This window comes from Blastocatellia bacterium, from assembly GCA_016713405.1.
In the GTDB taxonomy this organism is placed as follows: Bacteria; Acidobacteriota; Blastocatellia; order Chloracidobacteriales; family JADJPF01; genus JADJPF01.
The window spans coordinates 115,343-173,013 of the sequence record JADJPF010000001.1; the positions used below are offsets into that span (position 1 = coordinate 115,343).

The window sequence follows — 57,671 nt, forward strand, 5'->3', positions numbered from 1 at the left end:
TAGAAAAACCTATTACAAAAACAACAGCTTCTATTACAAAACCTTTAATTGTGTCTGATAATAGCGTAGAATTTGCCCGATCTCGTAAAAACTGTATTATTCCACCTGAGAAAACCTTATTAGAAGTTGCAGAAATTAACAGCGTGACAATACCTTTTAGTTGTCGTCAAGGTCAGTGTGGAACTTGTACAACTAGGTTACTTGAAGGTGAAGTAACTATGGAAGTAGAAGATGGTTTAGATCCAGAACTTAAGGAAGAAGGCTATATTTTGACTTGTGTTGGTTATGCTAAAGGTAAAGTCAAACTAGATGCTTAAATAAATTAAGTAAAATACTTAGATTAGTAAGATCAGTTTTTAGGAAAAGAGGGATTTATTTATAATGGATCAAGTCTTTATCTAACAATTGTTTATCTATGCAAGCTAACCAACAAAAATTTAGCGGTACAAAACGCTTTGTCATTCAACATCGGCTAGGGGCTGGTGGGTTTGGTGAAGTGTATCAAGTTTATGATAAAGAACGAGATACAGTTGTTGCGCTAAAAACTTTACGTAATACAGAGCCAGAAGCACTTTATAGATTTAAGCAAGAATTTCGTACTATTGCTGATATTGTTCACCCAAATTTAGTTACTTTATATGAGCTTTTATCTGATGGTGAACAATGGTTTTTTACTATGGAACTGGTTAAAGGTGTAGAGTTTATTGACTATGTAAGTTTAGGTAAAACAGAAGATCAATTAGTAAACTTTAGTCGATTAAAAAAAGCTTTAACCCAACTATCATCAGGTATTTACACTTTACATAGCAAAGGCAAGCTACATTGTGATCTTAAGCCTTCTAATGTTTTAGTTACAGATGCAGGCCGAGTAACTATTTTAGATTTTGGGCTAATAACAGAATTATCAAAAAGACCCTTTGGAACTACTCTAAGTTATGGTACACCAGAATATTTAGCACCAGAAATTGCACTAGGTGAAGCAGCTAGCGAGGCTAGCGACTGGTATAGTTTGGGGGTAATGTGTTATGAGGCTTTAACAGGAGCTTTGCCTTTTGACAACACTTTTGGGGATGTATTAACTGAAAAACAGCTTTATGATCCACCACCACCTTCATCTTTAATTGATAATGTTCCAAAGGATTTAGATGCTCTTTGTCACGCGTTACTACGACGTGATCCTAGTAAACGTCCAAAGGGTGAAACTATTTTAGCAACTTTAGGAACTAACCATTCTAAAGCTTTATCCGTAGCCACATCAAATCCCACACAAAATTTTTTAGTTGGTCGTGAAGAACATTTAGGAAAATTAAAAAATTCTTTTGAGCTATTAAAAGAGGGAAATACAGTAATTAACTATGTAGAAGGTTTATCAGGAATGGGAAAAAGTATTTTGATTCGCCATTTTCTTGATGCAGTAGTTATAACAGAACCTAACACATTAGTTTTAACCGGACGCTGTTATGAACAAGAGTTTGTTCCTTATAAAGCCTTTGACAGTGTTATTGATAATTTAACTCAGCACTTAAAAACCCTTTTACCAGAAGATTTAATTACCTTGATACCAAATAATGCTTTAGCTTTGGCTAGGCTTTTTCCAGTTCTTTACCAAATAGAAGGAATTGCTGTTAGAAAATCAAAAGCTACTATTCCTGATTCTCAAGAACTGCGAAGACGAGCTTTTGCTGCACTTAGACAGCTTTTTCAAGAATTAGCAAATAGATATTTAGTTGTACTTTCTATTGATGACCTGCAATGGGGTGATTTAGACAGTATTTCTTTGCTAAATGAATTATTGAGTCCACCAAATGCACCTAAAATGCTACTGATTTTTAGCTATCGTAGCGATGAAATAGAATCCAGCCCTTTTTTGAAAACGTTATTTTCTTCACCTGTAATTAATAGTCTTAATGTAGAAAAGATTATTGTTGGTGAGCTATCAGATAATGATGCTAGACGACTTGTTCTTGGGCTATTTGATAAGCAAAAAGTTTCTGCTAGACGTGTAGAAATGATTATCCGAGAAGCTAATGGTAATCCTTTTTTTATCAATGAATTAGTTTATTATTCGCAGCAAACTTACCAGGAAAAGCTAGATAATTTAGTCAGCCAAAATATAGAAACTACCCCTGTAATAGAAACTAATCGTTTATCTAGCCAAACAGATGAGCTTCAAGATTCATTGGAAGATTTATCTATAGTGACTACAAGGCTGGAAGATGTTATTTATTATCGAATTTCTCAACTACCTATAGCTGCACAACGATTAATGGAAGTAATTGCTGTTGCAGGCCAACCTATCGCCCGTCTAGTTGCTAAGCGTGCTGCTGATTTAGATAGAGAAGAACCCGCCGCAGTAGCCTTACTTAGAACTAATCATTTAATTCGTGTTAGGGGTTCAAAGGAATTAGATAAAATAGAGGTTTACCATGATCGTATTCGTGAAACTCTTATTAATAAACTAACTAAAAGTAAATTAAAAGATTATCATAGTAAATTAGCTTTAGTGTTAGAGCCTATAGAAAATATTGACACAGAAGTATTACTAGTACATTTTCAGGGTGCTGGAGATACTCAAAAAGCTATTAAATATGCTAGTTTAGCTGCTGATCAAGCTATGGATGGTTTAGCTTTTGACCATGCAGCTAAACTTTATAAACTTATTATTGAACTACAACCAACAGAGTCAAAAATTGGAGAACTAGAAGAAAAACTAGCTCTAGCTCTGACCAATGCAGGACGAACTATTGAAGCGGCACAAGCTTATCTTTTAGCTGCTGGTGAAGTAAAAGAACGCTTAAAAATATTAAAACTTAAACAATCTGCTGCTGAACAACTTTTAAGAGGCGGACATGTTGAGGAAGGTTTATCGGTTTTAGGAGACGTTTTAGCTCAAACAGGGATGTATTTGCCTCAGAAAACATGGCAATCACTTGTTTGGCTATTGTTTGGGCAGTTGCAATTATGGTGGCGAGGAATAAAATTTAAGGAAAGAAATATTTCAGAAATTGCTCCAGAAGAAATAGTAAAAATAGATATCTGTTGGTCAGCCGCTACAGGTTTAACAATGGTTGATGCAATACGAGGGACAGATTTTCAAGTTCGCCATTTAAATTATGCTCTAAAAGTGGGTGAACCTTATCGTTTAGCTCGTGCTTTTGCTTGGGAAATAACTTTTGCATCTACTAACCCTAGAGAAACAAAACGTTTACAGACATTTTCAAAATTAGCAGAAAATTTAGTTAATAAAATTGATAATCCACATGCTCAAGGATTGTATTTGCTTATGTCGGGGATGGCAAACTTTTTCCAAGGAAAATGGGCAAAAGCTTATGAACTTACTAAAAAGGCTGGAAAAATTTTAAGGGAACGTTGTACGGCGGTTAATTGGGAAATTTATACAGCAGAAGTTTTTTTATTTAGAACTCTTTTCCAATTAGGAGAACTAGCAGAAATCCTAGAGCGAGTTAATTTAATTGTTAAAGAAGCTCAAAGTTGTGGCGATCTTTATGCTGAAACTAGTTTAAGAACTCGTGCTAGTTATCTTTATTATTTAATTTTAGATAAACCAGAAGAAGCCTCTAATGAATTAACAGAAGCAATGGAAAAATGGTCACAAACAGGTTTTCATGCTCAACATTATTATTCTTTTGTTGCTTATTGTGAAATTGCTCTTTACTGTGGCGATGGGGAAAAGGCTTGGGAACTTATAAAGGAAAATTGGGCTAAACTAAAACACTCTTTAATGATGAGAGTACAATTTATTTTAATAGAAGCCTGCTATCTTTTTACACGAGTTATTATTAGTCTTGCCTTAAAAACAGATAAAAAAGAATATTTTTTATCCAAAGCACTTAAATTTATTAAAAGACTAGAAAAAGAGAAAATTAGCTATAGTCAAGCTTATAGTTTAATAGGTCGTGCTGCTTTAGCTAGTTTTACGACTGATAACGATTCTGTAATAACTTATCTTGCTGAAGCAGAAAATAAATTTGCAGAATCTAAAATGCTACTACATGTTGCTACAACTCAATATGTTAGAGGTAAATTAACTGGTTTAGAAGGAGCAGAATTGATTTCTAAAGCAGAGCAGACTATGAAAGAGCAAAAAATAGAAAATATTAATGCTTTTGTACAAATGATGTTACCTGGAAAATGGAAAAAATAAGTTAATTACTTAAAGTTTTTTGGAGTGTGTTACAAAATAGTTGATAAGGTTTTTATTAGGCTGTTTGTAAAGTAACCAAGCATATTTCTAAGATAGCCAAATGACATAGCCAGCTTTATTGAAACACGTCTCCACTAAGCTTTAGTTTAATAAATATAGATCTTCAATATTTATTTGTGGTTTTTGTGAGTTATTCCATTCATTTATTTCTAACTTTCCTAATAGAGCGACATTTCTTCCTACACGTAACTGATCATAAAGATCTGAATGGTGCCACCAAATAGCTTCTAATGAAGGGCCTTTACCCGCAATCCTTAAACGAAGATGTTTATTACCAATAACTCTAGTTTCAATTAAACGGCCTTTTACAATAAAAGACGGACGAGGGTTTTCTATTCCGTGAGGTTCAAGCAAGGCTAGAGTTTTAATTAAATCTAAATTTACCTCCATTGGAGATAACTCACCTTCATAAGTTCTTGTATGTATTAAGTCATCCTGAGATAAAACTTTAGCTGCATGAGCATTAATGCGCTCGCGTAGTTCTGTAAGCTTATTAGCTGGCAGAGAAAAGCCAGCCGCAGCACTATGACCACCATATTTAAGCAATAAATTATCAGCTACAGCTTCTAAGGCTTTTACAATGTTAAAACTTTTAATGCTACGAGCAGAGCCATGAGCAATGCCATCACGAATTGAGCAAACCAAAGTTGGGCGACCATAGCGGTCTACTATTTTAGCTGCCGCAATTCCTACAACTCCTTGATGCCAACCATCATCATGTTCCCCACCTAAAACATAGACCAGATCTTCATAGTCTTCTTGTTCTATTTTTTTTAAGATTTTTTCTACTAACCACTGTTGAACCGCTTGACGTTGATGATTTAAGTCATCTATTTTTGTAGCCATTTGCCAGGCATCTTCTTTGCTAATAGCATCTATTAAACTAACTACTTGTAGGGTGCTGCCATCCATACGACCAGCCGCATTAATACGTGGGCCTAACTTAAAACCAAGGTCATAGCTGGTAATTTTATGATTATGTAGCCCAGAAATACCTAAGAGTGCATCTAAGCCTTTGTTTGTTGAACCAGTGTTAAGACCACGTAGCCCAGCTTGGACAATTGCTCGATTAGAATAACTACTAAGCGGAACCATATCAGAAATAGTGCCAATAGCTACTAATTTACAAAGAGATTGAAGAATAGCTTCCTGATTTTTATGTTCCTTAAGTAAAACTCTAGCTAATTGAAGTGAAATACCGCAAGCGGCTAAGTCTTTTTCTGGATAAGGACAGCCTGCTTGTTTTGGACATAAAACAATAGCGTCTTGAGGCGCGTTGCTACCTAAAATTGTATGGTGGTCAATGCAAATGCCTGTAATCCCCTTTGATTTAGCTAACTCCCATTCTTTATGTGCTGTAATTCCAATATCTACAGAGATTAAAATTTTAATTCCATCTGCTTCTGCTTGTTCAACAATGCCAGGGTTTAATCCATAACCGTCACGTTCTCGGTCAGGAACATGATAAGAAATATTTTTCCCACTAGAAGGATTAAGCAACCGAAATGTTTGTAGTAAAGTGATTAAGCCTGTTGTGCCATCACAATCATAATCGCCAACAATTCTAATAGGAGTACCTTTTTGAAGTGCTGAAAACAAAGTATGTTGTGCTTCATCCATATTTAACATTCCAAGCGGGTCAGGAATGTTATTAAGTGAGGCAGAAATAAAGTTTTGAGCTTTGGAGAAATCTTCTAACCCGCGCCAAACCAATGCACGGGCAACTATAGGGTTTATATGTAGTTTAGAGCTTAATGATTTGACTTTTTCTTCATCCACATTAGCCAATTGCCATTGGCAATTAGTAATGGAAGATCCAGTAAATTCTATTATGTTTTGCATACGGCCAATTCTAACGGAAAAATTTTGTTAAGGATAGTTGCAGTTGCTTACCAAACTTTGCTGGTATCCAATAAATTATTGAAACACCAAGTCCTGTTTCTAGCCTATCTTAAAACATAAACCCTATAGTTTCTACGCTTTAATAAGTTCGTCTAAGCAGCATTAATGTAAGGTCATCAGTCAATGGTTTACCTGCTTGAAAAGAGTTGAGGTCTTTGATAATAAAATTAATTATTTTATCTAAAGACTCTAAACTATGATTAAAAAGAAGGTTAGTAAGTCTGTCTTTACCAAAATCATCTCCAAAATTATTTTCAGCTTCAGTTAAACCATCAGTAAAAAGTAACAGCGTATCATTAGGGTTTAATTGAAATTTTGTAGATGAAAATTCTTCATCGCAAAACATTCCAACTGGAAGACCTGTAGCTTGTATGTCAATTAATTTGTCTGATTGTATTAATAATGGTGGTAAGTGGCCTGCATTACATATTTCTACTTCACTTGTGTTAGAAACTTTTCCACAAACAAGCGTTGCAAAGTGCATTGGCATTGTGCTTTCACAAAATATGCTGCTAACACGTTCTACCATTTGAACTAAAGGGAGATTTAAGGAAATAAAAGAGCGAAACATAGCATGTAACTGAGTCATTAACATTGAAGCCGCTACACCTTTTCCAGATACATCGCCTAGAATAAAGTAAAAATCTTTGTTATCAATACTTATTAAATCGCAATAATCCCCACTTACTAAGCTTAGAGGTTGGTATTTATAAGAAAAACTCCAACCGTTTAAGTTAAGATTTTCTTTTGGAAGCAGGCTTTTTTGGACAAGGGAAGCCATTTCTAAATCTCTTTGAAGCTCTCGTTGTTGTGTGATTGTAAGATCATCTAGGCAAAATTTAGTTAGTGGATTTGCCATTAACCTTTCAGGCTCTATTTCACCTTTGCAGATTTCACAAAGTCCAAAATCACCAGTTTTAACTCTTGCTAAAGCTGTATCAACTTCATGAAGAAGCCTTTTTAATTCAGGATTTTCTCCTATATCAGCTATTGCATGTTTAAGTTTAGTTTGACGTTCAAATAATTGATTTTGAATAATTGAATCTACTACAGTAACCATTTTTTCCTACTTTAACTTATTTTTGATAGGTGAAATATAAGCATATTGTTTAGTGTTGTCAATCGTGTTGATAGGTTTCTCTAAAGCCTTTTGATTAGTGTAGCCTTGATAAGAAAATTTTTTTGTATTTTTATCTTTGTAATATTCTAAATTACTTAAGCTATCTTCTTGAATTTTAAATTGTTGCTTAATTTATCGTTAGCTTTTTTACAAACGCAATAGTTTCATTGTATATTTATTATTAATCCAAACAAATATTAAAGTAGGTATAGGAATTATATGAAAAAAGAAAGACGCTTAGGTTTTAGTTTGTTAGAAAATATAGGAAAATCACTAGTTTTAATAATAATTTTAGCTATGTTAATGTTACCTGCTTCAATATGTTTGGATAATATTAAACAGTCTTTTAAGTTAATAGGGAAAAGCGTTCAAGCTCAATCAATAAATCTAACACCCATTATAAAAAAACTTAGTACAAATGTAGCTAAAGCTGAAGGAGGCCAAAAGGTTGTTATTAGTGGGAAAAATTTTTCTCCTGATACACAATTGATTTTAGGCAGCGAGAAGATTGATAGTACTGTAAAAAATGAGAGCAGAATTGAGTTTCAAGTTCCACCTCGAAATATTTCTGGTGCGTTGACACTTTCAGTTATTAACAAAAATGGTATTGCACAGTGCCAATTTAATCTTATACCTAAAGATTTTTCAGAGCTAAAGAATGGTGAAATCACTACTTTTTTAGGTGGGGCAGTTTACTTTGGAGATGGTTTGTCTGCTTTAAGTGATAAAGTTTTAATTAACCCATCTGATGTTACAATAGATGATAAAGGTAATATATTTTTTCCTGATACTTTTAACCATAGAGTTAGAAGAATAGATGCTCTAACAGGCATAATTACTACTGTTGCTGGAAATGGCAATGTTGGTTTTAGTGGCGATGGTAGTTTGGCTATAACTGCTAGTCTAAATTCTCCAAGTAAAGTAATTGTAGATAAAGATGGAAATCTTTTTATTTCTGATGAAGCTAATAATCGTGTCCGAAAAGTTGACACAAATAATATTATTACTACTATAGCTGGTAATGGTAATAGTGACTTTATTGACCCTTTGCAAGATAATGTGCTTGCTGTAAACGCTTCTGTTCCTTCTCCAAAGGGCTTGGCTCTGGATAGTAAAGGAAACCTTTTTATTATAAATCGCCAAATAATTTCTAAAGTAGATCCTATTACTCAAATAATTACCACAGTTGCAGGTAGTAAGGATACTTTAGGATGGTCTGGGGACAACGGCCCAGCTAATCAAGCCCTCTTTGATTTCCCAAAACAAATAATAGTAGATGCACAGGATAATTTTATTATTTCTGACAGGGGTAGCAGTAGAATCCGCAGAATAGATTCTGCTACGGGTATTATTACTAGCATTGTTGGCGGTGAAATGACGGATAATGATGAAGTGCCTACGTCAATGGCTGGACTAATCTCGCCTAATGGTATAGCCCTAGACGATAAAGGGAATTTATTTATTGTTGAAGAATTTGGTTATAGGAGTCGTAAAGCTGATTTTTCTACTAGCACAATTACCATAATTGCAGGTAATGGAAAAAGTGATTTTGCTGGTGATGGAGCATTGGCTATTAATGCAAGTTTTAGACGGCCTTTAGGCGTAGCAATAGATAAAAATGGAAATTTGCTTATTGCTGATCCTACTAGCAAAAGATTACGTAAAGTGGATTTAGAGACAAACTTAATTTCTACAATTGCTGGTAATGAGCAACTTGAATTTGTTAAGGCAGGGGATCCTCTTTCTTCTGCTTCTTTACTTTTTCCTTCAGGATTGGCTATAGATACGGAAAACAATATATTTTTTTCTGATAAAAGCAATCGTGTAGGCAAATTAGACATTAAAACTAAAACTATAAGTATTATAGCAGGTACTGGAGTTACAGGTTTTAGCGGTGATGGAGAAATTGCTACAAATGCTAAATTATCTGATTCCATCAAAATAGCACTAGATAAAGAAAATCAAGTTTTTGTTATTGATAGATTAAATAATCGAATCCGCAAAATTACTAGCTCTTCTAACATTATTACTACTATAGCTGGTAGTGGTAGAGACGGTTTTGTTAATGATGGGGTGGAAGCTACAAATAGTAGACTTGGTTTTCCTTCTGGCATATCAATAGATAACCAAGGTAATTTGTTTATTGCTGACACCATTAATAATAAAGTTCGTAAGGTTGATGCCAGTAAAATTATATCAACGGTTGCAGGTAACGGTACTTCAAATTTTACTGGAGATGAAATCCTTGCTATAGCTTCAAGTCTTAATAGGCCAATTTCCGTTGTTATAGATAATAGCGGGAATTTGCTTATTGCTGACACTTTGAATAATAGAATACGTAAGGTAAATGCTTCCAGGGTGATTACTACAATTGCAGGGGGAGGTCAAATTTCTGATATTGGAGATGGAAGTTTAGCTATAAGAGCTTCTTTAAGCAGACCCACATCAATGGTAGTTGATAAAAATGGAGATATATATTTTTCTGATTCGGGTAATAATCGTATTCGTAAAATAGATAGCATTACAGGCATTATTACTAGTGTTGTTGGTAATGGAGAAGTTGGTTTAAGTGGAGATGGTGCTTTAGCAAAAGATGCTAAACTAAATATACCAGAGGACTTAGCTATTGATGATGATGGAAATCTCTTTTTTGTTGATACATTAAATCATCGAGTTCGTGTAGTAAAAGGGATTGCTATAGGTAGGAATCCTAAACCTCCTCTTCCAATGATTACTGCTGTTAAATATGAAGATCCACTTCTTACCATTTCAGGAAGCGGTTTTGGTGAAACAGGAGCAACTGTATTTATAAACAAATTTGATCTAAGTTCTCGGATTGGTAAACAAGAAGCTAATACAATATTTTTGCTTGGAGATAGGCAAAAATTAAAATTCCGTAAAAGCAAAAATAAAATTACTGTAAAAACAAGTTTAGGATCTTCTAACACTTTTATTTTTACTTTGGATTAAGTTAGGCTACTGAAATATAAGATATTTACTTGGCTTTGTTATAATTAAAGTTATATCTAATTACTGCTCTACAACTTACAGGCTCACCATCTAGCAAAGCGGGTTCAAATTCAAGTTGTTTTATGGCTATAATTGCAGCTTGTTCTAAATCAAAACCCGCCCAATGGAGTATTTTTATATTTCCAATAGTTGAATCTTTACGCAAAACTACCTCTAATTCAACACTTGCAGAAATAGCCATTTTTCTTGCTTTTTCGCTATAAATTGGCTGGCTACGTTTAAGAAATTCTGGTTGGTCAAAACGTTCATTTAATGGCGAACCTACAGCGGGAATTTCAATTGCTTCTAAATCCATTGGATCAAGGCTTGGCGGTTTTAATTCATTGGCTAAAAATGCAGATATTTCTTTGCTATAAGCTGGTAGGTTTTCGGCTAGTTGTTTATTAGCTGTTTGTGTTGCTTGAATAAGTGTAGGTTCTTTAGTTTCAATAAAATCAAATAAAATTAACTGCCCGCTTCTACTACTAACAAAGGCTAAGGCTAGATAGGCTTCTCCATAAAGTGTTGCTCCAACCTCAGCACGTTCAACAAGTTTGCTTTTAACTACTAAAAAAACTTCTGCTCCTAAAGCTTGTCCAAGATTTCGTGCATCTTGACAACTTAAATTTATATGATTAGAAGATGCTAAATTTTTACTTATGGTTTCTGTAAGGGATTTTTCTTGAACTTGAAAATTTAGGTCAGATAAATTTTTATTTAATGTAGCACTAAATTTAAGGCTTTCTTCATCTTCAAATAAAACTGCCAAGGTTAACTTTTCTGTTGTTTGGGCTAAGGTTTTAGGAGCAATAAAAAATAAAAGAAGTGCTAAAGAAACTAACAAAAAAGCTAACCTCATAATACCTCAAAGACTAAGTAAAAATAATAGTTCTATTGCCATCCACAATAATACGGTCTTCAATATGCCAACGTACTGCACGAGCTAAAACGGTTCGTTCTGTATCTCTACTAGTACGTTTAAGATCTTCTACTGTATCACGATGGCTAATTTGTGTAACATCTTGAGCAATAATTGGGCCGGCATCCAGATCAGAAGTAACATAATGGCCCGTTGCACCAATCATTTTAACCCCGCGTTTATGTGCCATTGCAAAAGGGTTTGCTCCCATAAATGCAGGTAAAAAGCTATGATGGATGTTGATGATTTTATTTGGGTAATGCTCAATAAAACTTGCAGACAAAATCTGCATATAGCGAGCTAGGACAATAAAATCTACTTTATCTTTAAGTAAAGACAAGATTTCTGCCTCTTGTTGGGCCTTGGTTTCTGGAGTAATTGGAAAATGATAATAGGGAATGCCAAAAGATTCTACACGAGATTTTAGGTCTAAGTGATTGCTAATAACAAAAGGTATAGTTACGGCTAACTCGCCTGATTGCCAACGCCAAAGCAGATCCATTAAACAATGATCATAGCGAGACACTAAAATTGCTAGTCGTTTAACTTCATTACTATAAGTTAGTTGCCATCGCATATTTAGACTATTAGCAACCTCTGCTAAGGCTTTTTCTAGTTCTTTATGGTCAATGCTATCTTGATTAAGATCTAGCACCATACGCATAAAAAATTGACCGCCTCTATGATCTGTAGAATATTGATCAGAAGCAATAATGTTAATGTTTTTTTTGTATAAAAGTTGTGCAATTGATGCAATTAGGCCAGGGCCATCGGGACAAGTTGCTAAAAATGTTGCAGAGTGAGGTTTAATTATTTGTTCAGACATAAGGCAGTTATAAAAACAAAGACTAAAATATTACTATTACTTAATATTTTAGTCTTGTTTTAATCAGAAATTTTTAGGAAAACTAGGGTAATTTTGCTAATTTAACGAATGTTTTTAGTCGTATTCGCGTCGGATTTTCTTTCTATTACGCTTACGTGCTAGAGCCGATTTGATACGCTGCTTTTCACCAGGTTTAAGATAGAAAGTATGTTTTTTAATATCTTTAATGATGTCTTCTTGTTGCACTTTGCGCTTAAAACGACGTAACGCACTTTCGATTGATTCGCCGTCATTGACTCGAACTTCTGCCACTATTAACACCCGCCTTTCCGTTTAACGCTTTATTGCGTATTAATGATATTTTTTAGATTTTTGACTTACAAAATTACCCTAATTTAAAATTTGTGAATTTTTGAAAGTGCTTAGAATTATCTAAATTTTCCGTAAACTGTCAACAAGCTTTGGAGAATCTATAATTTACTTGATTATTTGCTTTCAGACTTAAAGCTACGCGCACCTGTAAGAGCAGTTTCTATAGTTTCAACAGCTTTTCCTAATGCTCTTTCTTCATCAGGGCTATTAACTTTGCTGCTGATTTTTTCTAAAAGCTTTAAGTGATCTTGGCTTTTGTCTATGATTTTGTCTATAGCCTTACTAAAAGCAGGATCATCTTTTTTCTTTTCATAAACATCATCTAGTTTATCTAATAATTCAGAGATTACTTTAGTGTAATTATCTAGCAGTTGTGCGGTTGTACCGCTAGGCTCTGGCCCGTACTTATCAAGTTTTTCTTTCTCTTCTTTCTCTTCTTTCTCTTCTTTTTTCTTTTTATCTTTTTTCTTGTCTTTTCCATCTTTTTCATTAAATGATGTAGGAGCAAGACCTAAAATTACATTTAATCTACGTTCAGCAATATGTAAAAAAACCTTGGCACGTAGATCAATTAATTGTGCTTCTCTAACACGTTCTACTTCTTGTTCGTTTAAGTGATCTTTACCTTGCTGGTTAAAAGCAGGAAAAAGAATAAGTAAAAAACTTAAAAATAGCGAACAAGTTTTAGAATTTATAAGAAAATTAAGTAAATAAAACATAGTTAAACCCTACTATTTCTTTTTTGGCTGTTTTTCTAGTTGACGGCGTAGCACTGGCAAACGTTGTCTTACTTGATTGATTTCCTCTTGACGCAGTTTGCTATCAGCAACTTGTAAGAAAAGCTCATAAGCTTTTAGTGATTGTTGGTAATCCATTAACTTATCAAAACAAATACCTAAAAAATAGTAGCTAATTGAATTTTCAGGCTGTGCTTTTATTATCCAAATAAAATTTTCTGCTGCTGTAGCAAAATCATTTAGCTTAAATGATGCTAGGGCTAGTCCAGCATGAGCCTCATAGTTTTGAGGATTTTTTGCTAAAACGCTATTAAAATGCTCAATAGATACTTTATATTTTTGTGCTTTTAGCAGGGCTGAAGCTAGACCAACCTCAGTTTCTACATTGGGGCTAACATCAAAGGCTTGTTGCCAAAACTGGCTAGCTTTTTCTGGGTTAATATCTAAGTAAAGTTCTCCAAGGCGGGAAAGATGTTTTATATTTTTTGGATCTGAGGCTAAGAGTTTTTCAAGTTGACCAATTGCATCAGCGTTGGCTCCAAGTTGAGCTAGTATTTCAGTCAACACAGCTTTATTTTCAGAACTGTTTTTTTCAAGTAATGACTGAGCTAAATTAATTGCTGTTTTGTTATCTCCACTTTGGCGGTAAATATCTATTAGCATTAATCCAATAGCAAAATCATTTTTACTTAACTGATAAGCTATTTTTAGATCAGCAATCGCGCTAGCAAAGTTTTTTTGCTTTTGATGAAGTTGACCACGACGATAAAGAGTTTCTATGTCATTTGGTTGTAGTTCATTGGCTTGGTTAAAGCTTGCTAAAGCTGGTTCTAGCAAATTTTGTTCTTGTTGGCTAATACCTAATAGTAAATAATTACGGGCATTAGGTTTTTCTTGGGAGACTAAAGTTTTTAGTTCAGCTTCAGCTTCCTTATAAGCTTGACGAGTAAGTAATAACTCGGCTAGCAAAGCTCGGACAGGAAGCGAAGAGTCTAAACTTAAAGCTTGACGTAAGGCGTTTTCTGCTGCTTCAATATCATTTGAACGAGCAAGAGCATTGCCTAAAGCAGCAAAACCACGAGCAAAATCTGGTTTTAGTTGTGTTACATCTTTTAGTAATGCAATAGCTTCAGGAAGAAATTCAGCCTTTTTAGTAGCTAGATAAGCATTAGCACATTGATATTTTGGCTCAAATGCTTCTGGAAGTTGTTCTATAACTTTTTTATAGAGTGATATTGCTTGGGTTAAATCACCTTTTTCATAAGCACTTTCTGCTTGGTTGTAAAGCTCTACTACTTCTTGTTGATCTTGGCTGTAAACAGGTGTAAAACTTAGAGTTATTAATAAAAATAAGTAAAAAATATAGCGATACATCTTGGTTTATCTTTAAGTATGATAAGTAGCTGTTGACTAAGCAACAAGCAACTAGCATATTATCATTTTAACTTTATTTAAGTAATTATTTCTTGAGGGCAAAATTGTGAGTAAAAAATTACCTATTTTTGATTTTGTTGGCGAGCCTAAAGATGCCGAGGCTAAAGAAGAAAAATTAAAAACTATTTTGCGGGGGATGAAAACCGTTATAGTTGCTTTGTCTGGCGGCATTGATAGTGCTTATCTTAGCTACATTGCTGCTAGAGAATTAGGAGAAAATGCTTTAGCAATAACGGGTGATAGTGCGAGCTATTCCGAGCAAGAAAAGCCTCAAACAGTTAGTTTTACAGAAACCTACAAAATCAGACATGAAATTATTTTTACTCAAGAAATGGAAAACGAAAATTATCTTAATAACCCACCTAATCGTTGCTATTTCTGCAAAAATGAACTTTTTACTAAGCTAACAGAAATTGCAAAAGAGCGAGGTTTTGCTTTTGTTTGCGATGGAAATAATAAAGATGATATTGGAGATTACCGGCCCGGTATGCAGGCGGCTAGAGATTTAAGCGTTCGTTCACCTCTAATTGAAGCTGAAATGACAAAAGCTGATATTCGGGCTATGGCGCGTCGTGCTGGCATTAATATTTGGGATAAACCAGCGTCAGCTTGTCTTTCTTCACGAGTACCTTACGGTAGTCAAATCACTAAAGAAAAATTATCTACAATTGATCAAGGGGAACATTTTTTACATAAATTAGGTTTTCAAGTTTGCCGAGTTCGTCATCATGGAGATCTTGCACGAATAGAAATAGCTATAGATGAGCTACCAAAAGCACTTAATCCAACAATAATTGCTCAAATACATCCAGCATTTAAGGAATTTGGTTTTAAGTATGTAACTTTAGATTTAGAAGGCTATCGTACTGGAGCAATGAACGAAGCTTTAAAATAACAGTAATTAATAGCAACCTATTATAAATGACTTTTTAAGTTTAGAAAGCGAGGAAAGACCACAATGACAAGCGATGAAGCAATCAAATTATTACTAGAAAAATTTACTAACTTAGAGGCAAGGCAAGATAGGTTTGAGGCAAGGCAAGATAAGTTTGAGGCAAGGCAAGATAAGTTTGAGGCTAAACTTGACCAAGTTATAATGGAAATTAAAGAACTACGCGGTGATGTAAACAGAATAGAAGCGAAAGTGGATGCTGAAGTTAAAGAATTGCACCGTGATATAAAGAAAGTAGAAGCGAAAGTGGATACTGAAGTTAAAGAATTGCGCCGCGATATAAACAGAATAGAAACCAAAGTTGATATGGTGCAAAGCACTCAAAATAATATGCGAAGCGGGATTAAAAACCTTCGTCGTATAGTTGATGAATTTCACTCAGAAACAAGCCAAGGTTTTGCTCGTTTAGAAGGTGAATATAAGGCTCATCGCCGTTATGTCCAAAGTAGCATAAATGATATACATTTGCGTCAAGATCACACCGAAGATCAAGTAGAAGCAATTAAAGATAAGTTGAATAAAGCTATAGAGTTAAAGATAAATACTTCGACAGATGAAGTTCTGAATTCCCTATGAAATAGGGAATTCAGCTTTTAGAATATCAAAATCTTTTTCTTGAGATCTATAGTCTATGGGTTATGGGTTATCTAAATCATTTCCAGCAAATTTATATAGCCTAGCAGGGCGATGAATCCCATCCATTTTAGTTTCTTGCAACTCAGTTAGCATGTTTTCAGAAAGAATTTTTTTACGAAAATTTCTTTTATCTATTGGACGGTTTAAGATTATCTCATAAACTCGTTGCAATTCGGTTAAAGTAAATTTTTGTGGTAAAAGTTGGAATCCTACAGTAGTATAGCTTAATTTATTTCTAAGTCTTTCAAGAGCATATTTAAGGATTTTTTCATGATCAAAGGCAAGTTCTGGCAACTTATACATTGAATGCCATGCAACTTCTTCTGCATCTGTAGCGGCTCTAAGTTCTAATTTATCAGAGCCAATTAGAGCAAAATAAGCAACCGTAATGACCCAGGCACGAGGATCACGACCTGGATCACCAAAGCTATAAAGTTGTTCAAGGTAAATATCTGTAACGTTGGTTTCTTCGTTTAATTCCCGTTTAGCGGCTTCTGATAAAGTTTCTCCATGACGTACAAAGCCGCCAGGAATTGCCCACATACCCTTAAAAGGTGCGATTTTGCGTTTAATTAGCAAGACTTTTAAGTCTTTGCTATCTACAGTAAAAATAATTATATCTACTGTTACAGAGGGGCGATCTTCTAGTGCTGGAACAAAATTATCTTGGTTATCTTTAGAAACAATTTGACTTTTCTGCAAAAAACACTCCTAAGCTATTGATTTAATTAACTAAATCTAGGGTGCGAACAAATTCTGCTCCTGCAAGTTTCATTTCATCAAGTGCAGCTAAACTAGTTTCAGGAGTAACACCGCTGATTGCATCTTCGACTACTGCAACGGAAAAACCTCTCTCTAACAGCCCTAAAACAGCAGCTTTTACACAATAATCAGTAGCAACACCAAAAACAAAGTATTTTTCCGCATCTAACTCACGAAAAACAGCTTCAGCGTTTTCATTACCAAACACGCTAAAAATAGTTTTTTCTAACACAATAGCATTATTTTCTATTTTTAAAGGTTGTTTTTCTGCTGAAATAACTGTTGCAGTGGCTATGTAGGTTGCAGCGACTTTTTCTTGGCCCGCAGTGTTACGCACACAATGAGGAGGAAATTGCGCAAATTCTGGATCATCTGTTGGATGAGCATCTACAGAAGCTACAACAGGGATATTTTCTTTTTGTGCATAAGTAACTAATTTAGCTAGATTAGCATTAATTTCCGGCGCACCAGGAACAAAAAGCGTTCCTTTAGGATCCATAAAGTCAAATTGTGTATCAATGTCAACAAAAACCATTTTTCTACTAGCCATAAAACTTTCTCCATATTTAATTAAAATGGGAGGGCGGGAGTCTCTCCCGCATGCGAACAAGATGTCCACGTTCCCAAAAGTTATTTAAGATAATTAGCTTTAACCTGTGCTAACAGATTATTTAGCGCGTCGCTAATAGCTACAGGGTAAATAGCTTGTTCGGTAAAATGATGATATTTACTAGGTAATTTGCTTAGGCTGTCAGCTAGATAAGCTCGTGAAGTTGTTAAATCAACTTTTCCAGCATCGGTTAATTCACCATTTTTAATTACTTCAACAAGTAAAGGATGGCTATTATCAGGAGTTTTTTCATCAGCAAGTCCAATTGTGTCGGATAAATATTTTCCATCTTGGTCATAGTGGCGAAAGACTTGTTTAGATCCTGGCAGAGTAATTTTTTCTGAGCTAAATTTAGCAGTAAATTGACGGCTACCGTCAGAATTAGTTTTTTCTACTAGTTTGTAAACCCCACCTAAAGCAGGTAGATCACGAGAAGTTGAAAGTTCTGTACCAACGCCAAAAGTATCTACAGGAGCTTGAGCTTTAACTAGTTCTGTAATTGAGTGTTCGTTTAGGTCTCCGCTAACAACAATTTTGGTTTGATTAAGACCAGATTCATCTAAAATTTTTCTTACCTCAAAGCTTTGGGCAGCTAAATCACCGCTATCAATTCTTACACCTTTAACACCCGTGCCGATTTTTGCAGCATTTCTAGCACCTGCTAATGTGTCATAAGTATCTATTAATAAAGTGCTTGTGTCAGGGAAGACTTGATAAAACTTCCTAAATGCTGTTAATTCATCGCCAAAAGCTAAAGTCCAAGCATGTGCGGCTGTTCCATAAACAGGAATCCCAAAACTTTGACCTGCTGCTAAGTTTGAAGTACCAGCAAACCCACCTAAATAAGCTGCACGTGCGGCATAAGTTCCAGCAAAGGGACTATGGGCGCGACGTGTGCCAAATTCTAAAACTGCACGTTTTTTACCGTCTTGTTGTGCGGCTGTAACAATTCTTGCTGCTTTAGTTGCAATTAAAGTTTGAAAATTTATTGTTGAAAGCAAATAAGTTTCTAATATTTGAGCTTCAATCAAAGGGGCAGTAATTCGCAAAATTGGCTCGTTGCCAAAAACCAAAGTTCCTTCAGGCATTGCCCACACATCGCCGCTAAAACGAAAATCACGCAAATAATCAAAAAACTCTGGCTTTACATGTTGAAATACAGTTAAAGATTTTAAGTATTCTATATCTGATGAGCTAAAACGTAGATTAAGAATATAGTTAAGAGATTGTGCTAACCCAGCAGAAACCAAATAGTTACGGTTTTTTGCTACTCGTCGAACAAATAATTCAAAACTTGCTTGTTGGTTTTGTCCATGTGTAAAATATCCGGCTGCCATTGTTAGTTGATAAAGATCCGTCATTAAACTACTGCTAAATTGCTCAACAGACATTTTATTGCTCCTTGATTTAATTAGTGTATAGATTACACTATCTAAATTTTATGTCAAGTGAAAAAAATCACAAATCAAAATAAATTAATATTTATCCAAAAGCAACTGGTAATATTGCATTAGAAACACAGTTTTATAAAATTTGATAGAAAGGAGAATTTATGGACGAGTTACTTCACTGGCGTTGGGCTTTAGGGTCAAATGGCCCAGATGCTATTTTTATAGCTAAATTTGAGCCATCTGATGCTAAGAGACTTAGAGAGGTAATAGATAACAACTTACCAGATAGTTATGTAAAGGTTAAAAAAAGTAGTTATACTAGCAGTTTTTTTGATAAAAACAAGTGTTCAATATATGAAAGTTATTTAGATACACATAGTTATGAGGAATTAAATAAAAGTTGGTTTGGGTTTGGAAATGTTTGGTATTACGGGCAGATGGAAATATTTGACAATATATTTGTTATTTACAATGTTTTAATAGGTACAGACTACCAGGAAACACCTTTGATTATTGCCTTAGCGAAGGATCCAAAACTAACTTTAAGGGAATGGGAAGTGATGTATTATGGAGAAGGTTATTCATCTGGTACAGTAGCATCTGGTAGAACAGCAGAATCATTAATATCTTATTTATACAATCAACAGGAAAAATCATAAAATTTTATGGATTATAGAGAAGATCTTTCAGGGTATGTAAAAGTAGGTAATCTAGTAGCAGTTTTAGAAGGACAACCACTAGTAATTGTGCATGATACTTATAGAATTGCGATCTACTTTGATGGAAAAAATTATCATGCAATAGAAGATATTTGTCCTCATATGGGGACTTTTATAAGTAATGGTTATCAAGAAGGCACAACTGTAGTTTGTCCTTGGCATAATTGGGAGTTTGATTTAGGTGATGGCAAATGTAAAAAACCTTTAAATGATTCATTTGTTAGGGTGTTTCCATTAAAAATAGTTGGAGAATCTTTTTACTTACCTAATAAGCTTTCCGAGGAAAACGAAGGTGAATTTGAGGATTGGGTATAAGTAAATTATCTAGCTTATTTTAATAAAATTTTAGCAAAATAGTTGAGCTAATAGTTTAACTACATCTCAGAAGTTGTTCACAAGGAAAAACTTGTTGCACTGACATGATCGCTCGTGCTAAATTCGCATTATCGTCAGATGCCCCTTAAATGCTCATTCCTAAAACTAGAGCAAATCAATTAGACGATAATCCAATAAGCAAAAATATACAGTTAATCTATAAAAATAATCTATCTAAGATTAAAATACTTAATATATTTATTAGGACAAACTTTTGGAGGTGAGCTTTGAACCGGGTAGCAAATACTTCCCTAGTAACGGATTTTAAATCCACAATGCAGTTAACACTTGATCAAGTGGTTTCTGCCCTAAAAATCCCCACTTATGTTTGGGTAGCGATGGTTTTACTAGCTGCAACAGGACTTTGCTATTCTTTAAATGTTCATACACGTAATGAATTAGCTCAAGCAAAAGTTAATCATCAACAAGTTAGCGAAGAAATACAGCAACTAGAATTAGAAAACGCTAGACTAGCACGTCAAATAGAATCTATTGAAAAAGATCCACGAACAGTAGAAACCCTAGCTCGTGAAGCAGGAATGGTTGCTGCTGGTGAGACAGTAATTTTTCTAACCCCAACAGCACAAAAGAAACCTTCTTTGTTAAAGAAGTAGATTATCTTTGAATTTCATTAATAGCTCTTTGTGCAGCGGCTCTAACGGTATCAGCACGGTCATTTTTGGCAATAGCTGTTAAAGCTGCTAAAACGCTTGTGTCTCCTATTGTTGCTAATGCGTCTGCGGCATTAGCTCTTACTGTATCCTCTTTATCGGATAAAGCTAACACTAAGGCTGGGGCTGCTTGACGTAGCCCCAAATTTTTTAGTGCTAATGCTGCTGCTGCTCGTCGTTGAGGTGAATTTTTTGATTGTAGCGAATCTAAGACAGGATTTAAGGCTTCTTCCCCCATTCTTCCTATTGCAACTGCTACACTTGAACGAACAATAAAACGATCATCTCCTAAAGCATTAACTAATGACTCAATAGCTCGTTTATCGCCAATTTCGGCTAGTACATTAGCAGCTAAAATTCTTAAAGATTCGTCAGTGTCAGTAAGTAATTGACAGAGTGCATCAACAGAATTATTACCAATAGTTGCTAAAGCACGAGCCACACCATAACGATTAGTTCCCCGACGATCTAATTAAAGCTGTTATAGCACTAAGTGGGCGTAAATGCCCAAGTATTCTTGCTGCTTGCGCTCTAGCTCTCCAATTACGAGAAGACAAGGTTTTAATTAATGCTGGTGTTGCGTTATTGGAGGAAAGTTTAATTAATGAATCTGCTGCTAAAGCTCCAAGGGCTACATCATAACTAGTAAGCATTTTTACTAGGGGTTCAGCAGCCTGCTCATCTCCAAGATTTCCAAGTGCAACAGCAGCAGTAGCGCGAATTGCTGCATTTTCATCTTCAAGAACAGCAATTAAAGCTTTAGTGGCTTGGCTGTCTTTTAATTTTGCTAAAGCATTGATGCTTTCTAGTCGAGCAGAAATTTCACCGCTTTCTACATTAGCAACAAGCAGTGGAACAACATCTTTTATTCCCATTCTACCAGCTAGATTTGCAGCATCGGCCCTCACTCGCCAATCTGTAGAGTTAAGTCTAGCTGTAATAGCTTCTGAATTAATCCCTAAAGTTTTTAATGCTTCAACTGTAGCTTCTTTTACTGTTGGGTTTGGGTCTGCTAAAAGTGCAATTAATGGCTCAATCGCTGCACGGTCGCCAAACATTCCTAAAGCTTGTGCTGCTTCTGTTCTTACCTGTACATCAGGATGATTAAGTGCCGCTACTAGAGGTTCTAAGCTTGATGGAACACCTAATGCTGCAAGCCAACGAGCAGCAGCACGGGGTGTTTGCCAATTAGGAGTTTTACCGCTTCTAATTGCTAGCGATAAATTATCAATGGTTATTCCCATTTTGCTTAAAGCAAAGTCTATTGCTGGACGGTTTTTTCCATTTTCATCTTTACGAACCTTAAAAAGTGCATCAACAGTCTCTACTTGTTGGAATGTGGAAATTGCTTTAACTAAACTATCTCCAAACTCTCTATCACGAGCTAATAAAAGTTGTCCAATTAAAACTGCTACTACTTTAGGATTTTTTGTGTCGGATAATGCTTGAATTGCTGATAGTTGAACTTTACGGTCTGGATCTACTAGTAAAGTTTTTAGAATTTCTAAGCTTGTTGGACTAGGTAATTTGCTTAGTGTGGGGATTATTTCAAAAATTATTTTTTCATCTCTTGGATCTTCTGCAAGAGAAGTTTTTAAGGTTTTTGTTAAAACCTCAACAGTTTGTAAGTCATTTGCTTGACAAAGGATATGGATAAGTTCACGTTTTAGCGCAATATCTACTTTATCTAAATTGCTTAACAAAATTGGGAGGAAATCTTTTTCCCCAAAATGATATAATGCACTAGCATAAATATGGCTAGAAGTTCTTTTTAACTGTTGTGCATTATGAAGATAACTTACAGCTTGCTTATCATTTATTTTTACTAATGTAATAGCCGAAAGCCATTCTACATCACTATTTTCATCTGTAAGTAGTGGAGCAATAAATTTAATAGCTTCTTTGGGGTTGACAGCTAAAATGGCTGGAATGCTTTGTTTACGCACAAAAGGATGGCTATCTAATTGAAGTTCGATAAGTAAGTTAAATGTTTGTTGGATAAAGGCTTGTTCTGATGGATGTTTTTGGCGGGCTAGTTCTGTTATGGCAATTGTTGCGCTGCCTCGTACAAACCAATAAGAATCTTTGCTAGCTTCTATAATTTTTGGCAACAATTTAGACCGTTGTTTAACGTCTAACCTAGCAATTGCTTGTAGTGCATTAGCTCGCACTAACCAATCAATATCTTTTAATGCACGAGTAATAAAATCAGCTATTTGTGGGTTATTGTCAGTAAGTAATTTATTTAGTGCTGTAACTCTTTGCTCTGCTACATCGCTTTCAAATTGGCTAATGGGGTCAATTTCAGCCGGTTTATTTTCTTGAATTGGAATTTCTTTTGTCTCTTTAACTGCTTCTTTAACAGTTTTTATTGGTTCAGCCTTGTTATTTTTCTTAGTAGCTTTACTCTGCGCTAAAGCATTACTAGAAAAAGAAAGAGTTGTTGCTAAAACTAGGCATGAACAAAATAAGAAAACATTTGATTTATTAATTATTGATTTGATTCCAACTGCCATAAACTTGTCCTACTTGTATTGCAATATTATTTTGGTTAGCGCGTACTATTCCTGTTTCATCCATAAAAAATGATCTTTCTCCACTTTCTCCATATTTGCTAGGTGTGGCAATAATAAAGAACTTAGCTGCACGCTTTTTAGTTGCTGGACTAATATAAAGTGTTAATTCATAACCGTTAATTTCACCATTGGCAATTTCATCTTCTAAAGTTCCTTCATCGATTAATGTTTGTAAGTCAGCAAAATTTCCTTTTCTTCCAGCATAAAGATTTTGTTCTTTAAGTAATTTTTCAAGCAAAGAAATCATTGCAGTTTCATTTTTAGCTACTAAATTAGGTTTGGGCTTAGGTAAAACTGGTTTAGTAATTTCAGTAGTTTCTAAACGAGCAATTTCATTATTTTCTTCAACTTTTTTGATCTCATTTTTATTAACTTTAATTTCATTTTTATCTGAAGGATTAATAGTTAAATTTTTATTTGTTTCTATAGAATTATTATTTGAATTATTAGAGTTATTTACAGCTACAGAATTATTTGAATTATTGCTATTGTTTAGTTGAGTGTTAACAGGACTATTATTTTTATTAGGGTTAGTTGCTGTAGTTGTATTGCTAGGAGTTTCTAGAGTTTGTGCAGTTTGATTTATTTCTTCTTTAGGTAAATTAACAGTAGAAGGTTTATTAGTAACTACTAAGTCTTTATTATCGCTAGTTTTTGCTGGAGGAAGCGGAACTCTACTTGTATCAATGCCATTTACTATAGTAGGAATACTATTTGTGCGATTAGCTGAAACTGTGGGCGATAAAGTGGTTTTTGGTGTTTCTGGTAATGGTTGAGGAGGCTGTTTTAATTGAGTATTAATAGAGTTATCAACTAAGGTTTTGTCTGTAGTTACATTATCTACTTTAGCAAGTGCATTAGCATCAGAAATAACTTTAGGAGGCTCATATTTTTGTACTCCCATTAAATCTAATGCTTCTCCAGCGCGTGAACGCACAGTAGCTTCTTGGTCTGATAAAGCTTCACGTAGAGCATTAACAGAACGTAAATCCCGGCTACGACCTAGTAAAAATGCTGCTAAAGCACGTATTTCAGAGCTTTGATCTTTTAGACCAGCAATTAAATTTTGGCTAGAACTACTGTCAGCTAGAATTGCTGATAACAGTAAAGCTTGCTGACGGGTAGCAACATTACTATCTTTTAAGGCTAGATTTAACTGATCAAGAGCCTCATTTCCAGCTTCTTTGAAAAATAGCGACAAAGGCGAACGTAAATTATTTATATTAGCTAGATCTACTTGAGGCATTAGACTTAGTATTGCATTAACTGTTTCTGGACGCTGAATTTGAGCAAGTGCTATAGCCGCTTGGTTACGAAGTTCTAAAGATTTACCTTGGAAAATTTCCATCAAAGGTTCAATTGCGCGTACACCACCAAGTTTAGCAACAGAATTAATAGCACTACTCTTTACTGTTGGGTCATTATCGTTTTTTATTAGGTTAGCAATAGATTCAAAGGCTCGTTGATCAGCTATTTTAGTTAAAGCTTCTACGCTAGCTCGGCGGGTGTTGCTGTCAGGGTCAGCTAGGGCGCGAATTAATGGTTCAACAGAGCGTTTATCCCCTATTTTACCTAAAGCTATTGCACTGCTACTACGAGCAACACGGTCTTTATCTTGTAGGCTATCAATTAAAATTGGAAGTGCGCGAGCATCTCCAATGGTTCCTAATGAATCAATAGCACGGTTTTTTACACGAGCATCATCTAAATGGACAGCATCCATTAAAGGTTCAACAGCTTGACGATCTCCTAAACGACCTAGGGCATAAGCGGCATTAGTACGAACAAATTGATCTGGATCGCCTAGAGCCTCAATTAATGGTCGGACGGCTCTAAGGTCTTGGACACGTCCTAAAGATTCAGCTACAGCAGAACGAACTAGGCGGTCTGGATCTTTTAAGGATTCAATTAAAGCTACTGTAGCAGTATCACCAGCAATTTCACCAAGTGCAACGGCTGAAGCTGTGCGTACATAATTATTACTATCTTTTAAGGCTTTAATTAATGGTTCTGCTGCTTTTTTATCTCCAATACGGCCTAAAGCCTCAGCTACAGCAGTACGTACTTGAGCGTCAGCATCTTTTACTAAAATATTTGTTAAGGAATTAATAACGCTGCTATCTCCAATACGACCTAATGCACTAATAGCAGAAGAACGAGGATAGGCTTCTATATCATTTAATAATGGTAACAATGATGTTATTGCTCGATTGTCGCCAATACGACCTAGAGCTACAGCAGCAGCACCACGGGTTTCAATATTGCTACTACGCAGGATTTCTATTAGTGGGTCAATAGCACGTTTATCTTTAATTTCACCTAGTGCAAGTGCAGCAGCAGCACTTACAAATTGATCTGGGTCTTTAAGAGTAAAAACAAGTGCTGGAATGGTTTGTTCATCACCTAATCGGCCTAGATCCTCGGCAGCTTTACGACGAATACGGCGATCTTCTGAACGAATGTCTTTTAATAATTGAGCGCGACGATTTTCATTATTTTGCTGTCCATAACTAAAACTTGGAATTAAAAAGAGCAGCAAAATTGATAAACAAATAATTATTCTTGATGTCCTCATGACTGACCTCAAATCTAGGTGATAAATAAGTTAAATTTACTTTTGTGGATTTTTAGGAGCTTCTACAGCTTCGCGCTTTTCCATATATGAACTAATGTCTGTTATTTCTGCTGGCTTATCTAAATTTCCTACTAACAAATTACGTACAGGTTTTGGTAAAAAGAAGCTAGCTAGATTGGAAATTGTTGTAACTAAAGATTTAATCTTAATTGAACCGTCCCAATGTTCTTCTACTACTTCATCTGATGCCCGATTAATTAACCTTAAAATAGAAATTGCTATTAAATACATATCATCTACTTGACCAATAAAAGGGAAAAAATCAGGGATAAAATCAAGTGGGGTGATGACATAGACAATTACTGCTAAAAGGACGGTTTTATCAGCTTTAGAAACTCTTGAATCAGTAAGTAACTTATACATCAATTTAAGTAAATTGGGTAAAAGGTTATTGCTGAACGCATCCAGGACTTAGCTTGTTTACGATCTTTAGGATCGTAGGGAATTACGTTCGACATAAGAACTCCTTAAAAAATAAATTTAGCTAATTTTAGATTAATTAACGAACTTCACCAAGTGTAGGTGATAATTCTGTCACCAAAATAAAATCTATATTAGCAAGTTTACGTCTAGCAGTTATTGGGGTTTGGTGAGGTAGTCCAAATAGTGATGGTTCTGGGTAAAAAGGCAAACGTTCGCCAATATAAATAAATTGAACTATAGCATCAGGCTGATCTAGTTGGTTATCAATAAATAAACTGCTTGTGTTTTCTGTTACATAAAGCTCTTGGCCTAATTCTGATTTAAAAATTGCAAATGAGGTAGTTAAATTTCCTTCTAATTTAGTTAAAGGTTTTCCACTAAGGAAATACTTAGTTTGACGCTCTATTTTATGAATGGTTAAAGGCTTAGGAGGCGAAAATGTATTTTCAAAACAATCCATACAATCACTTTTATTTATAACCGCATATGAACCAACAGCACCTTTATAAATAAATTCTTCTGTGTAATTAAAAAGACATAGACGATCAAAATAAAAACTTAAAGCATTAGAAAATAAATTAAAAAAGAAATATCGCTCTGAAGGGTGAAACAGATAATTTTCAGGAACAATAGTATAATAGCCGCCAATCCAAAAAACAGTTTTGTTATCATCTAAATTTGGCTTAATTATATTAGCTATGTCATGACCAGTTGTTCTAGTATAACTACTATCACAAAGGCGTATAATTTCTGCTTGAGCTTTTACTATTGCAGGGCTAAATAGAGCTAAAGAAAAAATTACTAGTAAACTAGTACGTAATACTTTATTAGCTTCTTGTAGACGTTGTGTTAAAAACGGCCAAACTATGCTTAAGCCATTAGCAAAAAAGTAATAAATAGGTGGTAAAACAACTGTATAGTAGCGAGGTTCTTTACGAGTAGGAACAAGTATTAGTGAAAGTGTTAAGTAAACGCCCCAAAACCAAAGTAAAAATATCCAATCTAACTTTTCTCTACAATAAATAGCCTTAAGCATTCCTATTAGAGCAATTATTAATATAGGAGCAGTAACATGATAAAATAAATGTGCTAACTCAATTGCAACAGAATCAATATAACTGCCTCGGTCTTTAGTTTGGCTAACACCTAAATATAGGCTATCTAACCAGCTTGTAAGATATTTCATACCCCCACTAAAATCTATTTTTGCTCCCCAAGTAATTGCTACGTAATGGAAGCCTAGCAATATCACTAAAGAGATAAAAGCCACAAATGCCCAATTTTTAATTAATTTTGCCCAATTACTTCTATCAGTTGCAACAGCGTAAAGAACACCTAAAACACCTAAAGGTAGAAGCTGATAGCGCAAATTAAAGATTAGCCCTAGAGCAATTGCTGCTATAAGGTAACGTTCTTTAGAGACAGCTTGCCAGTAAACCATAATTAAAAAGCAAGCAAACACTTCTGGCATAAGAAAAATCCAGTAGTGCAAAAACATAGCATTAAAAGCAAGTAACAATGTTGCTAGCATAGCAAATTCTCTAGCAATAAGCTTACGTAACATTTGCCAAAATATTAAAAGACAGCCAAAACCAGCTGTTGTCATTATAAAATATGGGGAACGTTCAATAATGGCTTTTGAATCTAAGACTTTAGCTAGCCATGCAAATGGTAGTAGCACAAGAGAAAAAGAAGGTGGACGGGGTATATCATAACGGGTTTGAATACCTACTAATTGCCTAGCATTATTAATATACTCATAACTATCATAGTAATGTACATTAACTCTTAAAGAAAGAACTACCAAAAAAACTAATAGTCCAGCTAAAAGAGCTAGGCCAAATTTCTCAAAAACATGTAATGGTAGATTTTCTTGGTTGTTTATATGTGACATAAATGGCTAATTAGCTTTTAACTAATCAAGACGAGCCAAATTTTTTGTTGCATTAATATAATTTGGATCAATGCTTAGGGCTTTTTCAAAGGCTTTGCGAGCTTCATTATAGCGTTGCATTTGACTATATGCCACCCCAAGATTATTGTAGGTTTCTGCCTCTAAACTATTTTTAGGCGTTAATAATTTTAATACTTCAGTAAATTCATTTATGGCTTGAGCAAATTTCCCTTGTCCAAGTAAAGCTTTACCATACCAATTACGGGCAATAGCATTGTTTGGCTCAAGTTCTGTTGCAAGGCGCAAATGCTCAAATGCTGCTTGAGGCTGGTTTAATGTGTTTAGCAAAATACCTAAATTATAATGAGGTTCTGCTAAGGCAGGACTTATACTAACAGCCTGTTCTAGTTCTATTTTGGCATTAGCTAAATCATTTGTTTCAAAAAATAATGTAGCTAACTCTTGATGAAGTAGTGCATCAGGTTGAGATAGTCGGATGGCTTGTTGCATTGCTTCTATTGCTAAACTATAGTCTTTACGCTTTTGATAAATTCTTGATAAATCAATATAAAGATAGCTTTGAGAAGGGTCATTATCAGGAAAAATTTCAATAGCTTTTTTAATTAATGCTATGGCTTCATCATAACGACCCTGTAAATAATAAACATGTCCTAGCATTCCTTTAGCTGTGGCTTTTTCTGGTGCAATTTCAATAGCTTGTAGTAGTAATTTTTCTGCTTCTAAATATTTTCCTTCGCCTACATAAGTTAAAGCCATTGCTCCAAGACCTTTGATATTATTAGGTGCAATACGTACTAATGACTCTGTGTAGTTACGGCTAGAAAGCCAATCAATATTACGGTAATAAGTTCTTATTACTGAAGCAATAATAATTATAGTAAGAAAAAATACTGCTAAATATTTAAGTTTATCTTCTTTTGAGTAAAGCCAGTAAAGTCCTGTTGCTGAAAGTAGACAAATACTTATAGAAGGGAAATATAGTAGACGTTCAGCTATAATAATTCCAGTTGGAATAAAAATATTAGAAACAATACTAATAGTAACAAAGAAAAATAATATTGCAAAAGCTGTTAGTCTTTCTTTCCAAAGTAAATAAATACCTGTAGATAGTGTAGTAAGTATTACTAACAACGATAAGATTACCCATAAATTAGGGCTAGAAGTTTTAGGAATTTGGCTAAAATCATAATCTCCAACCAGATCACTAGGCCAAACTAGCAATTGAAAATACTTAATAAAAGCTAAAGACATAGTGTAAAACCTAGTACTAAAGCCTATTCCACGCCAATAAATCCATGTATCTGGCATACCTAAATTATTTAACACATAGATGCGGATAGCTATATAAACGCCTGCTACGGCTAAATAACCTGTATAGCCTTTAAGTAACTTTTTTATAGACCAAGAAGGCCAATATTTACAAATATCTGATAATATTAAAACACCTATAAGAGTAATACCGCTTTCTTTTGCAATTAGTGAGAAGAAATAAAGTAGTAAAGAAAGTAAGTAGTATTGAGAGTTTTCTTTGCTTAAATAGTAGCTTGCCCAGGATAGTAGAGCAAAAGTAGCTGTAAGGAGTTCTGCACGACCAGAAATATTACTAACAGCTTCAGTATGAATAGGATGGACTGTAAAAATCAGAGCAGTAAATAGTGCTAAAGTATCTTTTGAAGTATAACGTTTTACTAGCCAATAAATTACAAGGCTGTTAAAAGCATGAAGTAATAAATTAACTAAATGATAACCCCAGGGGTCAAGACCTCCCATAGCATAATTAAAAGCATAGGTTAAACTAGTCAAAGGGCGATAAAGGCCAGTAGGGTAGAGGTCACCCCAATAGTTGCTAGTAAAGAGTTTAGGAATTGTTGTCAAGCTTTTTATTAATTCATGATTTACAATGGTAAAAGTGTCATCAAGTACAAAATCACCAGCTAAAGAATTATAGAAACACAATGCTGTTAAAAGGAAAATTAATAAAAAAGGCAAAAGTTTTAATTTAAAGTTTTTCATGGGGTTTATTATGTTTAGAAAAAATTTTAGTTGGTAGTAAGAACATAGTTTATTAAAAATAAACTTTTCTTTTCAACAATGTAAATTTTACACTTTACTCTAGTTAGTTATCAGCTTATTATGATGTCTAGTTTTCTCTAAATAACTACCAGCTAAAATATAGACTAATAATAAATTGCTGTTGGCAATCTAGCAAACACTAGCAATATTAATTGTGCCACTATAATTTTCAACAGACTAAAAAACATTGGGAGCATTGTTTATGGACAGCACAATAACTTGTACTATAGCGGCAATTACTGATGTTGGTATGGTGCGTAAGAACAATGAAGATAATTTTATTTTAGCCGACCTGGTTGCGGGTCAAAGCTTACCTTCTTGGTGTGAAACTACACATAGAGTAGGAGAAAATGCTTTGCTTCTAGTTGTTTCTGATGGTATGGGTGGGGCTGAATATGGTGAACTAGCTAGTGAATTAACAGTTTTGTCTGTAAAAGACGCTTTAATGAGAATGTCACGTAATATTTCTCCTCATGACCGAGTGATTGCAGCAGTAGAAGAAGCTAATCATGTTGTTTGGCAAGAAGGGGAAACACAACCGCACTTAAAAGGCATGGGTGCTACTGTAACCGCAGCCTTAATTGAAGATGACCAAGCTTATATTGCAGAGGTTGGGGATAGTAGAGCTTATTTAATTCGTGGAGCTAACATCAAACAAGTAACTACAGATCAATCCTTTGTTGCTCAATTAATTGCTAAGGGTTTATTAAAACCAGAAGATGCTGTAGAACATCCACGTAGAAATGTGATTTTACAATCCATCGGTGCCCAAGATGCTGTTCAAGTAGCTGTTATTATGTTTCAAATTAAACAAGGAGACACACTGCTACTTTGTTCAGATGGTCTTTCTAATCTAGTTACTACAGGAGAAATGTTATTTTTTAGTGAAAATATGGAGCCTCATCTAGCTTGTCAAAAACTAGTTGATATTGCTAAACAGCGTGGAGGACAAGATAACATTACTGTAATTATTGCTAAATTTGCTGGAGCCGGACTAGAAATTAGTAAAGACGTTAAAGGCTTAACAGGAATGCTCCAAACACTTTCTAGTTTTAATCCAGAACAAAATACAGAAAAAACTCATAAACGAACACAATTATTAGGTAACTCTTCTATTATTGAACGCTATTATGGTGCTAATAACCAAGACCCTTCAGGAAAAGCACAAAGTATTGACTCATTAGCTAGCTTTCCTAATGCTGAAATAATTAAAGATGAGAGTGAAAAGCTTCTAGAGTGGTTAGATTATTGTCATCAGATTTTAGAATTTAAGGCCGATCAAACCCAGGAAGCTTCTGATTGGTTTGCTGCTCAAAATGTAAATTTTATAGAACTCCCAAATGTACTTAATAAAGTTAAGGAAGGCGTAGATGGCTTAAATAAAGCTAGGGATGCTGTAAGAGAACTAATAAAAACTTTTGGCAATAAAAAATAATTAATATACAAAAATTTTACTTTTAATAAATACGTGCTTAAGAACTAGCATTATGTCGGTTTTTTATCAATTAGTTACTCTAGTTAATATACTTTAAGTTGATAAATCTACTTTCCAAACTATTAAAGATTTATTAAAATTAACCACTTTTTTATCTTTGTCCCACAAACAACATACCAATAATTATTGCTAAATGAGGTTTTTGATGAAAACAAAGTGGTTAGGTTTCTGTCTATTACTACTAACAAATATACTAATAATTTCAAATCTTCAAATTTTATCAACCCAAGCACAATCTAAACAAAGCCCATCTGAACGCGCTAGAGCAGCAAAAAAATTAGCTAAACAAAGTAAAGATAAACAAAATGCTACAGAGTTTTTTACTGAAGCAGAATTAGAAGGATTAGATTTAGCTAAAGAACGTTCTAAACATTTTTCCCGTCAAAGAATATTCCCTTTTAAGTATTTACCTTCAGATCAACGCCTATCAGCTATCAGACAAGTTAGAGAAAATAATATAAAAGCTCTAGCTAGTAGTAACCTGGTAGAACCACTAAAAGCTATTGGCCCTGCTCCTATTTCCAATGGTCGAACTTTAGCACCTGCTGGTAGTGGAACGGTTAATGGTCAACGTCAAAATGTTACTGGGCGAGTTACTGCCTTAGCAATAGATCCAAAAAATACTAATATAATTTACTTAGGAGGAGCGCAAGGAGGCGTTTGGCGTACTAGCAATGGTGGTCAAAGTTGGACACCCCTAACAGATGATGCACCTACGCAAGCTATAGGTTCACTTGCAATAGACCCAACAAATTCTAATATTATCTATGCTGGAACGGGAGAAGGAAATTTTTCAGCAGATTCATTTTTTGGGATGGGTATCCTAAAATCTACTGATGGAGGGCAAACCTGGCAAAATCTAGCAGTAGATGATTTTGTTGGACGTGCTGTTAATAAAGTAGTAATAGACCCAAGTAACACCAATGTTATTTATGCTGGTATTGCTAGCGCGTTTGCTGGAATTTCTGGAGGTGTTAACCCTACTTTGGCAATTAACGGAGTTTACAAATCTACTAATGGTGGACAAAGCTTTACTCCTTCACTAAGAATTACTACTGCTGCTGCTTCAGGTAGCACGGTTTTTGATGTAGCAATGGATCCAAATAATCCTGCTGTTTTATATGCAACAATCAATGGACAAGGAATTTTCAAAACTACTGATAGTGGAGCTAATTGGACTAGATTAACAGGTGGGCTTCCTTCTACTGGTTTTGGTCGTCCTGATATAGGAATTGCTGCTAGTAATCCATCTATTCTTTATGCTTCTTTTTCTGATTCACGTTCAGATGATTTACTTAATATTTTTAGGTCTACTGATGGTGGAAATAGCTGGTCTTCAGTAACTAAACCTTTTGCTAATGCCTTTGGAAATATTTGTCAATGTAGCTATGATAACTTTATTGAAGTAGATCCTACTAATCCAAATATAGTTTATTTTGGAGGTGTCTCACTTTATCGTAGTGATAATGGAGGTCAAAGCTGGGTTGAAATAGGTGTAAATGTACACGTTGACCATCATGCAATAGCTCTTACTCCAGGTAATCCACGTAGAATTGTTGTAGGTAATGACGGGGGGGTTTGGATTTCTGAAGATCGTGGTGATACTATGCTTAACATCAACAATAACTTAAGCTTAACCCAATTTCAAAGTGTTTCCATTCATCCAACTAATGCAAATATTACTATTGGAGGAACTCAAGATAATGGAACAAATCTTTATAATGGCACAAATACTTGGGTACATGTCTTAGATAGTGATGGAGGATTTTCTAGGATAGATCAAATGAATCCTAACACTATGTATAGCACTTTCTTTAATTTACCAGGTGTTTTAATTGGGCCTCTACGTTCTGATTCAGCAGGGGCTTTTAATACCTGGGTCAATGCTCGTAGTGGAATTAATCAAAATGATGATGTTTTGTTTTATGCGCCACTAGAATTAGACCCAAGTAAAGCTAATACACTATATTTTGGAACATTTCGTCTTTATCGCACAGTTAACAAAGGAGTTAGCTGGACACCAATTAGCCAAAGGCTTGCTAGAAATACTCCAAATGTTATTTCCAATATTGGAGTCTCAAAAGTAAATGGTGCAATTTATACAGGCTCAACGGATGGGGCAGTATTTATTAGTAAAGATAATGGAGCATCATTTCAAAATGTAACAGATAATCTACCTAACAGATATATTTCTGAAATCTTGCCAGATCCAAAAGATGCAAACACGGTTTATGTATCTATATCAGGTTTTCGTACAGGGCATGTTTTCAAAAGCACACAGGGCGGAGGTAGTTGGCAAGACATTAGTGGGAATCTACCAGACATCCCAGCTAATGCTTTAGCAATTAACCCTACAGATTCTAATAATATTTTTGTTGGTACTGACCTTGGTTTATTTGAAACTATGGATGGAGGCAAAAACTGGCAATTAGTTCCTGGTATGCCAATGGTTACGGTTTTTGATATGGATTTAAGCGCAAGATTTGGCATTCTTCGTGTTGCTACTCATGGTCGTGGAATATATGAAACAAAAATTAATATTGCTCAAAGTGGCAATGTAGTAATTAACAATGCAGTATTTGCTAAACCTAACCTTACTATAACAGGGTCAGGATTTGGAACAAGTGGAGTAAAAGTTGTAGTTAATGGACAAGATATTAGCTCAAAAATTACGCAACTATCAGATAGCTTAATTACTCTAAAAGGTAATAAAAAGAAGCTTAATCTTGTTAAAGGTGCTAATCAGCTAGTTGTTACAAATAGCGGTGGTGCAGCAGCAAACTTTACTTTTAATTTTTAATATTTGCAAAATTACTTATGAGGTGAAAGATGTATAAAAAGAAGTGCCTAATATTTTTTATATTAGGTTTATTAATATCAATAACTTGGCAATGGCAAGTTGAGGCGCAATCCCAAAAAAGAGGTAAAAGCTACCCTGAAAGAAAAATTGCTGAAAAAGCAAAAGAATCTTTTCAAGATTTATTTTCACATGACGAATTAGAAAAATTAGACCTATCTAAAAAACGTGGAGCGCATTTTTATCAACAACGTGCTTTTCCTTTTAATTCCATTCCTTTAGAGAAACATTTAGAAGGAGTTCAAAAAATAGAGGCTGATAAGGTTAAATATCCAGCCAAATTTGCCTCAAATATAACAGAACCACTAAAAGCTATTGGGCCAGCACCAATTATTAATGGTCAAACAGAGGGCAATGTTAGAGGAAATGTAACTGGAAGAGTAACAAGTTTAGCTATAGATCCTCGCAATACTAATACAATTTACTTGGGTGGAGCGCAAGGGGGTGTTTGGCGTACAACTAATGCTGGACAGAGTTGGACACCTTTAACTGACAATGCTCCAACGCAAGCAGTAGGTGCAATTGCTATTGACCCATCTGATTCTAATATTATTTATGCAGGCACGGGAGAGGGAAATCTTTCAGGGGATACATTTTTTGGTATGGGTATCCTAAAATCTACTGATGGTGGTAGTACTTGGCGACAATTTGCTGCTAATACTTTTGCAGGCTGTGGTTTTAATAAAATTGTTATAGACCCTAGAAATACAAATGTTCTTTATGTTTCAAGCACAGTTGGCTTTGCTGGTATAGGATCTAGCACTAACCCACAAATTGCCGTTAATGGGATTTATAAATCTATAGATGGTGGACAAACCTTTAATCCTAGCTTAAATATAACTACTAGCCGTTCTATTGGTGCTTTTGGTTATGATATAGAGATGGATCCCAATAATAGTAATATTATTTACGCTACTTTAGAGGGTGAAGGAGTTTTTAAGACCACAAATGCTGGAACTAGCTGGACTAAATTGTCTGGTGGACTTCCAACTAGAGATTTTGGACGGCCAGATGTTGCTGTAGCTCGATCAAATAATAATATTGTCTATGCTTCTTTTGAAAGCTTAATTACAGGAGATATTTTAGATATTTATAGGTCTGATAATGGTGGAAATACTTGGGCTAAAGTAGGTAAACCACAAGGTGATTTTACTTGTCAATGTAGCTATGATCAGGTTTTAGAAGTTGATCCAAGCAATCCTGACAATGTTTATTTTGGTGGTGTAGGAATTTATCGTAGTACTAATGGAGGGCAAAATTGGGTTGATATTAGCAGAAATACACACGTAGACTTCCATGCAATAATTTTTACCCCTGGAAATCCAAGACGGATGTTTGTAGGTAGTGATGGAGGTATTTGGACAACCTCAGATGGTGGAAATACTTTTACTAACATTAATGGGAACTTAAGTTTAACTCAATTTCAAAGTGTTTCTATTCATCCAACAAACCCAACTATTACTATTGGAGGAACACAAGATAACGGTACAAATCTATTTAGCGGGACAGCCGAATGGCAACACTCTGATGATGGGGATGGAGGGTTTGCCAGAATTGACCAGTTTAACCCTGGTACTATGTATCATACTTATTTTAATGTACGAGGCTTTATTGGCCCAGCCCGATCGGATTCTGGCGGTGTTTTAGGTTCCTGGCGAGTTGTTCGTAGCGGAATTAACCAAACTGATGATGTATTGTTTTACGCGCCTTTTGAGCTAGATACTAATAAACCAGATACTCTTTATTTTGGAACATTTAGACTTTATCGCACGACTAATAAAGGTGAAAGTTGGTCTTCAATAAGTGGGCGTTTAACTAGACAAACTAACAGAGCTATTTCAGCTATTGGTATTGCTAAAGGCGCACCAGTAATCTATACAGGTTCATCAGATGGGGCAGTCTTTACCAGCAAAGATGATGGAGCTACTTTCCAAGATGTTACTGAAAACTTACCACAAAGATATATTAGTGATGTAGCTCCAGATCCAAAAGATGCAAACACGGTTTATGTGTCTTTATCAGGTTTTCGCACAGGACATGTTTTTAAGAGTACAAAGGGCGGGGGTAGTTGGCAGGATATTAGCGCAAATTTACCAGATGTTCCAGCTAATGCTTTAGCAATTAACCCTAATGATTCTAATAATATTTTTGTTGGCACTGACCTTGGTTTATTTGAAACGGTAGATAGTGGTAAAAGTTGGCGGCTTGTTCCTGGCATGCCAATGGTTGCAGTTTTTGATATTGATGTAAATGGAAAACTAGGAATTTTACGTCTAGCAACTCATGGACGTGGAATGTATGAAACAAAACTTAATGTTGCACCTCCTCCACAAGCACAAGACTTTACTCTAGCTATTAGCCCTGCAAATCAAAGTGTAACGGCTGGAAGCAATGCTACTTTTACAATTAATAGCCAAGGCGTTGGAGGATTTAATCAATCAATTGCTTTAGCTGCTACTACTAATCAAACAACCGTTCAAACAAGTTTAGCTGCTGGTAGTATTTTGCCAGGCGGCAACACTACTTTAACTGTAAATACTACATCTAACACTGTGGCGGGAGATATAACAATTACTATTACTGGGACATCAGGGCAAATTGTTAAAACTCAAACAGCCGTTTTAACAGTTAATAGAGCCAATCAAGTTCCAACAATTATGTCTATTGCCAATCAAACAGTTCAAGCAGGTAATACACAAACGGTTAGTGTTTCTGCTAGTGATCCTGATGGTAATACAGGCTTAAGATTAAGTATTGGTTCAACTTTAAGGTTTGTTAGCTTACAAGATAATGGTAATGGAAGCGGAACAATACTAATTGCTCCTAAAGTAACAGATACTCAAGGTGGGACAGTAGTAGTAATAGTAACTGATAGTGCTGGATTAACTGAACAAACTAGTTTTGACGTGATTATAGATCCTGCAACAGCAATTAATAATGTAGCATTTGTTAAGCCAAATCTAACAATAACAGGTAAAGGATTTGGTTCAGGTGGAGCAAGAGTTACGGTTAATGGACAAGATATTAGCTCAAGAATTACTCAGCAAACTGAGAGTTCAATTAGCTTAAAAGGTAATAAGAAAAAACTAAGTCTTGTCAAAGGTGCTAACCGAGTAGTTGTTATTAATAGCAACACTGCAAGTGCAAGCTTTACCTTTAATTTTTAAGAAAATATCGAAACTTTAATAGAAATAGGTGTTAGTTATTAGCACCTATTTCTAAAACTTAAATACCAGTGCTATTTTGGTGCTAGGTACATAGTTAATTATAAATAGTTGTACTCTAACTGTTTAAAATCAACTATAAACAGTTAGGAATACAACATGAAAATACTGCTTTATAACCCTGATAATGGCGTAACACGTAATTTTATGCCTCACCTATGGATGTTTCTTCTACAATCACTTACCCCCCCAGAACATGAAGTTATATTAGTAGATGGTAATACTCATGCAATGAATGAAGAAGAATTAGTAAGATTTGTTCGTGAAAAAGGAATTGACCTTGTTGGAATAGGTGCAATGACTAGAATGATTGCTAAAGCTTATCGTATGGCTGATGCACTTCGTGCTGCAAACATACTTGTAGTTATGGGAGGGCCACACGTTAGCGAAGTGCCAGATGAAGCTCTAGGAAGAAATGGTGGAGTGCGTCATGCAGATGCAGTTGCTCTTGGTGAAGCCGATGAAACTTGGCCGATTATTCTTAGAGATGTTGCTAATGGACAACTTAAGGATATTTACCAGCCAGAAATAGATATAAAAGGCAAAGATAAAAAGCCAAGTCTCCAACCTTATCCAATTATTCCTTGGGACACATTAGACTTAAAACAATTTAACCTTGTCCCTAAGTTTTTCCGACCGCTATTAAAACGTTTAGGCACTGGATGGGGAAATTTTCATGTTGTACCAATTGAAACAGGACGAGGTTGTCCTTATGGTTGTGAGTTTTGCACTGTAACAGGGTTTTTTGGTGATTCTATCCGTTTTCGTACTAATGAAAGTGTTGTTGAAGAACTTTTAATGCTTAAAAGGCGTGCAAGGAAAGAAAAAGGACAAATTGCTGTCTTTTTTATTGATGATAATTTAGCGATTAATGTCAAACGTACTAAATCTTTACTAAGAGATATTATTAGTGCTAATGCACAGCTTCCTTGGGTAGCTCAAATTAGTGCTAATTTATTACGTGATGAAGAATTAGTAGATCTTATTGCTGAGTCTGGTGGTAAATGGATTTTTATTGGTATGGAATCAATAGATCCAATTAATATGAAAGATGTTAATAAAGGATTTAGTAAACCTGATGAATATTCTACTGTGCTTAATAGATTAGCTGAGCGGAATGTTTATGCAATTACTTCTTTTATTTTTGGTATGGATAATGACACTTTGGGCGTGGCTGAACGTACGCTGGAGCAAATTGGCTCTTGGCCGCCGGGGTTGCCTGTTTTTGGACAACTTACCCCATTTCCCGCTACTCCACTTTATGAAAGACTAGCAAAGGCAGGTCGGCTAGCGCGTCCTAAACATTGGATGGATTTTGCACCTTTTGAAATGGCACACACACCGCTAAAAATGACAATTGCCGAAGCTAGGCAAGAAGTTAATCAAGCCTGGCAAGAATCTTATAGTCCAGAACGTAACGCGGCAGCAATTGAGTCTATAGGCCATAAACCTATTGAATACCGTATTAGCCATTTTATTGCACGGCTTTTTTTTAGAGGTATTTATTTTCCACAAATGACTAAAAAAGCTTGGCTAAAACTAATCTTCCAAAATAGACAAATAATTTATGGTTTTATAAAAGAAGCTTTAGCCATATGGAAAAACTCTAGAAAAAAGGAATAAGCAATAATACAAAATAGCAAAATGCTAGATTAACTACAGCATAACTTAAAAGATACAAATAACTATAGACAATGCTTACAGTTTTAGCCTTAGGCATTGTCTATAGTTATTTCGCCATCTTAGGGTTTAAGATCAAAATACTTTTTTATGTTATGCTGTAATAAGCACTTTATTGTGAAGTAATAAAATATTGGCTAATCGCGCCTTTTTCTTTTAACTGAGTGGCAACTTTTTTTGCTTCGTCTGGGTTTTGAAACTGTCCTGTTCTGATACGAAAAACAGATTTACCTGCTACTACACCTTCAGCTACATACCAGGTTAAACCACTGCTACGTAAGCGGTTACACATTGCTTCAGCTTCTACTCGATTAGATAGTGAGCTAACTTGAATAGTATATTTACCTTTTCCTTGACTTACAGTTTTTATTTCATCATTAACAGCTTTTATATTTTTACTTTCTAGCTCTAAATTACTTTGATTTGTTTTTGTTAAAGCAGAATTAAGAGGTCGTTCACTTGTTACGTCTGATAAGTTGATTTTAGTTGGAGTCTCTATAATCTTTTTTGATGGTTTTGAAGCTTTTGAAACTATTGGAAGTTCTTCACTATCAACCTTAGGCAAGATTATGGTATTTGTTTGATTATTTGATATATTGCTTGCTTGTAGAGATGTTTTATCAATACTTGGAACAGAAGCCTTTCTATCATAATTAGTAAATTCTAAAGCCTTTCTAGAATTTGTATTTAAGGAATTGATTTGGCTTAAGGATTTATCCGCGTTTTTTTCATCTCCTAAAGCAGAGAAAGTTTTAGCAATTAAGGATAAAGAAGTTAGTTGCTCTTCTACCTCATCTAGTTTTTGCCAAATAGCTAAAGCCTGCTTAAATGTATCTAAGGCATTTTGCTTCAGGATATAGTTATAATAAGTTGTATAAATAAAATTTTGGAAGTTTTGTTCTTGGCTTTGTATCATATAAAGATAGCCAATATTATTAAAAGTCATTGCTTCACCGCGTAAATCAGCAAGTTCCTGTTTCTTTTTCAATGCTTGTTGAAATTGATTTTTAATCTATTGAAGATGAATAATCTTGTTTAAGATTATAAATATTACCTAAATGGGTAAGCGTAATTGCTTCACCTCGTTTATCCCCAAAAGAGCGTTTTAAGAGTCTAGCTTGTTGGTAATAAATTAGAGCTTGGTCAAATTCTTCTAAATCAGAAGATACTTTTCCTAGTCCATTTAAGGTAAAAGCTTGCCATTGAGGATCATTTAGCTTTGTTGCAACTTGTTGGGCTTTTAAGTAAAAGTAAAGAGCGCGACGATTATCTTGCACTGCGCTAGATACAGTACCTAAACTATTTAAGGTAGCAACTTCCCAAAGAGGATTATTAAGAGACTGCCAGATTTTTAAGGAGCGTTCTAAATATTGTAAACTTTCTGCATATTGTTTATTAGTGTAGTAAACTGAACCAATAGCATTAAGAGTAGCTGCTTCACCTTCTTGATCGTTAATTTGTTGCCAGACAGGGAGTATTTTATTGTAGATTGCAAATGCTTTTTCTAATGATTCGTTTGTATTTTGTGATCTAAGTTGCTCTGCCTCATCATAAAGAGCCTGGCTAGCTATTCTTTGTTTATCGGTTTGTGTAGCAATTCTTAATTCTTTGATTTTTACTCCATAAGATCCAGCATGAGTGGGGTCTTTAATGCTAATTTCTAGGCGATAACTACCAGTAATTTCCATCAATAAATAAATTCCAAGTTCAGGATCTTGAGGACGATCACTACTAGTAATTTCAAGTAGCTTTTTCTCATTTGGGTCAAAGACTTTTACAACAAGATCAGTATCTTTTTTAATAACAGCTAGGTTTAAGTATTGATCTTGTTTAAGATAAAGTTGGTATTTATGTGTTTGGTCTGCAAGCAGTTGTCTTTCTGTATAGCTATTTTTCTCTGATAAAAAAAAGCTTTCTGTAACTCTTCTTTTTCTGGAATTATTATTTTCTTGAGCTAGACCAGGAGAAATTAAGCTTAGACAGAGCAGGAAAGTGAAACAAATTTTTTTATTTAATCCCAAGCTTTTTAACATGACTTGTATTTCCTTAAGAATTGTTAAACAAAAAGGCGGTAAGCAAATAATAGCATAAGCTTTTTGATAACAGAATTCTTGATTTAAGTTTCTTTAGCTTTTTTGCTAGTTACTATCTGTAGTAGAATCCGTTGCTTACAAAGTTAAAGTTTAACTTTTTCTTTAATGTTTAGCTAGTTAACCAAATAAGTGGTTTTAAGAGAGGAATTAAAGCCTTAATGTATCAAGAGCCGTTTGATCGCCTATTGGATTATTGCCGCAAAGAAAATTGGCAAGGCTATGATCCATATGATGGGTTAAATAGCTCGCTTTACCCTCTAATGCCTAACTCTAAGTTTTTGCGTATTGCTTGGATTCAACTATTAAAACGCTCACCAATAAATTTTAGAAAGCTTGTTGGAGTAGAAAAAGGAGAAAATCCTAAAGGACTAGCTCTTTTTATTCGTGCTTTACTTTCTGCTTATCAAGTCACCAAAAGAGAACAATACCAACGAGATGCAGAAGAATTGCTAGAGCGTCTTTGGTCGCTACGTTCACCAGGGTATGAAGATAGAATGTGTTGGGGCTATAATTTTGATTGGCAATCAAGAGCTTTTTTTGTTCCTAAAAATACCCCTTCAATTGTTTGCACAACTTTTGTAGCACAAGCCTGGCTAGACCATTACCAAATTTTTCAAGATCCCACATCATTAGAAACCGCTCGTGCTGCTTGCGAATTTTTGCTAAAAGATTTACACCGTAGCCAGGAAAACAATAGTTTTTGCTTTAGTTATACTCCTTTAGATAAAAGCCAAGTTCATAACGCTAATCTACTTGGAGCAGAATTACTTGCTAGAACGGCTAAATTTACTCATGAAGTAGAACTAGTTGAAACAGCTATTAATTCAGCACGCTTTAGTGTTGAAAGACAAAATAGCGATGGATCTTGGCCTTATGGTACGGCTAGCAATCAAAGCTGGATTGATAGCTTTCATACAGGTTTTAACTTAGTCTCTTTAGATATGGTAATAAAAGAAGGTTCAGTAAAAGAGTGGCAAGATGTGTTAGCTAAAGGATTAAATTTTTATTTAGAAAACTTTTTTTTAGCTGATGGCACGCCTAAGTATTATCATAACAACACTTATCCTATAGATATACACTCAGCCGCCCAATCAGTAGTTACTTTTGTTTACCTAGATAGTTTAATTGATAAAGCTAGAATACATATTGATCAGGTACTGAAATGGACATTAAAAAATATGGTAAGTCAAGAAGGGTATTTTTATTTTCAACGTTCTAAATTCTTTGCTAATAAGGTTTCTTATATGCGTTGGTCACAAGCTTGGATGGCTTATGCAATGGCCTTAGCAACCTATGGAGCAGTTAAATAATCATCAAATAGATTTAGCTTGTGAACCCTGCATCGGAATAGAGGGTTTTATATAGTGATAGTTTTGTGTAAATTAATAGTTTTGAAAAATCTAAATTTCTAAACCAAGCAATAAACTTTATGCAGAATTCTGAAAGTGTAATTAAACTTACTCATCCAACAGATTTATTAGCTCTAACTCGACACTTAAAGTATGAAGCGTATCTTTTACCTCTATTTACTGCTTTTATTATCCTAGCTGATATTTCAATTGCAATTGGAAGTTTTGTTTTAGCTTATTGGTGGCGACAAGGGGATGCTGCTTTTTTTAGACCTCAAGGCGCGTTTTTACCAGTTGATATTACTTGGAATTTTCGGCCCTACTTTAGTTTATTAACCTTTGTTCCTTTGGTAAGAATTTGGACGCTCAGGCATTATGACCTTTATCGATTAAAAGGCGAATTTTCCCTGCTTCAAGATTGGCAAAGTCTATTTAAGGCCACTTTAGTTGGGTCTTTAGTTATTAGCTCTATAGCTTTTCTTTATCGTGGTGGTGTTGAATATCGGGATTTTTCCTATTCAAGGCTTGTTTTTATCTATGATTTGCTCTTTTCTTTTGCTGCTTATACCCTTTTACGGCTTGCTGTACGCTTTTGCCAAACTTTATACCGTCAAAACTCTGGTAATTTAATTCCTGCTTTAGTTGTTGGTTGTGGACATAATGCAGAGGTTTGCATTAGTGAAATTGCTGAAAAACCACGCTTAGGTTATCGTGTAGTAGGTGTTTTAAGTGTTGAGAATGATCAAAATAGCTTTGTTGCAGGTCTTCCAGTCTTAGGGAGTTTTTCAGACCTACCAAGCCTAGTCCGACAATATGGAATTAAAGAAGTTTTAATTACAGATGATCGAATTAGTCCACAAACAATTTTTGAGTCAATAATGAATTGTGGACGTAAACACGCTGTTGAATTTAGAGTTTTTCCTAATTTATTTAATTGTTTACCTCGTAAAACGGAAATTGATCAAATTGGCTCATTGCCAATGATCAAGCTTTTTGCTGAACCTCTACAAGGGCCAAATCGCCTATTAAAAAGAGGGATGGACATTGCTTTTTCTTTAACAGGACTAATTTTAAGTTTTCCTTTGTGGCTATTAATTATTATTGCAATAAAGCTAAATTCTCGTGGGCCAGCTATTTATCAACAAGAACGGGTTGGAATGGATGGACGGGTTTTTCGCATGTATAAGTTTAGATCAATGTATGTGGATACAGTTGATTTGGAACATCGGGAATTAATGCGTCAAAACATTAATAATGGAGAAAGGGCCAATCAAGGTGATGGAGAAATTCCTATATATGGAAAATTAAAAGATGACAATCGTGTTACTAAAGTAGGTGCAATTATTCGTCGTTATAGCTTGGATGAACTGCCACAACTTCTTAATGTTATATTAGGAGAAATGAGCTTAGTTGGCCCAAGACCACCTATTCCTTATGAGGTCGAATGTTATCACGATTGGCACCGCGCCCGTTTTCATGTTAAACCCGGTCTAACAGGTCTTTGGCAAGTTTCTGGACGCAACCGCTTAAATTTTGAACAAATGGTTAGACTTGATATTTATTATATTGAAAATTGGTCTTTTTGGTTGGATCTAAAGATCTTATTAAAAACCATCCCTGTTGCTTTACGTGGTGATAATGCTTACTAATGACCTACTTTTGCAACTTAATCAAACCTTAAGTAAAGATAAAACAGCTATTTTACTAACTATAATATCAATAGATTCTCTTCCTTCTAATTCCAATATTTCTATTGCTAATAAAAGATTGCTGTTAAACGATGGAAAAACAATAGGTAGTTTGGGAGATTCTAGCTTAGACTTAGCTATTGAAAAAGAAATACAACTTTATGGTAATAACTCTAGCATTAATACAATAACTCTTTGGACGGATAAGCTACAAAATATTGATAATGCTGATTTTGTAAGTAATGTTAAGTTAAATAAATCTGCAAAAGTACGTATTTTAATTGAATTTCTACGTCCACAACCTTCTTTATTGATTTGTGGAGCAGGACATATTGCACGAGCTTTAACACAACTAGCAACTGTCCTAGGATTTCGTGTTACTGTAATTGATGATAGAGTAGAATTTGCTCACCGAGATTATTTCCCTGATCCAAACGTTGAACTAAAAGCCGAAGGTTTTGAGCAAGCAATTAAATCTATTGATATAAATAGCAATATGTCAGTTGTAATTGTTACTAGGGGACATAAACATGATGAAGATTGTTTAAGGCTATTATTAAATTTACCTATTCAATATTTAGGAATGATTGGTAGTCGTCGCCGAGTAACTGTAGTAAAAGAGAAACTAAAAGAAGAAGGTTTTTGTGCTGATCAGTTAGCAAAACTTTATGCCCCAATTGGGCTAGACATTGGTGCTAAAACTCCAGAGGAACTTGCTTTAACTATTCTAGCTGAAATAGTTTTAGTACGTAATCGAGGCTTAGAAGCAATAACTTGTCATCCACTTAGTCGGTTAACCAGGATTAATTAACTAATTAGCTCTTGACGAAATCCAAGTATAGATTTATAAGCTTTGAAAACAAGTTTTAGATAAAGTAAAGGAGTTGCTATTTTGAGAAAAGAAGTCCATTGGTGGTATAGTCCAAATCTTGGCCGAGAAATGCCTGTTGGTGTCTATGGACACTTTGGCATGCCCTTACTTATGTTTCCTACCGCTGCCGCTGATTTTGAAGAATATGAACGATTTTTAGTGATAGATGTTATTGCTCCTTATATTAATAGCGGCAAAGTAAAAATTTTTAGTATCAATAGTATTAATAGAGAAAGTTGGCTAAATGATCATGTTCATCCGGCTGAAGCAGCACGCCGCACAGTACAATATGACAAGTATATTTCTGAGGAAGTAGTCCCTTTTATTTACCAAAATTGTAATACTCCTAATATTGGAGTTGCTGCTACAGGAGCAAGTTTTGGAGCTTTTCATGCTGCAAACATTGTATTTAAGCATCCAGATCAATTTAAGACATTAATTGCAATGAGTGGCTTTTATGATCTAAGTAATTATTTTCAAGGCTACTACGACTCTAATTGCTATTTTAATAATCCGGCTGATTATTTACCTCGCTTGACGGATTCTTATTATTTGGATCGTCTTAGAAATGATGTCAGACTTTATTTTGTTACTGGACAAGGGCCTTATGAAGCTCCTGAAGCCTCTCGCAAAATCTCTCGAATACTAGATCAAAAAGCTATCCCGCATGTTTTAGATATTTGGGGTTATGATATGGAACATGATTGGCCTACCTGGAGACAAATGTTAAAATATTATATTCCTAAATTATTTTAAGCTAACTTTAAGTAAATAAATATTTTAGCAAAAAAGGCTAGATCTCTAGCCTTTTTTCTTATCTATTTTAGAAAAAATTATTTGCCTGACTAGACAAATAATTTTATTAATTAAGTTGCTTATTATATTGAATTAGGTGATACCCCTATTTTATTCATTTTACAGATTTTAGGTAATCGTCCGAGTTTACGACTTTTTTCAATGTTGTTATTATTGGCAACTTAAGTTTGTTAAAAACAATCCTAGCTAAAAGAATTATTCTTTATCTTTGAACCTCAATTATAAATTCACAAAGCTTTAACAATAACTTAAAAAAGTTATTAGCTCTGACGGTTATTTCTATACTAGAAACTTACTTGTCTTAGTATTTGCTTAGTTTACTTATTGTTAAGTAAATATTATTAATCTTATGCCTAGATCGTCAAAGAGCTTTATACTAGTATAGTAGGCAAAAATATTGAGTAGAGGTGAAATGGGAAATTACAAAGAAACATCTAAAGACAAACTTCGAGTTCTAGTAATAAAAGAGCAACTTAACCAAGCAAGTTATGACAATTTACTAGAAGATGAAGGGCGTTTTGATATTGTTGGTGAAGCTAATGATTTAACTACAGCAATGGAGTTAGTTAATGAGAAGGTTCCAGATATAGTATTGATGGAGTGTTTAGATACAACATCAAAAGATATTGAAACAATCAAAAAGCTTAAAGAACATAGTCCAGATTTTAGTGTTGTCATACTTTCTTACCAAACAGATGATAAGTTTATGTCTGAAGCAATACATGCAGGTGCTTCAGGATATATAATTAAAACTAATGTTGGTAATGAATTAGCAGAAGCAATTTCTAAAATACAACATGGTCAAATCTACTTAAGCCCTCTTAGCCCAAAAGCTGTAGTAAAAGAGTTTATGCCCAGGGGAAGACGTTCTGAATCAGAATCACTTACTAATCGTCAAAGAGAAATTCTTAAATGCCTAGTTATAGGGCTAACTAATAAGCAAATTGCATTAAGATTTAATCTTAGTGTAAAAACTATTGATGCTCATCGTGCCAACATAATGACCAAGCTAAATATTCATGATTTACCAGGGTTAGTTAAATATGCACTTCGTAGTGGAATAATTGCTTTAGAAGAATAGCAAAAATAAAAAAGGGTAGAATTTCTACCCTTTTTTATTTAGCTTATAAAACTTAAGTTGCTACTTTTGATTTTCGCTATTTTGTGTAAAATAACCCTCACGAGCGCGAATACTTAAGGCTGGCATACCTTTTGGAGCTTTAACCTTAACCTGTAATTTATGCCAACGTTTATCAGCTTTCGTTCCAGTAGGCTCATAACCAATACTATATTGGTGTCTTAACTCTAAACCAATACGAGTAATAACTTCTGTTAATTCAGCTTCATTATTTGGGAAAAATGCTCTCCCGCCTGTTAGACGAGTCAACTCTTCTAAAATTACCTGTCCTTCAACGTCTAGTTCTCGACCAGAAAAAACATTAGTAATTCCAATAGAATAAAGTTGTACGTCAGCTTCTTTAAGCAATTGTCTTAGCTCTTTTAATGAATAACGGCTATTATTGTCTTGACCATCACTAATTAAGAGAAGAGCTTTTCTTGAATAACGCCCTGTTCTTACTTTTTCAACTCCAATATAAGTAGCATCATAAAGGGCAGTTTGACCTTTTGGTTCTACTAAGGAAAGTGATCCCATTACATTTCGAGAATCTGTAGTAAAATCATGTAGTAATTTTGCATTATTATTAAACGTTACTAAAAAATACTCGTCCAGTTGATGGCTAGCGTCACAAAAACGATTTAATGCTTCAAAAGATCTAACTAAACGACCTTTCATACTGCCAGAAATATCAAAAATGATCCCAACACTCATAGGAGCATCTTCATCATTAAAAAACTCTATTTTTTGCGGTACTTTGTCATCGTAAATTTCAAAGTGTTCTTTGGAAAGGCCCGTAACATAACGACCATAAGGATCCGTTACAGTCACACTAAAAGTAACTAAATTAGTGCTAGTTTTAATTACAGGCATGGAATCTTTTTCGGCTTGAGGATTATTTGATTGGTTTGTGGGAGTGTCTTTTTGTTCTTTATTTTGCTCTTTATTTTGTTCTTGAACTTCTTGAGCAAATAATGTTGGTAAAGCTAATAAAAGGACTAAAGAAGAAATTACTGACCAGATAGCAAATCTTTTTAAGTTAAGTTTATGCGTCTTCATAAGAAACTCCACTTAGTGAAACGAAGAACACTATTATAATAATAATTATTTTAAAAGTTTGCGCTTGAAAGGCGCGTTAAATTGTAGATGTTTTTATAGTCCAAAAAGCACCCTCATTTTATCACAAAATTCTGATGTAGCAATAAGACAGCTAAATAAATTTACGACAAGCTAAGAATATATATCTAGGCAACGTACATAGTGATTTATCATAGGTATTTAAGTAAAGAATTCTAGATAAGTTTTTATTAGATAAATTAGCTGTTTTGGTGTAAAAATCCTTTATACCATTTAATGCAAAAATCTTTTATCATTTCTTTTATAGTTTATTATAATTGATATTATATATATTTTATATATTATTATCTTTATTTACATTATATACTAATTTTTTATCTTTTTATCACTAATAATAGATAACATAAAACTAGACTTATAATATTTAGCTAATTTTAGTTTGTTACCTCACTGGGTAATATGCTATAAAATTGCCTACCTTTCATTTTCCATCAAAAAGGAACAATATTACATGAGTGTTGGTAAAAACATTACTCGTACAGAGGGGCGAAGTAAAGTAAATGGTAGTGCAAAATATATTGACGATTATCACTATCCAAATATGTGGTATGGTAAAACTGTCCGTTCCACTATGGCACATGCAAAGATTTTATCAATTAACTACTCACCAAATTTTGATTGGTCACAAGTTGTTGTAGTTGACTATCAGGATATACCTGTACGTAATATCGTTGCGATGATTTTTGATGATCAACCACTTTTAGTTGAGTCAGTAGTTAAACACGTAGCAGAACCTATAGTTTTAGTTGCTGCTCCTAGCAAAGAATTAGCTCAAAAAGCAGTTGATCATATAGAAGTTGTTTATGAAGATTTACCAGCCGTGTTAACCATTAAAGAAGCTTTGGCGGTAAAAGAAAAAATCTTTGGCGATGATAATATTTTTAAGCAATATACAATCACTCGTGGAAGTGTGACGGATGCTTTTCAATCTGCTGAAATAATTGTTGAAGGAACTTATAAAGTAGGCCATCAAGAACAGCTTTATATTGAAACTAATGGAGTTATTGCAACAGCAGAAAAAGATGGAAGTTTTGTAATTCAAGGCTCAATGCAATGTCCTTATTATGTTCATCGTGCAATAAAAGAAATTTTTGGCCTTTCAGATGAACAAGTTATAGTAATACAAACGGTTACAGGTGGTGGTTTTGGAGGAAAAGAAGATTTTCCATCTGTTGTAGCAGGTCATGCAGCCCTTTTATCTCGTAAATGTGGAAGACCTGTAAAAATTGTTTATGAACGTGGTGAAGATTTTGTATCTTCAACTAAACGTCATCCTGCAATTATTCATCATCGCACAGGTTTAACTCGTGATGGCAGGCTGCTTGCATCGGAAATAGACATTACTTTTGATGGTGGAGCCTATTGCACACTTAGCCCAGTGGTTTTATCTCGTGGTGTAATTCATGCTTTAGGGCCATATAAATGTCCAAATGTAAAAATTAGCGGACGTGTAGTTGCTACCAACACTGCACCTAATGGGGCTTTTCGTGGTTTTGGCGTTCCTCAAGCTTGTTTTGGTGGCGAACTTCATATGGAAAAGATCGCCCAAACATTAAATATTTCTCCTGTCGAACTACGCCGTAAAAATATGCTGAGAGAAGGCGACACAACAACTACAGGTCAACAACTTTCCTATAGTGTTGGTACACAAGAAGTTTTAGACACTGTGCTAGAACGCTCAGACTTTTTAACTAAATGGCAACAATATCAGCAAAAGAATACCTCGGATAATAAACGTCGTGGTGTTGGACTATCGTTTTTCTATCATGGCGGTGGTTTTACTGGTAGTGGTGAGGAAAAAATCAAAGGAAAAGCTGCTGTCCAACTGACCGTAGATGGACAAGTTTGTATTTTAACAGCCTCTACTGAAATTGGTCAGGGGACAAAAACCATTTTTCGTCAAATTGTTGCTACTGAATTAGGAGTAGACACAGATTTAGTAACTTTTGGGGAAACAGACACATCCAAAGTCCCTGATAGCGGGCCAACAGTTGCTTCTCGTACCTGCATGGTAGTTGGCAAAGTCGTTCAAATGGCAGCAGCTAACTTAAAACAAGAAATTGCTAGAAATCTATCAGCAAAACTTGGTTGTGAGCCTGGAGAAATTGAAATTTCTAATAATCAAATTTCTTATCCAAATTCAACGCCAATTAATTTCCAAGAATTTGCCAAAGAATTTGTTAAAGAACATGGCGAACTTAAAACAATGGCACAATATAGTAGTCCTCCTGGTATTAAATGGGACGAACTAAATTACACAGGAGATGCTTACCCAGTATTTTCTTATGGTGCTGATGTTGTAGAAGTTGAAGTGGATTTAGACACTTATGAGGTAAAGATCTTAAAAGTCGTCACTTCATCAGACATAGGTAAGGCAATTAATCCAGCTATGGCCGAAGGACAAATTGAAGGCGGCACAGTCCAAGCTCTAGGCTATGGATTATGTGAAGAAGTGGTTTGGAAAGATGGAAAAATGATTAACAATCGCTTTACTAATTACATTATCCCTACCGCGCTAGATATTCCAGAAATGGAAACTATTTTAGTAGAAAAACCTTATCCTTACGGGCCATTTGGAGCAAAAGGACTTGGTGAACTACCAATGGACGGAGGCGCACCAGCCTTAGTAGCTGCAATTTCTAATGCTACAGGTGCATTTGTGACAGAAATTCCTGCTACACCAGAGCGCATTTTAGCTGCTTTAGAAGCAAAACAATAGAAAGATAAAACTTGGAGATTGATAAATGAATATAAAATTTACAGTTAATAATAAAAATTATGATTTAGAAGTTTCTCCAATGAAACGCTTGCTAGATGTTTTGCGGGAAGATGTGGGGTTAACAGGCACTAAAGAAGGCTGTGGTGAAGGCGAATGTGGCGCGTGTTCAGTTTTTATTGATGGTACAGTGGTTAATTCTTGTTTAGTTCCTGTGTGTCAAACTAATGCTTGTCAAATTACTACTGTAGAAGGCTTATCAAATGGCGAGTTAAGCAAATTACAACAAGCTTTTATTGACTATAATGCTGCTCAATGTGGGATTTGTATCCCTGGAATGTTGGTTGCAGCACAGGCACTACTAGATAAAACTACTTGCCCAAGTCGCGCAGAAATCCGAACTGCTATTGCTGGAAATCTCTGCCGTTGCACTGGATATATGAAAATTGTTGATGCTATTGAAGCTGCTGCATTAGCTAAGGAGTAAAGTTTTTATGACTATAGTTTATAATGTTGAACAACTTAACGAAGCTTATAAAATTTTGGCAGAGCAACCTGTTAAAGTGCTAGCAGGTGGAACAGATTTAATGGTGGTTTATGGTAGTGGTGGTAAATTACCTAGCAATCTTTTAGATATTTGGCGACTAGATGAACTACGCACAATAACAGAGGAAAATGACTACTTAAAAATAGGAGCATTAACAACTTACACACAACTTGTTAATAATGAACAAGTTAAGAAATATGCTCCTACCCTAGTTGATGCTTCTCTAACTATTGGCGCAGTACAAATTCAAAATCGAGGGACTTTAGGCGGTAATATCGTCAATGCTTCACCCGCTGGAGATTCTCTACCTGTACTTTCGGCTTTTGATGCAAAAATAGAAATAGGCTCAATTCGTGGTACAAGACAAGTTAATTTTAATGATTTTTACACTGGCTATAGACAAACTGTTTTAGCTTCAGATGAACTTCTTCTAAACATACTTCTGCCAAAACAAAAAGAGCAAGAAACCGCTAAATTTTATAAAGTTGGGACTCGTGCAGCACAAGCTATTTCTAAAGTTGTAATGTCGGTTAGAGCAACTGTTGAAAATAAAAAGGTTCTATCTATAGCTATTGCTTTAGGTAGTGTTGCACCTACAGTAATTAGAGCTAGGGAAACTGAGAATTTATTAGCTGAAAAAGAAATTACTCCAAGTTTATTAGAAGAAGCCCGCCAAAAATTAAGCCAGGAAGTTAAACCTATTGATGATATTCGCTCTAATGAACATTATCGCCGAGTAATTTCTGGCAACTTAATAGCTAAATTCTTACGCGATTTTTAACCTACGCTTAATTGTTTTTCTGTAATTATTTGATGTTAATCTAATATAAATATATTTAGCTAAGATATTTAACTAGTGGGCGAATCCATGCTAATTTGTCCATTCTAGCTAAATTTTCTTAGGAGTATAATGGCTTTATTCTCAAGTCAAAAAAGCCAAAAATTTAGGAGAAACATCATGAATAACAGAAACCCTTTAGAATCAATGATAAATCCAAAAAAAATTATCCTATTGATTACATCAGTAATAGTAATTTTAATTTCATTATCTAGTACAGTAACTTTAATTAACCCTGGATGCGTAGGAGTATTAATAAATCGTAGTGGTGGAGGGATTTCTACTAAACCGCTTGGTGTAGGGTTTCATATTAAATGGCCGATTGTTCAAGAAATAGAGGAATATCCTGTTTATATGCAAACTTTAGTATTAACAAAAGCTTCTACAGAAGGCAGCCCAAATAATGATGAAATAAATGTTAACTCAATAGAAGGCCAGCCAATTAGTTGTGATGTTTCCCTTTCTTTCGAGCTAGATGCTAGTAAAGTCCCTCAGCTTTATTCTTCATTTAGAACAGACATAAGCACTATTACACATGGCTTTGTTAAACAAACCATTAGACAATCCCTACAAGAAATTGTTGGTAAAACAGAAATCGTTAATTTTTTAGGTAAAGAAAAGGCTAAAATCGTAGCCCAAACTCAAGAAGAAATACAAAATCGTTTAGGTGGTTACGGGTTTTTAATTAAACAATTTACCTTAAATGAAGTACGTGCGCCACAATCGATAGTTACAGCGATAGAAGCTAAAAATACTATGGCACAAGAGGCTTTAAGAGCGCAAAATGAGCTACAAAAGAAAGAATTTGAAGCACAACAAAAAGTAATTGAAGCTGAAGGTGAAGCTAAATCTATATTAGCTCGTGCAGAAGCCCAAGCTAAATCTAATCGTTTAATTGCTGAATCTATTACACCTAATTTAGTTGAATATCAAAAAATAGAGAAATGGAATGGACAACTTCCTCAAGTTGCTGGTTCAGGAGCTACTCCATTTATTAATTTGCAAAAATAATAAGCTTCTATTTCTCTTAGCAAAAAAAGCTTACAGCACTATCTGTAAGCTTTTTTAAGATAAAGAGTTAACTAAGAATAAAAATTACTAGTTATTACTATTAGCTTTATCAAATTCCTCTTGAGTTAATAATTTAATTGGTTCAAGCTTTTTAGTTGTTAGTTTGTTGTTAAGTGAGTCCAAATCCTTGCTAGTAATAGCTTCAAAATCTTTATTAGCTTTTTCTACTTGATTGATTAGACTTTGAGCGCGTTCTAGTTGAGATTTTGAAGGACGACCGCCATAACCGGAAATTGTTCCAAAAAGCTCTACAATTCTTTCACGTAACTTTTCTTCGCCCTTGATGCCATAAATGCTATCAAGTTTGGTGACAACAAGGTTTTCATGTAGTAAATCTAGCTCTTTAGCAAACTGGGTCAAACTTTTAGATAATGGATCAGTATCTTTTAAGCCTTTAGCTTTTTCTTGTGCCTTGTCGCGTGTGCTGGTGATTAAGGCTGTAACAAAAGCTAATCGTTCTTGTAGGCGATAAAGGTTCATTACGCTTTCTTGTTGTAATTTGCGGTCTTCGGCTGAATGAGGTAGCCTAGCATCTCCAACAAGTTTAATTGAACCTGAAAAACTTTCTTCACCCTTAACTATTTTTACTGTATATGTCCCTTCTGGTGCTGATGGCCCAACCAAAGCCCCTGCTAAAATATTTTCTGATGCAGCGACTTTAGGCGGTTTAAGACGTGGATACCAAAGAACGCGGTTTATTCCACGACGCTTTGTACCAGGCAATGAAGTCATTAACTTACCTTCAGAGTTATAAATTTCTACCTTAAAGTCACCAAAAACATGACGCTCTTTTAGATAGTAAGTTATATAGGCTGCATCAGCCAATGTTGAACCAAAAAACTCATCTTGATTGCCAAACCCGCCGTTATCTAGGGTAGGAAATTTAATTTGTGATGGCCGAGTCTCAAAAATATGTGCTGTTTTAGATAATATTTCATTAGAAAGTTGTCTTAAGGGTGCAATATCATCTAAAATGTAAATCCCTCTACCATGTGTAGCGATAATTAAGTCTGATTCTCTAGGCTGAATCGCTAAATCATAAACTGCTACACTAGGGAATTTTCCAGTAAACTGCGCCCATTCTTTACCAGCATCAATGCTTATAAATAACCCAAATTCTGTACCTAAAAATAATAAATTAGGATTAACTAGATCCTCTCTGATTACACGAGCATATCCATTAATTGATGAGCTTGCGAGAGATTGCCAAGTTTTTCCAAAATCAGTAGTTTTATAAACATAAGTTTTCATATCACCCGTTTGATAACCCATAAAAGTAGCATAGGCTGTAGACAAGTCTTTATTGCTTGGCTCAACACTACTACACCAAGTATTAGCAGGAAGTCCTGAAATATTGCTAACTACATTATTCCAAGTTTTTCCACCATCGCGGGTAAGTTGTAGATTTCCATCATCTGTACCTACCCAAATAACATTTTCATCTAGCAAAGAATCTTTAACAGTAAAAATAGTGCAATGATTTTCAGCACTAGAATTATCTGGGCTAAGTCCGCCAGATTCAACTTGTAGCTGTTTTTTAGGGTCATTAGTTGTTAAGTCAGGTGAAATTGTTTGCCAAGAATCTCCTTTATCTGTTGAGCGAAAAAGAAATTGTGCGCCAACATAAATTACAGATGGATTTTTTTGGCTGGCTGTAAATGCTGCATTCCAGTTAAATCTATATTTTGCTTCACCATCTTTAGGAAAAGGCTTTATAGCTTTAAGTTCTCGTGTAGTTCTATCAAAACGCTGTATTGCTCCACCTTGAGCTTGGCTATAAATAATGTTTTTGTCTAATGTGTCAACAAAAGAGTTAAAACCATCTCCACCGACGGTTGCTTTCCAATCACTATTGGTGATAGCACCTGAACTATTAGAAGGGCCAAACCAACAATTATTATCTTGAAGTCCTCCATAAACATTATAGGGAATTTCCTTGTCATAACTTACATGATAAAACTGTGACAAAGGCAAGTTTCTCATATGGTGCCAATTTACACCTTGGTCATTAGAAAGATAGACTCCTCCATCTGTTCCAAGAAAGATACGAGCAGGATTATTTGGATCAATCCAAAGCGCGTGTAAGTCTGGATGAAAGCCCCCACCACCAAAGCCACCACTAAAACTTGCTCCCCCATCACGAGTAGTTGAAAGCCCTACACCAAGCTTAAAGACTTTTTTATAATCCTTTGGATCAGCAAAAACATGGCTAAAGTAAAATGGCCGTGCTGTTACATTAAAATCAACAGCATTCATTAACGTCCAGCTTTCGCCAAGGTCGTCTGAACGATAAAAGCCTGTTTTTTTAGCTTCAATATTGGCATAAATAACATTAGCACGTGCTGGTGAAACTGCTAAAGCAATACGACCTAATATACCTTCTGGCATACCTTTAGTAACTTTTGACCAGGTTTTTCCAGCATCTAAGCTACGATAAAGGCCACTGCCTGCACCACCAGAAGAAAAAGACCAAGGTTGACGGCGAAATTGCCACATTCCTGCATAAAGACGATTAGGTTCTTGAGGGTCAATAGCTATATCAGAACATCCTGTATTTTCATCAACATAGAGAACTTTTTCCCATTTCTTACCACCATCAGTAGTTTTATAAAGTCCTCGATCTTCACTTGAGTTCCAAAGTTGACCAACTACAGCAACATAAACTGTATCTGGTGTTTTAGGGTCAACAATTATTTTGCTGATACGCTCAGATTTTTCTAAGCCCATTAATTGCCAATTTTCTCCACCATCGCTACTTTTATAAATTCCTGTACCAACAGAGACGCTATTTCTAGTGCAGGATTCTCCTGTCCCTACCCAAATAATATTTGGACGAGATTGATCAATAGCAATTGCTCCTATGGATTGAGTATGTTTATCAAAAATTGGCTTAAAAGTAGCTCCTCCATTAGTTGTCTTCCAAATTCCACCACCAGCAGCACCAATATAAATTGTATTAGGTTCTTTTGCTACACCATCAATAGCCATTACTCTACCACTCATAACAGCCGGGCCAATGGAACGAGCTTCTAAACCCCCTATCATATTGGAATCGATTTTATTTTGTGCTTGTGTTTGAGGAACTAAAATAAGAAAAAATGTTGTAAGAAAAAAAGATAGTTTCAACATCAACAAAGCTTTGTGGTGCATTATTCTTTGCTCCTAAGAGATATTATTAAAACTTTATTTTAAGAATACTTAAAAATAGCCTAGCAATTTCTTACTAGGCTATTAACACTTTATGTTTTACTTAATCTAATTTATTTCTCTGCTGATTTAGTTGGTATCTTGAATAAATTATCATCTATATCAAGGTTAACTTCGGTTTTGTTAATTTTTACTTGAAGGATTGTTTGGCCTTGGGTTTTGCTTTCTACTGAGTGAGAGAAAAGCACGCCTTCTACAGATTTATAGTCACTTTGGTAAGTTTCTACTTCTAGTTCTCCTTGAGGAGTAGTTTGTTTTGCAGCAGTCTTAATTTCTAAGCTATTTGCAACATCAATATAACTGTAAACAACATCTCCATTCTTTTTAGTAATTTTTAGTTTGTAAGCTGGACTACCTTCTAAATCTTCTTTGCCTACAAACTCGATTTTGTGGCCTTTTTCTTTGTAATCAACCAATAATCCATCAACATCTGCTAAATCAACAACATCTTTAGCTTGCTCTTCAGGCAATTTTTGTGCATCTTTGGTGCCTAAAAAAGGAGAAATTCCCCAAGCTGTTTGACCATCATAAGCTAAAATAATTTGCTGTGATTGGATGGAAATCTCAAATCTAGCATTATTAGGACGTTTAACTTGAATTACTACAGGAAGTTCTTGACCTTGTTGGACTAAAATACCAGTTTGTTTAATAGTTTTTACAGCTTTAAGCTTTTCTGAACCGCC

The 57,671-nt window shown here is 34.8% G+C and carries 42 protein-coding genes (2 of these 42 running past the window's edge); 21 read left to right on the forward strand and 21 right to left on the reverse strand.

Going from position 1 to position 57,671, the window contains the following annotated elements; genetic code table 11:
• Window positions 1-317 carry the final stretch of a photosystem P840 reaction-center cytochrome c-551 gene (locus tag IPK14_00465; protein ID MBK7991913.1) on the forward strand. The gene continues 1,984 nt to the left of window position 1, outside the view, so 317 of the gene's 2,301 nt are visible here — the last part of the coding sequence; the start codon falls outside the window, past its left edge; it ends in the stop codon at window positions 315-317.
• A 98-nt stretch (window positions 318-415) separates the two neighbouring features.
• A complete protein-coding gene (locus tag IPK14_00470; protein MBK7991914.1) occupies window positions 416-4,165 on the forward strand; it encodes a protein kinase in 3,750 nt (1,249 codons plus the stop codon).
• A 141-nt stretch (window positions 4,166-4,306) separates the two neighbouring features.
• Here the strand turns inward: IPK14_00470 and recJ are convergent, their stop codons facing one another.
• Together recJ and IPK14_00480 are read right to left on the reverse strand one after the other, a co-directional pair.
• Window positions 4,307-6,067 (reverse strand): single-stranded-DNA-specific exonuclease RecJ, encoded by a 1,761-nt coding sequence (gene recJ / locus IPK14_00475; GenBank protein ID MBK7991915.1) that lies wholly within the window; start codon window positions 6,065-6,067, stop codon window positions 4,307-4,309.
• Between the two features lie 139 nt (window positions 6,068-6,206).
• Window positions 6,207-7,187, reverse strand: a complete 981-nt coding sequence (locus IPK14_00480) for a SpoIIE family protein phosphatase (protein ID MBK7991916.1) — start codon at window positions 7,185-7,187, stop codon at window positions 6,207-6,209.
• A gap of 279 nt (window positions 7,188-7,466) precedes the next feature.
• On the opposite strand from IPK14_00480, the gene IPK14_00485 reads away from it, so the two are divergent.
• Window positions 7,467-10,217, forward strand: a complete 2,751-nt coding sequence (locus IPK14_00485) for an IPT/TIG domain-containing protein (GenBank protein MBK7991917.1) — start codon at window positions 7,467-7,469, stop codon at window positions 10,215-10,217.
• A gap of 25 nt (window positions 10,218-10,242) precedes the next feature.
• On the opposite strand, the gene IPK14_00490 is transcribed toward IPK14_00485, so the two are convergent.
• From IPK14_00490 to IPK14_00510, 5 genes are all read right to left on the reverse strand, one after another.
• Window positions 10,243-11,115, reverse strand: a complete 873-nt coding sequence (locus tag IPK14_00490; protein MBK7991918.1) for an energy transducer TonB — start codon at window positions 11,113-11,115, stop codon at window positions 10,243-10,245.
• A gap of 13 nt (window positions 11,116-11,128) precedes the next feature.
• Window positions 11,129-12,001: a formyltetrahydrofolate deformylase gene (purU, locus tag IPK14_00495; GenBank protein MBK7991919.1), complete on the reverse strand. Its 873-nt coding sequence runs from the start codon at window positions 11,999-12,001 to the stop codon at window positions 11,129-11,131.
• Between the two features lie 114 nt (window positions 12,002-12,115).
• Complete coding sequence (locus tag IPK14_00500) at window positions 12,116-12,313, reverse strand: 30S ribosomal protein S21 (GenBank protein MBK7991920.1); 198 nt, start codon at window positions 12,311-12,313, stop codon at window positions 12,116-12,118.
• 173 nt (window positions 12,314-12,486) lie between these two features.
• Window positions 12,487-13,092: a hypothetical protein gene (locus IPK14_00505; GenBank protein MBK7991921.1), complete on the reverse strand. Its 606-nt coding sequence runs from the start codon at window positions 13,090-13,092 to the stop codon at window positions 12,487-12,489.
• Between the two features lie 12 nt (window positions 13,093-13,104).
• On the reverse strand, window positions 13,105-14,484 hold the full coding sequence (locus IPK14_00510; GenBank protein MBK7991922.1) for a tetratricopeptide repeat protein: 1,380 nt from the start codon (window positions 14,482-14,484) through the stop codon (window positions 13,105-13,107).
• Between the two features lie 196 nt (window positions 14,485-14,680).
• On the opposite strand from IPK14_00510, the gene larE reads away from it, so the two are divergent.
• Together larE and IPK14_00520 are read left to right on the forward strand one after the other, a co-directional pair.
• Window positions 14,681-15,439 (forward strand): ATP-dependent sacrificial sulfur transferase LarE, encoded by a 759-nt coding sequence (gene larE, locus IPK14_00515; protein ID MBK7991923.1) that lies wholly within the window; start codon window positions 14,681-14,683, stop codon window positions 15,437-15,439.
• Between the two features lie 63 nt (window positions 15,440-15,502).
• Window positions 15,503-16,072, forward strand: a complete 570-nt coding sequence (locus IPK14_00520; GenBank protein MBK7991924.1) for a hypothetical protein — start codon at window positions 15,503-15,505, stop codon at window positions 16,070-16,072.
• Window positions 16,073-16,132: 60 nt separating this feature from the next.
• Here IPK14_00520 and IPK14_00525 read toward each other — a convergent pair whose 3' ends face one another.
• The 3 genes from IPK14_00525 to IPK14_00535 form a co-directional block, all read right to left on the reverse strand.
• Window positions 16,133-16,819: an NUDIX hydrolase gene (locus IPK14_00525; GenBank protein ID MBK7991925.1), complete on the reverse strand. Its 687-nt coding sequence runs from the start codon at window positions 16,817-16,819 to the stop codon at window positions 16,133-16,135.
• A gap of 37 nt (window positions 16,820-16,856) precedes the next feature.
• A complete protein-coding gene (locus IPK14_00530; GenBank protein MBK7991926.1) occupies window positions 16,857-17,444 on the reverse strand; it encodes a cysteine hydrolase in 588 nt (195 codons plus the stop codon).
• Between the two features lie 80 nt (window positions 17,445-17,524).
• The gene (locus IPK14_00535) at window positions 17,525-18,895 is read right to left on the reverse strand and encodes a nicotinate phosphoribosyltransferase (protein ID MBK7991927.1); all 1,371 of its coding nucleotides are present in this window, start codon (window positions 18,893-18,895) and stop codon (window positions 17,525-17,527) included.
• Between the two features lie 161 nt (window positions 18,896-19,056).
• Here IPK14_00535 and IPK14_00540 point away from each other — a divergent pair, with 161 nt between their 5' ends.
• The 3 genes from IPK14_00540 (at window position 19,057) to IPK14_00550 (ending at window position 20,603) form a co-directional block, all read left to right on the forward strand.
• On the forward strand, window positions 19,057-19,554 hold the full coding sequence (locus IPK14_00540; protein ID MBK7991928.1) for a hypothetical protein: 498 nt from the start codon (window positions 19,057-19,059) through the stop codon (window positions 19,552-19,554).
• A gap of 6 nt (window positions 19,555-19,560) precedes the next feature.
• Window positions 19,561-19,929, forward strand: a complete 369-nt coding sequence (locus IPK14_00545; protein ID MBK7991929.1) for a Rieske 2Fe-2S domain-containing protein — start codon at window positions 19,561-19,563, stop codon at window positions 19,927-19,929.
• Between the two features lie 287 nt (window positions 19,930-20,216).
• Window positions 20,217-20,603 carry a septum formation initiator family protein gene (locus IPK14_00550; GenBank protein MBK7991930.1) on the forward strand — a complete coding sequence of 129 codons (387 nt, stop codon included), beginning with the start codon at window positions 20,217-20,219 and terminating at the stop codon, window positions 20,601-20,603.
• 1 nt (window position 20,604) lies between these two features.
• On the opposite strand, the gene IPK14_00555 is transcribed toward IPK14_00550, so the two are convergent.
• The 6 genes from IPK14_00555 to IPK14_00580 all read right to left on the reverse strand — a co-directional run bounded on the left by IPK14_00555 (window position 20,605) and on the right by IPK14_00580 (window position 30,222).
• Window positions 20,605-21,102, reverse strand: coding sequence for a HEAT repeat domain-containing protein (locus IPK14_00555; protein ID MBK7991931.1), 498 nt, complete (start codon window positions 21,100-21,102; stop codon window positions 20,605-20,607).
• Window positions 21,103-21,112: 10 nt separating this feature from the next.
• Window positions 21,113-23,176: a HEAT repeat domain-containing protein gene (locus IPK14_00560; GenBank protein ID MBK7991932.1), complete on the reverse strand. Its 2,064-nt coding sequence runs from the start codon at window positions 23,174-23,176 to the stop codon at window positions 21,113-21,115.
• Window positions 23,148-25,811, reverse strand: coding sequence for a HEAT repeat domain-containing protein (locus tag IPK14_00565; GenBank protein ID MBK7991933.1), 2,664 nt, complete (start codon window positions 25,809-25,811; stop codon window positions 23,148-23,150). Before IPK14_00565 ends, IPK14_00560 begins: the two co-directional genes overlap by 29 nt.
• Window positions 25,812-25,847: 36 nt before the next feature.
• Window positions 25,848-26,234: a DUF1232 domain-containing protein gene (locus IPK14_00570; GenBank protein MBK7991934.1), complete on the reverse strand. Its 387-nt coding sequence runs from the start codon at window positions 26,232-26,234 to the stop codon at window positions 25,848-25,850.
• A gap of 136 nt (window positions 26,235-26,370) precedes the next feature.
• Entirely contained in the window at window positions 26,371-28,188 is a 1,818-nt protein-coding gene (locus IPK14_00575) for a glycosyltransferase family 39 protein (GenBank protein ID MBK7991935.1), read from the reverse strand.
• 21 nt (window positions 28,189-28,209) lie between these two features.
• Window positions 28,210-30,222, reverse strand: coding sequence for a tetratricopeptide repeat protein (locus IPK14_00580; GenBank protein ID MBK7991936.1), 2,013 nt, complete (start codon window positions 30,220-30,222; stop codon window positions 28,210-28,212).
• Window positions 30,223-30,484: 262 nt separating this feature from the next.
• Here IPK14_00580 and IPK14_00585 point away from each other — a divergent pair, with 262 nt between their 5' ends.
• From IPK14_00585 to IPK14_00600, 4 genes are all read left to right on the forward strand, one after another.
• Window positions 30,485-31,717 carry a serine/threonine-protein phosphatase gene (locus IPK14_00585; protein ID MBK7991937.1) on the forward strand — a complete coding sequence of 411 codons (1,233 nt, stop codon included), beginning with the start codon at window positions 30,485-30,487 and terminating at the stop codon, window positions 31,715-31,717.
• A gap of 205 nt (window positions 31,718-31,922) precedes the next feature.
• Window positions 31,923-34,577, forward strand: a complete 2,655-nt coding sequence (locus tag IPK14_00590; protein ID MBK7991938.1) for a hypothetical protein — start codon at window positions 31,923-31,925, stop codon at window positions 34,575-34,577.
• Window positions 34,578-34,606: 29 nt separating this feature from the next.
• Window positions 34,607-37,801 (forward strand): hypothetical protein, encoded by a 3,195-nt coding sequence (locus IPK14_00595; GenBank protein ID MBK7991939.1) that lies wholly within the window; start codon window positions 34,607-34,609, stop codon window positions 37,799-37,801.
• 156 nt (window positions 37,802-37,957) lie between these two features.
• Window positions 37,958-39,481, forward strand: a complete 1,524-nt coding sequence (locus IPK14_00600) for a B12-binding domain-containing radical SAM protein (protein MBK7991940.1) — start codon at window positions 37,958-37,960, stop codon at window positions 39,479-39,481.
• A 169-nt stretch (window positions 39,482-39,650) separates the two neighbouring features.
• Here IPK14_00600 and IPK14_00605 read toward each other — a convergent pair whose 3' ends face one another.
• Together IPK14_00605 and IPK14_00610 are read right to left on the reverse strand one after the other, a co-directional pair.
• The gene (locus IPK14_00605) at window positions 39,651-40,526 is read right to left on the reverse strand and encodes an SPOR domain-containing protein (protein MBK7991941.1); all 876 of its coding nucleotides are present in this window, start codon (window positions 40,524-40,526) and stop codon (window positions 39,651-39,653) included.
• Between the two features lie 19 nt (window positions 40,527-40,545).
• The gene (locus tag IPK14_00610) at window positions 40,546-41,571 is read right to left on the reverse strand and encodes a tetratricopeptide repeat protein (GenBank protein MBK7991942.1); all 1,026 of its coding nucleotides are present in this window, start codon (window positions 41,569-41,571) and stop codon (window positions 40,546-40,548) included.
• Window positions 41,572-41,789: 218 nt separating this feature from the next.
• Between IPK14_00610 and IPK14_00615 the strand changes: the two genes are divergently transcribed.
• From IPK14_00615 to IPK14_00635, 5 genes are all read left to right on the forward strand, one after another.
• The gene (locus IPK14_00615) at window positions 41,790-42,941 is read left to right on the forward strand and encodes a delta-aminolevulinic acid dehydratase (protein ID MBK7991943.1); all 1,152 of its coding nucleotides are present in this window, start codon (window positions 41,790-41,792) and stop codon (window positions 42,939-42,941) included.
• 119 nt (window positions 42,942-43,060) lie between these two features.
• Window positions 43,061-44,629: a sugar transferase gene (locus IPK14_00620; GenBank protein MBK7991944.1), complete on the forward strand. Its 1,569-nt coding sequence runs from the start codon at window positions 43,061-43,063 to the stop codon at window positions 44,627-44,629.
• Window positions 44,619-45,479 (forward strand): XdhC family protein, encoded by an 861-nt coding sequence (locus tag IPK14_00625; GenBank protein ID MBK7991945.1) that lies wholly within the window; start codon window positions 44,619-44,621, stop codon window positions 45,477-45,479. The genes IPK14_00620 and IPK14_00625 overlap by 11 nt, the downstream gene beginning before the upstream one ends.
• Window positions 45,480-45,608: 129 nt before the next feature.
• On the forward strand, window positions 45,609-46,295 hold the full coding sequence (locus IPK14_00630; GenBank protein MBK7991946.1) for an esterase family protein: 687 nt from the start codon (window positions 45,609-45,611) through the stop codon (window positions 46,293-46,295).
• A gap of 457 nt (window positions 46,296-46,752) precedes the next feature.
• Window positions 46,753-47,436 (forward strand): response regulator transcription factor, encoded by a 684-nt coding sequence (locus IPK14_00635; GenBank protein MBK7991947.1) that lies wholly within the window; start codon window positions 46,753-46,755, stop codon window positions 47,434-47,436.
• 60 nt (window positions 47,437-47,496) lie between these two features.
• On the opposite strand, the gene IPK14_00640 is transcribed toward IPK14_00635, so the two are convergent.
• Window positions 47,497-48,531, reverse strand: a complete 1,035-nt coding sequence (locus IPK14_00640; GenBank protein MBK7991948.1) for a VWA domain-containing protein — start codon at window positions 48,529-48,531, stop codon at window positions 47,497-47,499.
• Between the two features lie 529 nt (window positions 48,532-49,060).
• On the opposite strand from IPK14_00640, the gene IPK14_00645 reads away from it, so the two are divergent.
• The 4 genes from IPK14_00645 (at window position 49,061) to IPK14_00660 (ending at window position 53,721) form a co-directional block, all read left to right on the forward strand.
• Window positions 49,061-51,328: a xanthine dehydrogenase family protein gene (locus IPK14_00645; protein MBK7991949.1), complete on the forward strand. Its 2,268-nt coding sequence runs from the start codon at window positions 49,061-49,063 to the stop codon at window positions 51,326-51,328.
• 25 nt (window positions 51,329-51,353) lie between these two features.
• Window positions 51,354-51,812, forward strand: coding sequence for a (2Fe-2S)-binding protein (locus IPK14_00650; protein MBK7991950.1), 459 nt, complete (start codon window positions 51,354-51,356; stop codon window positions 51,810-51,812).
• Between the two features lie 7 nt (window positions 51,813-51,819).
• Window positions 51,820-52,653, forward strand: coding sequence for a xanthine dehydrogenase family protein subunit M (locus tag IPK14_00655; GenBank protein ID MBK7991951.1), 834 nt, complete (start codon window positions 51,820-51,822; stop codon window positions 52,651-52,653).
• A 177-nt stretch (window positions 52,654-52,830) separates the two neighbouring features.
• Window positions 52,831-53,721 (forward strand): prohibitin family protein, encoded by an 891-nt coding sequence (locus tag IPK14_00660; protein MBK7991952.1) that lies wholly within the window; start codon window positions 52,831-52,833, stop codon window positions 53,719-53,721.
• Window positions 53,722-53,808: 87 nt separating this feature from the next.
• On the opposite strand, the gene IPK14_00665 is transcribed toward IPK14_00660, so the two are convergent.
• Together IPK14_00665 and IPK14_00670 are read right to left on the reverse strand one after the other, a co-directional pair.
• Complete coding sequence (locus tag IPK14_00665) at window positions 53,809-56,931, reverse strand: glycosyl hydrolase (protein ID MBK7991953.1); 3,123 nt, start codon at window positions 56,929-56,931, stop codon at window positions 53,809-53,811.
• 110 nt (window positions 56,932-57,041) lie between these two features.
• Window positions 57,042-57,671, reverse strand: the 3' portion of a protein-coding gene (locus IPK14_00670; GenBank protein ID MBK7991954.1) for a hypothetical protein. The gene runs 105 nt beyond the window's last position; 630 of the gene's 735 nt are visible here — the last part of the coding sequence; its start codon lies beyond the right edge, outside the window — the gene reads right to left on this strand; it ends in the stop codon at window positions 57,042-57,044.

Excerpts from the sequence above, each read along its gene's own strand:
- IPK14_00530 (MBK7991926.1), bottom strand. The coding sequence starts at position 17,444 with ATGGCTAGTAGAAAAATGGTTTTTGTTGACATTGATACACAATTTGAC.
- IPK14_00565 (MBK7991933.1), bottom strand. The coding sequence starts at position 25,811 with ATGAGGACATCAAGAATAATTATTTGTTTATCAATTTTGCTGCTCTTT.
- IPK14_00645 (MBK7991949.1), top strand. The coding sequence starts at position 49,061 with ATGAGTGTTGGTAAAAACATTACTCGTACAGAGGGGCGAAGTAAAGTA.
- IPK14_00535 (MBK7991927.1), bottom strand. The coding sequence starts at position 18,895 with ATGTCTGTTGAGCAATTTAGCAGTAGTTTAATGACGGATCTTTATCAA.
- IPK14_00625 (MBK7991945.1), top strand. The coding sequence starts at position 44,619 with ATGCTTACTAATGACCTACTTTTGCAACTTAATCAAACCTTAAGTAAA.
- IPK14_00575 (MBK7991935.1), bottom strand. The coding sequence starts at position 28,188 with ATGTCACATATAAACAACCAAGAAAATCTACCATTACATGTTTTTGAG.
- IPK14_00630 (MBK7991946.1), top strand. The coding sequence starts at position 45,609 with ATGCCTGTTGGTGTCTATGGACACTTTGGCATGCCCTTACTTATGTTT.
- IPK14_00590 (MBK7991938.1), top strand. The coding sequence starts at position 31,923 with ATGAAAACAAAGTGGTTAGGTTTCTGTCTATTACTACTAACAAATATA.
- IPK14_00665 (MBK7991953.1), bottom strand. The coding sequence starts at position 56,931 with ATGCACCACAAAGCTTTGTTGATGTTGAAACTATCTTTTTTTCTTACA.
- IPK14_00585 (MBK7991937.1), top strand. The coding sequence starts at position 30,485 with ATGGACAGCACAATAACTTGTACTATAGCGGCAATTACTGATGTTGGT.
- IPK14_00570 (MBK7991934.1), bottom strand. The coding sequence starts at position 26,234 with ATGTATAAGTTACTTACTGATTCAAGAGTTTCTAAAGCTGATAAAACC.
- purU (MBK7991919.1), bottom strand. The coding sequence starts at position 12,001 with ATGTCTGAACAAATAATTAAACCTCACTCTGCAACATTTTTAGCAACT.
- IPK14_00480 (MBK7991916.1), bottom strand. The coding sequence starts at position 7,187 with ATGGTTACTGTAGTAGATTCAATTATTCAAAATCAATTATTTGAACGT.
- IPK14_00650 (MBK7991950.1), top strand. The coding sequence starts at position 51,354 with ATGAATATAAAATTTACAGTTAATAATAAAAATTATGATTTAGAAGTT.
- IPK14_00545 (MBK7991929.1), top strand. The coding sequence starts at position 19,561 with ATGGATTATAGAGAAGATCTTTCAGGGTATGTAAAAGTAGGTAATCTA.
- IPK14_00620 (MBK7991944.1), top strand. The coding sequence starts at position 43,061 with ATGCAGAATTCTGAAAGTGTAATTAAACTTACTCATCCAACAGATTTA.
- IPK14_00490 (MBK7991918.1), bottom strand. The coding sequence starts at position 11,115 with ATGAGGTTAGCTTTTTTGTTAGTTTCTTTAGCACTTCTTTTATTTTTT.
- larE (MBK7991923.1), top strand. The coding sequence starts at position 14,681 with ATGAAAACCGTTATAGTTGCTTTGTCTGGCGGCATTGATAGTGCTTAT.
- IPK14_00505 (MBK7991921.1), bottom strand. The coding sequence starts at position 13,092 with ATGTTTTATTTACTTAATTTTCTTATAAATTCTAAAACTTGTTCGCTA.
- recJ (MBK7991915.1), bottom strand. The coding sequence starts at position 6,067 with ATGCAAAACATAATAGAATTTACTGGATCTTCCATTACTAATTGCCAA.
- IPK14_00655 (MBK7991951.1), top strand. The coding sequence starts at position 51,820 with ATGACTATAGTTTATAATGTTGAACAACTTAACGAAGCTTATAAAATT.
- IPK14_00470 (MBK7991914.1), top strand. The coding sequence starts at position 416 with ATGCAAGCTAACCAACAAAAATTTAGCGGTACAAAACGCTTTGTCATT.
- IPK14_00560 (MBK7991932.1), bottom strand. The coding sequence starts at position 23,176 with ATGGCAGTTGGAATCAAATCAATAATTAATAAATCAAATGTTTTCTTA.
- IPK14_00540 (MBK7991928.1), top strand. The coding sequence starts at position 19,057 with ATGGACGAGTTACTTCACTGGCGTTGGGCTTTAGGGTCAAATGGCCCA.
- IPK14_00580 (MBK7991936.1), bottom strand. The coding sequence starts at position 30,222 with ATGAAAAACTTTAAATTAAAACTTTTGCCTTTTTTATTAATTTTCCTT.
- IPK14_00615 (MBK7991943.1), top strand. The coding sequence starts at position 41,790 with ATGTATCAAGAGCCGTTTGATCGCCTATTGGATTATTGCCGCAAAGAA.
- IPK14_00640 (MBK7991948.1), bottom strand. The coding sequence starts at position 48,531 with ATGAAGACGCATAAACTTAACTTAAAAAGATTTGCTATCTGGTCAGTA.
- IPK14_00485 (MBK7991917.1), top strand. The coding sequence starts at position 7,467 with ATGAAAAAAGAAAGACGCTTAGGTTTTAGTTTGTTAGAAAATATAGGA.
- IPK14_00595 (MBK7991939.1), top strand. The coding sequence starts at position 34,607 with ATGTATAAAAAGAAGTGCCTAATATTTTTTATATTAGGTTTATTAATA.
- IPK14_00510 (MBK7991922.1), bottom strand. The coding sequence starts at position 14,484 with ATGTATCGCTATATTTTTTACTTATTTTTATTAATAACTCTAAGTTTT.
- IPK14_00660 (MBK7991952.1), top strand. The coding sequence starts at position 52,831 with ATGAATAACAGAAACCCTTTAGAATCAATGATAAATCCAAAAAAAATT.
- IPK14_00520 (MBK7991924.1), top strand. The coding sequence starts at position 15,503 with ATGACAAGCGATGAAGCAATCAAATTATTACTAGAAAAATTTACTAAC.
- IPK14_00610 (MBK7991942.1), bottom strand. The coding sequence starts at position 41,571 with ATGTTAAAAAGCTTGGGATTAAATAAAAAAATTTGTTTCACTTTCCTG.
- IPK14_00600 (MBK7991940.1), top strand. The coding sequence starts at position 37,958 with ATGAAAATACTGCTTTATAACCCTGATAATGGCGTAACACGTAATTTT.